This is a genomic window from Sporomusa sp. (assembly GCF_035561255.1).
In the GTDB taxonomy this organism is placed as follows: Bacteria; Bacillota; Negativicutes; order Sporomusales; family Sporomusaceae; genus Sporomusa.
This window is the reverse complement of record NZ_DATMXX010000086.1, coordinates 1-57,671: the sequence shown is the minus strand read 5'-3', so window position 1 is coordinate 57,671 and position 57,671 is coordinate 1. Positions and strand designations below refer to the sequence as shown.

Genomic DNA, 57,671 nt, shown 5'->3' with positions numbered 1-57,671 from the left:
TTACACCAGAAGAATTTATCCTGCCTATAGCGATCACCAGGCCCGGTTAGGAGATATGAACGCGGTATTGCAGGATAACCTCTCCGGTTTAAAAGAAATCCAGCTATTTGGCAGGCAAGCCTGTGCTTCCCGGATATTTAGCAACCAAACATATCAATGGCGGGATGCCGTTATGAGAGTCGTCTGGTTAGGGGGACTTTATCATCCGACAGTAGAAAGTATTTTATCCATAGGAACGGTTATTGTTGTTGGTTTCGGCGGTATTATGGCGTTGGACGGTCTCCTGAGTATTGGCGATATCGTACGTTTCTTACTGTACCTTAGCCTCTTTTATGCCCCGATCGCCAACCTGGTTGCCTCGGTCGACAGCCTTCTGCAGGCTGCAGTTGGCGCAAAACGTGTATTTGCCCTGCTGGACGCAGAGCCTGACATCCAGGATAAGCCGGATGCAGTTAAACTTGCAACAACAACAGGCGATCTTGCCTTTCATAATGTAACCTTTTGTTATGATCAGCATTCACCGGTATTAGATAATGTTACCTTTGATATACCTGCAGGAAATATGGTGGCCCTTGTTGGCCCGACAGGCGTAGGTAAAACGACCATGGCGGCGCTGATTACCCGGTTCTACGACCCGGAAGCAGGTAAGGTTACCTTAGACGGGACAGATTTACGCAATATCTCACTTGCCTCGCTGCGTGATCAGATAAGTGTTGTGCCACAGGATGTTTTCCTCTTTAACGATTCGATCGCCGAGAATATTGCCTATGGCAAACAAGCGGCAACCCGGGATGAGATTGTTTGGGCCGCAAAACAAGCATATATTCACGATTTTATTATATCGCTTCCTAAAGGCTACGATACACTGATTGGCGAACGTGGCGTGCTTTTGTCCGGCGGACAAAAACAACGCCTGGCTATTGCCAGGGCGTTGCTCCGTGACACACCAATCCTCATCCTGGACGAAGCAACTGCCTCAGTCGACCTGGAAGCGGAAACAAGGATTCAACAGGCAATTCAGCATTTGGCCGGAAACCGTACTTTGGTAGTTATCGCCCATCGTCTGTCAACAGTTCGCCGGGCAGACAAGATCATTGTTTTGGATAATGCCCGGATTGTAGAACAGGGATGTCATGACGAATTACTGGCAGCCAACGGACTTTACGCCCGCTTGTGTGCCTCACAAATATCTTAATTTTATTGGGCTTCGCCCGCAACCAGGAGGGATAGCAATGGATTTGTCACTAAAAAATATCGGTGTAACCTTAGATAATAAAAACATCATCAGCGGGGTTTCACTTGATGCCAGAAATGGTGAGTTTATCGGAATTATCGGTCCCAACGGCAGCGGCAAATCGACACTGCTGCGCACTATCTACCGGGTTATTAAACCCGACTGTGGTGCCATTCTTTTTGACGGCATGGACCTAAAGAAGGTTAAACTGACAGACTCGGCCAAAAAGATGGCGGTAGTCGGTCAGTTTAATCATCTAAACTTTGATCTTAGTGTCTTAGAAATGGTCATTATCGGCCGCTCACCTCATAAAGGTTTTCTGGGAGCAGATAAGGCAGAAGACTATGAAATTGCCCTGGCTGCCATTCATAAGGTCGGTATGGAAAACTATGTGTACCGCCGCTTTGCTACCCTGTCCGGTGGCGAAAAGCAACGTGTAATCTTAGCCAGAGCCCTGACCCAGCAACCTCAGATACTCGTGCTGGATGAACCGACAAATCATTTGGACATCAAATATCAGCTACAACTGCTTTCTATAGTAAAGTCACTTGGCATCGGCGTACTTGCCGCTTTGCATGATCTCAGCCTGGCGGCTATGTATTGTGACAAGTTGTATGTCATGAAAGACGGAGCAATTGTTACTTACGGACCGCCAAACAAAATTATAACCCCGCAATTGATTCGCGATGTGTATGAAATCGACTGCACGATTCAGAAAAACTCAGCTACCGGTTATTTGGCAATCTCCTATCACCCCTGTCATTGCTCTGCTTAAGGTATATACTACCGTTAACCATCGGGAAGTAAACAAGTTTTTCATGGCAAGCCTCATTGACAACAGAATTGTTTTAATTTACAATTTAAACTGACATTAGTCAGTACAAGCGAGGTGTTTTCCGATTGCCAGAATTACCAAAGATCCCCATGTACGCCAGGCTGAATTAATGGATACAGCTCTGGAGTTATTCCTGTCTGCAGGTTATGAAAAAACTACGGTTCAGGATATTGTCAAAAGAGTTAATGTAGCACAAGGTACTTTTTATTACTACTTTCCTTCGAAAGAAGCCCTGCTTGAAGCCATCTTTGCCCGTTATGCCAAAAATATGGTAACCCATATTCAGTCTTGTCATCTTGAAAATGCAACCGTTTTGGAAAAATTACAATTGCTTATCAGTCATTTCTATAAACTGTGTTACTCTGGTGAACCAGGGCTGATTGCTACCGTTTTATATAAAGAAAAACAGGGTGAATTGATCAACAAAGTCTGGCGCCAACTTCAGGTAATTGCCGCCCCGCTGTTTAAAAGCATTCTGGAACAGGGCAATCAGGAAGGGGTAACCCAGGTTATCCATATAGACGAGACCCTATCTTTCTTTGCCGGTATTATAGCTGCCTTGCTGGAAGCCACTTCGCCCACAGAATTCGGGCATGAATCAGACCCAACAATCATAAAAAATAAGCTGGCGATTGCCGGGAAGCTAATAGAAACCCTATTTGGTGCACCGGCAGGCAGCATTCATTTAGAAGCACCAACCTCTTAAAGGTAAAAAAGCACCATGAACTAAATTGTTCATGGTGCTTTTTTACCTATTCAATGCGATTTCCCGACAGGCTTTGGGCACTGGTATTCATTTGGTATTCAATTAATTCTTTATATTTCTTCCCGATATCTGAAGCAGGATTAACAAAAACCTGTGAGGGGACACCAACCTCGACAATGCACCCTTCATCCATCAGGACGATTTCATCGGCGACACGCAGGGCAAAAGGCAGTTCATGGGTTACCACAAGCATAGTACTGGCTCGATAGCGGGCTAGCTCCTCCATAACAATCAATACCTCTCGCACCAGGATTGGGTCCAGTGAAGCGGTTGGCTCGTCCCAGAGCATAAGCTCAGGTTCATAAGCCAGAGCCCTGGCAATGCCAACACGTTGTTGCTGTCCGCCGGATAATTCATTGGGCCGATGCTCCAGATGATTCTCCAACCCAACTTTACTCAGGGACTCAACTGCTTTGTCCCTGGCTAATTCTTTATTCATACCGCTCATAACCAGACCTAACATGACATTCTCAGCGGTGGTTAACCGGCTAATAAGATTAAAATGCTGAAACACAAAGCCGATGCGCTTACGAATATCACGCAGTTCATCAGGTTGCATTGTCAGGATATTAGCACCACTCAGCATGATCGAGCCACGGTCAGGCTCTACCAGACGGTTAATCGCACGAATAGTGGTTGACTTGCCACAGCCTGACGGCCCCATGAGCACCACTGTCTTCCCTTTATTAACAGTAAGATTAACATCATTTATAGCCACCAGGCTACCAAATTGTTTATAGAGATTTTGGATAACAAGCATGCCCATCTCTCCGCTTATTTAAATTTCATTTTCCGCCGGTTAAGTTTTTGCAAGAGGCCCGGGCGACCATTGGGAATAACAATCTCCCGCATAACTTCATCAAATGACAATCCCAGTGCTTCTCCCGCAGTCACCTCATCGATAGAAACCGGACTTATCTTTTCTGTATTATTAGCTACAACCAGCCCAAACAGGGCCCCCAGAAACGGTACGCCAATCCAGGGCAGATAAGGAATGCCTCCGCCAGCCAGGATAAACATAGCGGTAAGCAGCGTGGCGCCAATCGCCATACCATACAAACACTCAGGCGCAGTGAGGGTGTTTTTTAACCTTTGAAAAAACCGGCGCCACCCTTTAGCCTGCACTTTATTCACTGAGCGGTTTCGGCGAATGACCGACATGATGGCCGTATGGTCAAGCACTAAGAATAAGATTGCGGCAATGAGCGCAATCATACCGGCAAGAATGGCTTTGACCTGGGTCAAAATTGTCATAACTTCAGCCCGGGGATCAGGCTCGACAACCCCCAGCTCGGACTTATACAAGGAGAGGTTACTATGCCCCACTTCACGATAGATAACAGGTGCAACAAAATCAGGGCTGATATTGCCATTTGTTAAGATCTGAATTCGCTGACTGGGGCTTACCTGTCCGGCAATAACCTTATCCAGAAGCTGTATCGAGCGGCTAATTTCATCATCCCGCAGATTGGGAATAGCTGATCCCAGCACCTGTAATTGCGTCGCAATCAAGGGAGTATTAAACTGTTGAACCTGAGCCAGATGGGTACTGGCACTGTTTAACGTCTGCCTGGCGTTATCGACGTCAAAGGCACGTAAAGTGGCTATAGTATTATGTCCGTTGGCTACTATATTATCAATCGCCGAACGCGCCTGACGGGCATTGGCGGCCACATTGTCTAATTGGCTTAAGCCTGAACGGAGGTTATCCAGGTTTTGCTGCGTAGTTGTCAATTCATTAATTGAGGTGGCAATATCAGGATTTATCACCTTAATCACTTGAAAAGTCCCTACAAGGCCGCCTAGAGCACGCGAGGAATTATCAAGCTGGGCCTGAATGCCGCTGGTGTTAATATTAGCCAAACCGCTAGTCGCAGACTGAATGGTTGCCCCGGCCCCCTCCAGACTTACCAGGGTTTGCTCAATGGCAGCAAGGCTGCTGCCGTAGCTGTTGAGGGCGCTGCTGGCAACGGTAGTCATCTGCTGGGCATCCTCAGCAAAACCCGGGATTTGCCCAACAAGTTTAGATGTTTCAGTTAGGGCATTCCCTAACTGCTGCCGCGGATTATGAATTGACGCCATACCGGCCTGAGCACCTACTGTATTATTTATAACTACATAACCCTGGTTATTAGCCATTTGCGCACCATCGCCCTGCGTAATCATGCCTTTAGCCAAGCCATCGCCGCCAACCTCAGTTATTTGGACCAGAACATTTCCCGACTCTGGTACATTAGCGGCTATCGGTTCATTCGGGGCCGATCCCTGAAAGGCTATTACATCGCCGGGTGTAAATTTAATGCCGGCAGCTGGGGTAATAGTGACCTGCGTGATATAAGCTGAAAGAAACCGCTTAAGCTCCAGCATGGTACTCACCAGGTACACCATTTCATTATTTTTGGTGTCGGCAGATACACTCTCTGCAAAACCTATCGCTTTATCGGCCCGGATACCCTCAGCAATTTGTTCACCCAACCGAATCGGATTTTCCGGCTCACTCCCAACAGGAAAAGCAATCTCTATCAACTGATACTGCTTAAGCAGCTTCTCAACCTCGTCATTGACATAAGCTGATTTATCCAGGGTTGCTACAATTACTGTTACTGAGCCGCCGTCCCGAAAGGCAAATAACACCCCTTCTATTTGCATTATCTGCTCAATAATAATGTTTCTTGCCCCCTCCGGCACGCCCTTAACCGTAACACGCGGTTCAGTCATAATACTAATGCCGGAACGGCCGGGAACACTGCCAAATGTAGTATCTAGCGCCTCATAGGTTTGTTTTGTCTTATATTCAGCCGGAAGCCCAACAAAAAAGCTGGTTAAGCCGGTTAAGGTCGGCCCCTCCTTTAATTTAGCACCTGGATATACCTGCGCTAGAATCTTTTCGGCTTGAGCCCGTCCCTCTGCTTTCATTTCTTCGCGGATATTAATAATAACATCAAACTCACCGTAATCGCCAACAAGGGTAGAAATGGTTCCTGAAAAATATGAGTTAGCAGCCCTTGATACTAAACTTCCTAAAAATGACCCGATAGCTACACTGATAATAACAAGCACCACCAGGTCACGGTTAAAGGAATTGGCAATGAAGGTGCGTACAAACATTTTTCGAATATGTCTCAAGGTTATATGACCCCCTTCTAAGACTCCAATTCTTGTCTTTAATCCTATTGGCAATTAGCAGTACTTGCTGATAAGCCAGTTAGAACGCACTAAGAAAGCGTTACTTTCATATAATTCCAAGCTATCCAGGCATTCATACAGACTTTCAGGATTCTGAGCATTTATATTGCAGAAATAGAAAAAAGCACGTTGACCAGCCGCAGCCGCTCAATCGTGCTTTTTATATTCTGTCTGTTATACATAAGCCAACCCTAACTGGATTACCATTTCACCGGCAGTAAAGCTCATAGAGACCTGCGCTGCCTGCTTCTTATACACTATAAAATGTTTTTCACCAACTATAGTAAAAGGAGCCGTAATCGCATAGTGATAACCGGTTCCCGCCAGTAATGCTTTTGCCCTGCCGGCAACCATATTTGCCATTTCCGCAACACCATCGTATAAATCGGCCTCTGACAGCCCTGACTGATTTACACCAGTCATAGCAGATACGATAGCGGCGGCATCGCCCTTAGACAGAGTGATGGAAAGCAGCGCATTTCTTTCGCCGTGAACCAGCATAGCACCGGTCAGTCCGCCTGAATTATTATGCTGTTTGGGAGTACTTTCCGGATGCCGGACAAAGTCAACGCCCGCGATTGTACCAATTACCTCAATAACGGCCCGGGAGAGGCAGTTTTGGAGAAAGTCATTCTTGGCTATTTCCATGTCTATATCCCTTCCCCGGTACATTCTAATATTTTTTTCATCAATTCCTCAATAGAAAACGGTTTAACCAGGTAATTTATGGCGCCTGCCTGTATTGCCTGGATAATACAGGCCTTCTCACTTTCGGTTGTAACCATCATAACAGGAATATCTCTTAACGAAATATCACTTTTTATCCTCTGTAAAAATTCGAAACCACCCATACCTGGCATATTCCAGTCCAAAAGGATTAAACCGATATCAGCAGCATCTTCCTGTGCCAGTAAACGAAGAGCCTCCTGACCATCCTCAGCTTCCATGAACCCATAATCCAGCAGTTCTACCCCACTACAGATGATCTTCCTGATGATTGCTGAATCATCTACTGATAAAATTTTCATTCAGAGTCACCCCTCACCCTAAAAAAGGCCCCGTTTTTGTACTGACTCATTTCATAGTTTTCTTTGTAATCAAAAAATATCTCTGAATTTCCAATGAAGAGTACCCCTTGTTCTGTTAGACTGTTGGCTATTTTGGAAAAAACCGTTTTTTTGAATTTCTCAGAGAAATAAATTGTAACATACCGGCAAAATACTGCGTCAAATTTTCCTAATCCAATGAAGCTATTTTGAAGATTAAACTGCCGAAATGCCACTGCGTCTTTCACCACTTCGGCAAGCTTCCAAATCCTACCCTCTTGCTGGAAGTAGGTATCCCGGTATTCGTGGTCCAGACCTCTAGACATCGAGATTGTATCATATTTACCCATCCGGGCGAGTGTTAGGACGGTTGAGGATATATCAGTGGCGAGTATTTCAAAATGGGCTAAGGTAACGTCCTGCACCCGGGAACGCTTAAGATAGCGATCAATACACATTGCTATCGAATAGGGTTCCTGCCCTGAGGAGCACGCTGCACTCCATATTCTCACCTTGGAGCGCTGGCCGCTCCTAATCTCATTAATATATGCAGGTAATAATACTTCTTCTAAAGTTATCCACGGCGTTTTATCCCGGAACCAAAGCGTTTCATTCGTAGTTATTGCATCAATTATTTTCTCAGCCAAGCCTGCATCTTGTTGTTTATTAAGCATCCGGTATAGCTCTTCAAAGCTGGCCAATTGAAACTTAATTAAAAATTTTGAAAGCCGGCTTTCGATTAAGTAGGATTTGTCTTCATTGAAATCGATTCCGCATTGTTCCTTTATATACTCCTGGAATAAAGCGAATTCTGCTGGAGACAGATTAGAGTTTATAGTAATCCCCCTCCGTCTAAAACAATCTGTACAATGCGGGCGGAAATGTGAGTAAGATCAACCGTTTCATCGGCTAAGCCCGCCTCTGCAACGCAATGCGGCATTCCATATACCACACAAGTACGCTCACTTTGAAGAATACAATAACAGTTGCATTCTTCTTTCATAGCCCGGACACCATCCCGTCCATCACAGCCCATACCTGTTAGTATTATTGCTAACACACCCACCGCTTTGAAACCTTGAGCAACCGACTTGAATAGCACATCTGCGGAAGGACGGACGCCGTGCGCAGAAGGAGCCTTATCTAGTTTAAACTGAACTTTCCTATCAGCTCCTGCCTGCACTGACATGTTTTCTCCCCCTGGGGCAATAAAAACTCCCCCGCCTGCCAGGGACTGGCCATCTACCGCCTCAGCTACAGGCAATAAGCACTTTTTATTCAGTGTTTGCGCCATAATCTGGGTAAACCCTTTCGGCATATGCTGAACAACCAATACCGGTATGCTCAAAGACGAGGGGAGACTGCTCAGTACTTGTTCAAGGGCTGCAGGTCCGCCGGTAGAAGAAGCAATAACAATTAATCCCACAGGACCCTTAAAAGAATTTAACGGCTTACCCTTTTGCTCGCTTTGTTGAACAGTTGTCAATTGTGGCTGCTTAGATTTAGCTGCAGCTGCCTGCTCTAGCGAACCAGGCGGCTTACGTTTGCTAAGCCTGTCCAGTTTGCACTCCATAAAAAGAGACTGTAAGCGCTTGCGTAGAGCATCACTGCCTGGGCCCGGGCTAGCAGTATCAGGTTTAATCACAAAGTCCAGTGCCCCTAGTTGCAGTGCATTCAATGTATTAACAGCACTTTCGTCATCTTTACCAGTGAGCATGATAACACTGGTGTCCGGAAATAGACCTCTGAGTTCAGCTAATGTTTGTAAGCCTCCTAGCCCTAAGGTAAATACATCCAGGAGAATAATGTCAAAACTATCCTGTTTGAGACGTTCTAAGGCTATTGCCCCATTTGCTGCGGTTTCTTTGGTCATTGCTATACCGGTACTATCTACCGCTTCCGACAACAGCTTCCGATAAACAGCACGGTCATTAACCACTAACACACTTAATTTATGTTCCATACACTTACCACCAATCAAAGGCTATATACAACGCGTTAAAGTTTTGCAGGCAGGTGGTATGTTGATGCGAAATATATATACCTCACTTGCGTACATAAGCAATTATATCTTAAACTGTTTTGATAAGCCTTCCAGCTTTACAGCAACCTCTACGAGATCATCTGCCGACTGGCTTGCCTCGGTGCCTTTCGCGGCCGTGTCATTGGAGGCTTTGCTGATCTCGCCAATACTATTTGAGATTTCTGCTACCTTTTCGGCAATAGTCTGCGAAGTCCTGGCAACTTCACTGATTCTCCCAGATGCCCGGTCTGTGTTCTTGGCCACATCACCGGCAGTTAAGGCAAGTTCATGTACTGACCGCGCAATCGTGGAAACTCCCTCATAGGCTTCCGTAGTACTGCGGGCGATAGACTGGGACTTATCTGCAATATCCTCTATTTCACCGGTTATTAAGTTTACTTTTTCTGAAGCCTTAATGACAGCAGTGGAGATTTCCCCCACTACGGCCGACTGTTCTGTTACTGCCGCCGCTATATTACCGCTCTTTTGGTTAATTTCGCTGATTACCTGAGTAATCCGCTCCATAGCCTGGACACCATTAGCCATTTCTGACTGCATTGTTTCAATCTGCATTGAGATGTCGTCTGTCGCGCCTGCGGTCTTTCTTGCTAATTCTTTCACCTCGTTTGCAACAACAGCAAAACCCCTGCCGGCCTCCCCTGCCCCTGCCGCTTCAATGGCTGCATTCAGGGCCAGCATATTGGTCTGATCGGCTATATCATTAATAAGATTTACAACCTTGCCAATTTGTTTGGATAATCCGTTCAGATTGGAGATAATCACAGCAGTCTCTCTCGCCCTGACCTGCGCATCCTCAGCTACGTGAATCGAACGTTCGCAGTTTCTGCTGATTTCATTAAGGGAAATATTGATTTCCTTGATCGCTGCTGCCACATCAGCTACTGAACCGGACACATCTTTAGCCGAATGCGACACAACGTGAATACCGCCGGAGATTTGTTCCATCAGGCCATTCACCTGTGAAAGACCTACCGACGCCTGCTCCGAGGCTGACGCTAAACTCTGTATGGTCGTTGATATTTCCTCTGTTGCTGCAGAAATAGTATAGATATTACTGCTGGTTTCCCCAATGGCCTCGGCAGTATTCCTAACACCGGCAGCAACATCCCCGATGGCATAACTGGCGGCCGCAGTAATAGCACTCGTCTCTTCACTATTAGTTGCAACAACCTCTGAGATTGCCAGCAAGCTGGCTGAAGAGTTATTTAACACTATCGTTGTATCCTGTATCTCAATATTAATCGTTCGTATAGTACCAATCAATTGATTAAATGAGTTTACAAGCTGGCCGATCTCATCTTTAGAACAAACCTGCCCCTGAACAGTCAGGTCCCCTTTCTCAACTTCTGTCATTAGCGCTCGAAGACGCTGCACCGGTTGGGTAATTTGACGCGTAATAAACCAGGCCAATGGTGTAGCAAGCAATATGCTCACAAGCAACAAGACAAGCATTTCTTTAGCGGCGCTTTGCGCCAGATCGGCGTTAGTATCTGCTTTTCGCTTGGCATCCAGCGTTATAAGCTCTGTTAATCTGTCGATTCGCCCGTTATTCTCCAATGATGAGACATTGCCGGCTCCCACATGCAATGCCTTAGCTTGCTCACCCGCTCCGGATAAAACCAGCCTCACAAGCTCCTCGCGCTCAACATCCCATTTCGCTTTGACTGCTTTCAACTGGTAAAATTCGCGGCGAATCTCCTCCGAACGAATATTCTTGCCGAATTTGTCCAGATCTTGTTCTAACTCCACATTTAAATCCACCACATTTTTTGCGTATTGCTGGCGCTGTTCCTTAGTCTCAGCAAGAATTAGCTGACCAAGGGTTACCCTTATGCGCTGAAACTCCACCCCAGCTTTACCGATATCACCGACAGCAACTGTATTTATCTCATAAAGTTCTGTATCAAGCTTCTCTGTTTGCTGTATCTGCCTGACCCCAACAACCCCTGTTATGCCGGTAATTAGCACTAGTACAAAAAAAGCAATCATAAGCTTAACGCCGATTTTACAGTTACGAAACCACTTCACGGATACTCGCTCCTTTCACTAAAGGGAAAATACTTTCTTGTTGGGCACACTGACTAATAGTTGTTCATGCCCCGAAGATTTTGTCAAGATCGAGTACTAATAAAATACTGTCTTCAAGCTTGACTACCTCGCGTATGAAACGGCTTTCGATATCCCCCAAACTAGCCGGAAGTGCTTCGCACATATCAGCTGTCACTTCAATTACATCACCCGGTTTATCGACAAAAAAGCCTGCCTGGTCAGAATCATGAGGTCTGGCTTTCAGGATAACGCAATTCATCTCCCGCCGCTTCTCCAGCCGGGAGAAACCCAGTATTGTGGCAAGGTCAAATAGAGTAATGATTTGACCTCTCAGATTCATTAGTCCTGCTATTTTGTTTGCAGCCCCCGGAACTACTGTATACTCAACATTTCGATTCATTTCTTTAGCACGGCTGACGTCAATGCCGCATAAGACCCCGCACAGATAAAATGTCAACACTCTGCCCTTCATGCCAGCCTCCCTTCCCGTTCACTAAGAGCTAAAGCGACTTTCTTTAGCAAGTTTGTTTTGTCAAGCTTAAGTTCATAATAATTAAAACCAGCTTCCAGGCCTTCCTGTTCCAGCCTGGCACTTGCGAGGGAGGTGAGGGCAATCACAGGCAGTGATACTGTATTCTCGTTGCTGCGAATTGCCTTGACCAGCTCTAGTCCGTTCATTACCGGCATACTTATATCGCTAACCACAACATCTACAGCACATTTCCCCAGTAAATTAAGTGCCTCTTCACCATTGCCTGCCATCAATACCTGATAACCTGCTCCTTCAAGGTATTGGCGCACTACCATGGCAAAGAAAGCAGTGTCTTCAACTAGCAGTACTGTCTGGCAGCAGTCATGCCGGCCTGTTTCCTGCTCAGTGACGTAACGCTCAGGATCAGCGAGTTCCATCAGGTCATAAAGATTTACAATCAATACAATTTTATCATGAATTACAGCCGATCCCCACAGCCCCTTGGCCTTGATGTCTTCTTCGTTAATATCCACCGCTGTCTGAACAGTATCCTGGATTCTTTCAACAAGAATTCCTACCGGATATTTCACTGATTTTGGTATTAACAGGCATAACTTACTGCGCCGCGATGCCAATTTTTTGACCGGAAGATAATCTTCAGGTCGCAGAATTCTTAAAATACTACCCTCGTAATTGACATACTCCTTATCACCGATTATTTGAAGTTGGTCTGCATCAATCTCATCCACCCTTGCCACCAAAGGAAGATTAATGCCGAAATTCTCCGGTCCGGAGCATTTAAACAACAGAAATTCCTGTTGTTCTGCCATAGTACCAAGGGTGCGTTGCCCGATATAGGTCAAGTTTTCATCCTGCCGCTCTGTAGCCATTGACATGGTTGCCGGGGCAAGGCTATCCGGGTCTAAAACCATCGCTACTTTTCCGTCACCTAAGATGGTCACACCAGAATAAGCTTTACATTCTTTGATATATTGAGGAACAGGTTTTACCAGTACATCCTCCCGGTCATAAATCCGGTCAACGGTTAATCCAAATACCCTATCCTCACTTCGAACAATTAAAACCCTGGTTATACTACACTCAACAATATTGCCCGTAGTTTTGCCAAGACATTCGGCCAAATTGATGATAGGCAGTAACTCCCCCCTTAGGTTTAAAACACGATAGCCGTTGATATATTCAATTTTTCGGATTTTATCACCAGGGGTTATGCGCACAATCTCCCGTAGATTAACTTGTGGCAACACAAACTGTTGATTTGCTGCCTCGACAATGAGTGAAGGCACGACCACTAATGTGAGGGGCAGGCGCAGGCGGAAAGTAGTTCCTTTACCCCAAACACTGCTAACTTCAATATTTCCCCCAATTTTTTCAATATTGGACTTTGCAATATCCAGCCCCACACCACGTCCGGAAATATCCGTAATCTGTTTAGATGTCGAGAATCCAGGATGAAACAGTAGGTTAAGCCGCTCCTTGTCTCCCATAGCTGCTAACTGTCCCGGTGTTAGAATATTTTGCTGAATCGCTTTCCTGGCCACACTTTCCAGATTGACCCCGGCTCCGTCGTCAGAGACAGAGATAACAGCACGTCCACCTTCCCGGTGAGCCTTAATACTAATGATCGCTGTCAGTGATTTTTCCGTATTTTTCCGTTCCTCCAGTGTTTCCACCCCATGATCCACGGCATTACGGATCAGGTGAACCAAAGGGTCTGCCAGTGCCTCGATGATAGACTTATCCAGTTCGATATCTTTACCTTCCATAAGCAACTGAACATTTTTGCCTGTGCTTTTTCCTAAATCCCTGACAAGACGCGGCAGCTTATCAAATACATTAGCCAGCGGCTGCATCCTGGTGCGCATTATCTTTTCTTGCAATTCAGTTGTTAAACGATCAATATGCTGTAGTGAAGCAGTTAATTCGGGTATAGCAGCAGCATATTTTTCCAGACGGCGAAAAAGCTGATTTCTTCCCAATACAATCTCGCTGCCAAGGTTAACCAGGCTGTCAAGAAGTGCGACGTCCACCCGAACCCGTTCATCCTCTTTCTTCTCAGTCCCTCCATAGGCGGCCATAACACCGTTTTCGCCCTTCGCTGACCAAGACGTTTCTTCCAGGGAGTACCTGCTACCTGAAGATTTCTTAAAAACATTGAAATCCTCAGGCTTCTGGGCGTCATCACTTATTTGCTGAATATCGGCTTCCGACACATCCAGGGCTAATGCCACAAGGTCAGGTTCCAGAACAGTTGTGAACAGGCAAGCTAGCTCATTGCAGCCTTCATCACAATATACAACATTTCCTATAGACTTAATCTTGCTGACGAGATCTGGGCTAACAGCATTTTGTCCTGAAGATTTATCAAGGCTAAGGTTCAATTGATATACTTGCTGCCCCCGTTTTTTTGCATCGCGTATGATTTCTTTATAATTACCGGGTATATTAAAATCACGCCTTGTGCTGCCGGAAGATTTCTTCGCTGCAGGCGGGTATTGTTTATAGTGTAAAGCGTCTGTCAACCGGGCGAGCTGAGCATTAACCTCTGTATTTTCACTATCCTTAACATTCTCAAGCATTTCTTTCAGCTTATCTGTTGCCGAAAGCAGGGCATCAATCGTCACACTGTCCATGTCTTTACCAGAATTACGGATCTTTGCCAGCAATGCTTCCATGGCATGTGATAATTCCACCATCTTTTTTAGTCCAAAAAAACCGGCGGTACCCTTGATGCTATGAGCCGCTCGAAATACAGCATTAATTTGCTCAGTGTCCTGGAGGCCCCTTTCTGCATCAAGCAGGCCTTTTTCTATTCTTTGAACATGGGTCAAGCCTTCATTAACAAATTCTCCTAGAAGAGCCTCATAATCCAGCACACATGACACCTCTCCCTGCATATCCACTAATGTAAATCCATCGGTTTCGTCCTTCATTTTTCGCCTGGTATAGCGCTTTGTCAGCAGTGTCAAGCAGTTTTCCGTATATCTCACCTGGCTGAGGAATCACTGTCGAAACCCCCAGGCTAACCGTAACATACTTAGCAACAGGTGAGTCTGAGTGTGCGATATCAAGCCGCTCTACAGCCATTCGAATGTTTTCAGCAACCAGCTTGGCTGCAGCTACATCTGTATTTCTCAGCACCACAGCAAACTCTTCCCCGCCATATCGCGCTGCTAAATCACCGTTAGGTTTTACATATTCAGCAAGAACATTAGCTACCTTTTGCAGGCACAGATCCCCCATCTGATGCCCGTATGTATCATTATAAAACTTAAAAAAGTCCACATCTAACATTATGATAGTAAGAGAGATTTGCTCTCTCATTGCAAACCGCCATTCTTTATCCATAAATTCTTCCAGGCTGCGGCGGTTAGCGATGCCAGTAAGCCCATCAATTAAGGTAAGTGCACGCAGCTTCTCATTGGCCTCTTTCAGTTCCCACATAATGTTTTCCATAACATGCTTTGTAGCCTGTAATTCCGCATTTCGTTGCACCAATGTGTGCTGATACTTTAGAACCCGGCTGCCCACAGACAAGCGGCTTCCCAGCTCCCGCGCATCTACCGGCTTACTCAGGAAATCGTCCGCTCCGGCTGCAAAGCCGGCCACCATATCTTCTATGTCATTCTTAGCAGTCAGCATAATGACATAAGTATCCCCTTCGTTTTTAGCCTGCTTAATCTTTTTGCATAGTTCAATGCCATCTATATCAGGCATAATCCAGTCCATAAGGACAATTACCGGCTCATCATTAGCAAATAGGGTATTCCATGCCTCTGAAGCATCGGCTGCCACCATCACTTCATAGCCCCAATCCTGAACCATGGAAGAGAGAATCCTCCGGATAATTTTATCATCATCAACTATTAGTAACTTCATAGGAAACCACCTGCCTACCGCATCATCATTTATGCTACAAACAATATTACTTTCGATTATAACACTGAAACTCCTTCAATGCTGCCAGGACTTAGAAGATTATTATTACTCACATTCGGCGTTGCCCCTCGCATTCACGCCCTTCAATACAACTTGTAGAAAACCGTATCAGCTCATAGGCAAACATAACCAATTGATGAATTATTTTGCTAAAAAAATGACTACTGTATGAAATGATCAAATTCATACAGTAGTCATTTTACATCTATTGAACTAAGGCGCTGTCCATCAAGACCAAAAGCACTTCCTTTCTAAGATTTATTTATACACATCCATGCACAAAACAGACCTGGTTACGGCCATTTCTTTTCGATTGATACATGGCAATATCAGCACTTCTAATCAGATCCGGAATATCCATTCCGTCATCCGGAAACATACTCACACCAATGCTTGCTGAAACAAACACCTTATTATTTCTAATAATGAACGGTTTTCTGCAGGCTTTTAACAATCTTATAGCAAGCTGCTTGGTTTCTAATTTCGTTTTAACCTTGGGGAGAATGACAACAAATTCATCACCGCCGACACGCGAAACAGTATCTCCATCCCGTACATTACTCACTATTCGGTTAGCTAGCTGCTGTAGCAGCTCATCACCGGCATCATGACCGTAGGTATCGTTAACAGGCTTAAAATTATCCAGATCTAAAAATATCACGGCAATAAGCTCAGTTGATCTTTTCGCTTGGGCAATGGCAATAGATAATCTGTCATCTAGTAGTCGTCGATTAGGCAACCCTGTCAGGTGATCGTGATATGCATATTGCTGGACCTGCTCCTCGCTCCGCTTTTCCCTGGTTATATCAGATACTACGATTGCTAAATATCCCTGTTTCGGGCTATAGACTGAAAGGCGTAGCCACTTCAAAATTTGTTTCGAATAATACTCTAGCAAGGTAGCCTCACCGGTGTTAAGTACCTTGTTTAAAACAAAAAGCCACTCCGGATTTTTGGTTTCAGTGAATGGTATGATCTCCGTCATCTTCTTATTTATTACTTCTGCTTTCGTTTGTCCGATAATCCCTTCATAGCCTTCGTTAACATCAAGAATAACGAAGTCCTGCATAACTCCGTCCGCCATAGGGGTTGCCTGAAGGAACATAAAGCCGTTTATCATATGATTAAACAATAAATGATAGTTCTCTTCACTTTCTTTAAGCTTAGCCTCAATTTGTTTACGGGCCGTGATGTCAAGAATACTCCCCACTAAACCTTTTGATCCATCTACAGTAATGAACGCAGCATTATTAAAAATAATATTTCGCTCCGTACCGGCTGCATCCAGCACCACACATTCGCAGGAATGAGACTGAAAGGTATCAATTACGCCGGCATCCATTCTCTGATACCTTTCCCCAACACACATCGGTGAAATTTCGTTTGCAGATTTGCCGATGATCTCTGCTTTAGAAAACCCAAGCAATTCAGTAAAGGCTTTATTACAGCCAAGATATCTGCCATTGAGATCTTTATAGAAAACCGGGTTGGGGATAGCCTCCAGCAGAGTATCTTTAAAGTCCATTGCAGTCCTGGACTGCAGTACTTGATAACCAAGATAGGCAATTGTAGAGGCAAGCTGGGAAAAAAATTCTATGATATTCGCTACATTTTCTTCAGGGATGACCGGTACTTTTCGTAAAGCAGCTAAATATTCGTCCTCGTCGAACCCACAGCGGTGTGCCTGGTCCCGGAAAAAGTTTTCGTCTGGTTTTTCCGTAAGGAACTGCCCGACAAAGAGAGAGGCCAAATGCTTTCCTTCAATTATAATAGGACAAGCATAGTCAATCAGTCCATTTTCACATCGATAACCTGCAGACTGCCCCTCAGATAGCTGCTTAGATATCCGCCGGTCACTATCGCGGCATCTTGCCGCAGTCTCAGGGAAAACACGATGAAACTTCTGGCATATGTCCTGCCAGCCACTAGCAGTCAAGATAGCGGAATTGTTGTCTAGAAGTGCAGAAGGTATGCCGGTTACAGCATGCATTGAATCAAGCAGTTGTTGTAATTTCGCTATATCCACTAACTCCGAAAACTTCATTGTGCAATTTCCTCTCTTCTACATAGCGGCTTCTCATTTTCTCTTTAACAATATTATAGATTAAGCAATCGTTATCCTGCAAATGATATCCGCTAAAAAACAGTTCCCCGGCCAAAGAATTCAAACTTGGTTATCCACACATAGTTTAAACAAAAAGATTTTTGTCACAATCTATATACTACGCGTTAAAGTTTTGCAGGCAGGTGATGTGTTGGGCAAAAGCGGAAATCAAGCGCCATCGGTGGAGCGTTCAAAATAATTTCAGTGATAGAAACGAAAATCCGTTCTAGTTTGCCTTAATATGCTGCACATTAAAGCAAAAGAACGGATTTTGTGTGTTAATTATCCTCGCTCGCTTTCATCCTGGCAATTATACTAACAACATAAATAACTACGAATAAGTTAAGTAAAAATAAAATCCACATCATATGTGTCATCACTCCGTTGCTTCTTTCTTACTATTTATAGTATACACCTTCTTTGTGAAGATGTTATGAAGATGTGGGTCAGCTATGCCATAGGATAGAAACTAATACCGGAAACAGGGTTGAGGTAATCACTGCCGATAACGTCATTCCTATTCCTGCCATAAGTCCCTGCTGTTCGCCTTCCATCAATGCAGTTGCAGTTCCTTGCCCGTGCGCAGTAGTGCCCATTGCCAGCCCCCGAATAATTGGATTAGTAATCTTCAGCAGCGTCAATAGTGTTGGTCCGGCAATTGCACCCAATGCACCGGTAACGACCACAAAAGCAATCGCCAGGTCCGGATCACCGCCATTTACCTCTGCAACCTGTGCCGCTATCGGTGCGGTAACAGATTTAGAACCAATTGAGACAACAATATCTCTTGGCATCCCCATCATCTGGGTAATACTCATGGCTGTAATTGAGGTTAATGAAGAAGCCAGACATACCCCCAAAACCACGGTTACCAGATTCTTCCTCAGAATATCCCTGTTGTTGTATAAAGGTACTGCCAACGCAACAGTGGTAGGACCAAGTAATATTGTCATAATCTCTTTTCCTGGCCGGTAAGCCGCATAAGGCAAGTGAAGTAAGAAGAGAGCGGCCACGATCAACGCCGAGCTTATGATAACTACATTCAATAACGGGTTGTTGTAGCGCATAAACAGGAAACGGCTGAACATGTATGACACAAAAGTCAGTATAATCAATGATAAGGTAGTTATATATTCCATCTCATTCTCCCCTTTTCTCTTTTGGCCCAGTCACCCTAAAAGCCAGAAAGGCAATCAACAAACTAACTGCCATTGAGCCAAACAGCCCTATTCCATTTAAATAAAAGAAATCCCAGTAATTCATCAGGCCTACAGTGATGGGTACAAAAAAGAATGCCATGTGCTTTAGTAAAAAACCGGTAACCATCTGCAGCTGAGCTACTTTGACAATACCAGCGCTTAATAAGGCGAATAAAATGGCTATTCCCACAACACTGCCAGGCAGCGGCAGGTGAAACCATTGAACTATACTGTCCCCCATAAAGGAAATGAGCGAAAGCACAAACAATTGCCAGGTTATCGCTTTTAATTTCATTGCCATCTTATTCCCACCTTTCTTGCTAAAAGATAAATTGTAGTTGAATATCATTTTACATACAGACAAACTATAAGTAAAATATATAGTTTAGATATTCATTATAACTAAATTAGATAGTATACTAATGGCAAGGGGGTGCTCTATGGATATTCACCATCTAAAATACTTTGTCGAGGTCGCACGTCAGAAAAATTTCAGTAAAGCAGCCAACATAAACCATATATCACAATCTGCAATTAGCAAAATGGTCAAAGACTTAGAGGTTGAATTAGGGGTTGCCTTGCTTAATCGCAATTCCAAATCGGTGCAACTAACAGATGCCGGTATTATCTTCTTTGAGAAAGCGCAGCAAGTAGTCTCCTTGTTTGATAACCTGACCAGTGAGTTTGAAAGCGAGTTCAAATTAGAAAAAGGGAAAATAGTTATCGGCCTGCCCCCTATCACCGAAGCTACCGTCTTTGCTCAATTACTTGGTGAATTTAGGAATAAATATCCACAAATTGATATTGAATTATACGAATATGGGTCCAAGAAAATAGAGCTGGCCATTCAAGAAGGCACCCTGGACTTTGGCATCATTTGCAGCGTACCTGATGTTACAGTCCACGAGTTTTTTTCACTTACCAATGATCCGCTCAACGTTATCATTAATGTCCAGCATCCACTAAGTGCCAACAGTGAACTTACTTTATCCGCTCTCGCAAATGAATCATTTGTCATTTACCGTGACGACTTTAGCCTGCATGACGAGATTATCAGTCACTGCAAGATTGCGGGGTTTCAGCCACGGATTATATTTGAAACCTCACAGCGAGACCTTATGGTTCAAACCGTAGTAGCCAACCTGGGTATTGCATTTCTAGCCAGCAAACTATGTTCAGAGCTTGATACTAAAGCAATTACAGCTATCCCGTTGGTTTGTCCGCAAATATGGCATAGATTATCTGTGATATGGAAAAAAGGGCGTCATTTATCGCATGCCGCCCAATTGTGGCTCAGCTTTGCCAAAAAGCATCTCCTGCAGTGAATAAGTGATAAAAAAACAGCCCTCACTAGAGGGCTGTTTTATATTTATTAACATATTCACCAAACATTTGTCTTAGAAATTCACCAACAGACTGTCCAATCAAGGCCTTTCCCTTGCTGTCGGGATGTAATCCATCGGTAGCATAGTAACCAGGCATAACCCCCTCAGCCGTCATAAATATTGGCGCAATATTTATATGGTAGGGTTGGGCTTTGACCCATTCGTTGACTTGCAGCCACTCATCCTGCCACTCTGGACTTGTATCCTCGTTAAAAGCACGTTTTATCAACGCCGGGTTTACAGGAGTAAGTGTCAGAAATACAGGGATAATCTTGTTATCCTGACACTTTTGCCTAATTTGGCTCAGGTTATCAATTACTTCTGACGCCGAGGTTCCGCCGCGAATATCATTAACTCCCCCCATGATCACAAGTATTTTAGGATTAAATGGCAATACATCATTGTCAAACCGCTCAGAGATAGAGCTGGTTGTATCACCACTCCGGCCTAAATTTTTTACCGGAAATCCTACAGAACTTGTCCAATCGTAGACCAGATCACTTGGTGGATTAGAAATCGCCCCACCACCATGGGTAACGCTGTCACCCAATGCGGCCACCACATTCCCCGCCAGTTGCACGGTAAAGGGTTGCGCCTCTGACCATTCTCCCAGCTGCTGCCCTTTGGCATCCAGAGCAACAACCCGCCACCAATATTTTCCTTCTGCTGTAAACGCGTCATTGTCATAACAATCAAATGACGACGAGCCCTTTATGACATAACTTTTTTTAAGGTTACCAGGATGAACTTGTCCGGAAAAGATCTGCACCTCATAGGCATCTGCATTCAGCACCGGTATCCAGGCATAGGTAGGATATAAAGGAAGCCTGGTTAAAGTATCTAAATGAGCGGTAATATAGGGTGATGTTGGATCAACCTCACCTGCTGTTAAATCCTTAGGTTCAGTAAACCGGGAAATCGGTTCCCGGTCTAAATTCAAGGCCCTGACCTGCCACCAAACTGACTTCCCCTTAGGAAAAAGCGCTGTGTCTAACTCAACACCGGGAGTATATATTTCCCTATAGAGAGTACTGTCTACAAGACTATCCTCGTTTTCCACCTGTTCTTGCTTATCCCTGAACACAATCTGATATGCTACTGCATCCGGGATTGCTTCCCATACTAACCGTACCTTTTTGCCATTGAACTCTCCGGAATGAGCTTGGGAAGTGCTAGGTCCGGAGATAGCTGATTGAAGAAAAGGGGACAATAGCACTAAAAACAACATAATAATAACGGTTTTGAATATAAAAACACCCTTCTGTCCAAAACCAGTATTATGCTGGCGTGACAGTCGGTTACGCTCTGAACGTGTCATTGGGATTACCTACCTTGCAATGTATTTCGATTTGATATGTATTACAGTCATACTTTAACACCTAGTCAATTATATGATAATGATTATCACATTTTAATGTTAATTTTAACAGACTGATTGATCCATGTCAAATTTAGAAGCACACGCACGAGCGCTATCCGGTTTATGTTACACGCGAAACCTCCTAACAGCTTCCTGAAGGTCTGTAGCCAAATGGGCAAGACTCTGGCTGGAGGAGGCGATCTCTTCCATAGTTGCCGACTGCTCCTCAGTAGCCGCAGATACTGTCTGGGCTTCTCCAGCCGCCTTTTTACTCAGGCTGTCGATTCGCGTCACCGAACTAACAATCTTTTGACTGCCAATAGTCATCTGATCAATAGCGACAGAGATTTCCTTCACTTGCTCCGACACTTGCGTGACCAATACCACGATTTCCTGAAAAGCTTGTCCAGCAGCATTGACCACTGCTGCTCCCAATTTGACTTCCCTGGTACCCGCGTCCATTGCCTGTACCGCTTTTTCGGTATCACCCTGAATCCCACCGATCAAGGATGATATCTGCTTAGTAGCTTCCTGGGATTGCTCAGCAAGCTTGCGTACTTCTTCTGCCACAACTGCGAAACCTCGTCCCTGTTCGCCCGCCCGTGCAGCCTCAATAGCCGCGTTGAGCGCTAATAAATTAGTTTGCCCGGCAATACCGGAGATGGTTGCAACAATCTGACCGATTTCCTTTGACCGTTCACCCAATTGAGCGACTACCTTGGCCGAACTATTGACAGTCTCTTCAATTTGATGCATTTGATGCACAGCTTTATTTACAGAGGTATTGCCCTCATCAGCTTTACTGGCAGCCTGCGCTGATTGCCCGGCTACCCCACTGGTCGTAGTCGCAACCTGCTGAATACTCGCCGACATTGTTTCAACCACCGCTGCGGCTTCAGTTGCTGCAGCCAGTTGTTCACCCGCCCCTGTTGCCACATCAGTAATGGAAATTGCAACTTGGTTGGCGGCTTGTGCCGATTGATCGGCACTGGCCGTCAACTCTTCACTCGAAGCAGCTAATTGCTCAGATTGAGAGTGTACCCTGGCGACAAGCTCGCGTAAGTTCTCCCGCATCTCCCGAAAGCCTTTGGCCAGTTGGCCAATCTCGTTTTCGGAGAAAATCTTAGCCTCACGCTCCCGTAAATCGCCCTGAGCTAGTAGCAGGCATTCGTCCCGAATCAGGGAAATAGGTCTGGCAATATATTTTGCGATCATGATAATACCTGCTGTCGCAATAAGTAAACACACAATTGAAATAATCAGCATGGTTCTCGCCAGGGTATTTGTTGCCCGGGTAGCTTCAGCCTCCGGGGCCGCCACCATCATTACCCAGCGTTGACCGCCAGGTAAAGCAACCGGCGTGGATACGCCGACCCTCTCCACATTGTCATTAAAGCGATATACCCCCCGGGCCTGTTTCCCTGAATGAGCAGCCTCCTTAAACAAGTTTATCAGACGATCATCAAGTTCAGTCTGCTCTAGCTTAAGTTCGGGATTTATTTTCTTCTCAGCCAGGTTTAGTGTACCTGCAAGTTCAGGGCGTTTGGGATGGGCGATAATCAGCCCTGAATCATCGCTAAGCTGACCATAGCCAGTATCCAGGAAATGTAGATCCCTAATCATGGATGACAATCTCTCCATTGAAAATGTTCCGACAAGTACACCGGTTAATTGACCATTATTCGTGACCGGTACAGCCAAGACAACGGCTAGCTTCCCGGTCGCCTTCGATACCAAGGGATCTGAAACAACGGATTTCTTTGTTGCAATAACCTTTTTAAAATAATCACGTTCACCATAGGAAGCTGCAGCGCCAGTACCGGAAATACCTGCTCCGTCCGGCAGAATAAAAATAACAGCATCAAAACTCTTAATTCGCTGTTGGAACTCCGCCAAGTCCCGGGCAATCTGAATCTTATCAGCCCCTGCACTAACGCCCTGAACACTAGCCAGGCCTTCCAGTTGAGAGATTAAGAGTTCTATGTCACCCTGCACACGATTAGCATAGTCAGTTCCCACCGCCATAGCCGTTTCGTCAATGCTCTCTGTTAATGATTTGTTTGAGAGATAATAGCTAACCCCGGCTAGCACGCTTAAGGATACTAATACCAGTGGCAACAAGATAAGCAGCAGGTGTGTCTGAATTTTTTTTATTTTCACTTCTGGAAGCTCCTTTTATTAATTTTCAAATATTGAGTAAGCACAGATAATAGCCCAAGCATATGTGCTTACAAATAAAAAAATCGTCATATGCCTGTTGCCAAGGCTGACGAATACTTCCGTTAGTTCAATAGCAACCTGGCAATCATAGAATGTACATTCATTAGACCCATGGCTTTGCGTCCTTACCTTTCAGCAAGTTTGCCAATATTCTTTTATTGAATGGAATCTCTCTTATTGCTTATCCCGCGTTTACTTCATCCAGTACCGTAACAACCTCAAATTTCCTTTCTCTGTCTAGGTCAATTAAATCACCACTTTCTAACTGAACCACAGGCCTTACCCGCAACAGCCCATTTAGCAATACTACTTTGGCCTTACTGCCATCATTTAACAACACCGAGCTGCCAAGTAAAAATCCACGGATGTGTGCCAAAAATACCAGACAGATGTGCGGATCAAGCTTATCATACATCTGGTCAAGAATATTCTCGACAACAGTAAAGGGTGGAATCTTTTTCCGGTAGACCCGTTCGGTACTCATTGCATCGTAAATATCGGCAATTGCTACAATTTTAGCATAGATATGGATGTTTCCCTGGGATGAGCCCAGGGGATAACCAGTGCCATCTTCCCGTTCATGATGCTGCAGTATTCCTAATTTTACTTCTTCCGCTATCTCTAGACAGTCGTCCAATAGATGATAACCGTGAGTAGGATGGGTTCTAATAATGGCCATCTCTTCCGGTGTAAGCTTTCCGGGTTTATCCAGTATGTCTTCAGGAATTAATACTTTACCAATATCGTGCAGCAACCCTGCTAATATGATATCTTTCAATCTCTGACCTGTAAATCCAATCCATTTGCCAATAATCCCAGCAATTATTGCTACATTGAGCGAGTGTTTAAACGTATATTCATTATGAGACTTAACATTATGCAAATCATCGATGACACCTACAATGTTGATAATAAGTTCAATATAGTTTTCAACCAGCTCTTTACACTCGGCAATTGGCACTTCTTTAAAAGCCCTGACTTTTTTAAAAGTTTTTTCTACTGACTCGAGGGTATCTTTATAGATGCTAAAAAACCCGCACTGTGAAGATAAGTTTTTATAGGGAAGCACTATGCTCACATTGATTACCCGCCAGTTGCTAAGACTCTCAATTAACTCCTCTGTAAGAAATATACCCCGTTCCAACAGTACTTGCCCTGTATCAGATATAACCGGTTGTGAAACTACCATGCCTGGCTTAAGCTCTTCTACCCGTAATAAGTGTTGGTTCGGAAACATCTGTTCCTCCGTTCAAATAAAATAGTACCTAACTTATATACAACAAGCCAGGTACTTAATTATTCCGAGTGAGTTTCAACCCGCCTATTGTAAATTCTCTTCTTATTTTGCACATATATGATAAAGTAGCTTTTTCATTAACAATCAAAATCCCGCATATTATTTCAAATTCATACATAATTCTACAATACTTTCTGTGCTAATACTAGTGGACTAGAGTACAAAAAAAACTGGTGACTGTTGTTACCGTACAACAACAGTAATTTTTCCTGCTTGATTTTCATCTATTTTCACCATTCTCTGCCTTTTGTAACTTCCAAATTTTCAAATACAATATCAGCAGCACCTTTGTTTCCATTTTATCCAACGACATCCCTAAAAAAGCCTCAATCCGTCTTTTTCGCCATATGACCGTATTGTGGTGTATAAAAAGCTTCTGTGACACCATCTTCAAATTCATATCTTCAAGTATCAATTCTAAAGTAAATAATAAGTTGCTCCCGCGAGCCTGGTCATATTCAGCAAGTCGTCCAATGGTATTTTGTACTAATGCACAGGTATTTTTATCATGGAGCAATTGAAAAGCAACCTCATAAATCCCAATATCATCACAGTGAACTGCCGATGCACAACAATTAATAGACGCTGCAACAACAACCGCCCTGTTCGCTTTTTCATAGATATCCCGAAAATCAATGGGAATTCCCGAAGCACCCGAAATACCGATTTTAGCACAAATATGCGGGAAGAGCTTTGTCATTTCACTAATCAGCTGGTTGGCGAATTCAATTTGACTTTGTTTACTGCCAATACCGGCTTCTGTCAGATTAATCAACAGGACAATATCATCACTGAATTTCCAGATCCATCCCATTTCTTTTTCTGCAAGCCAGACTAATACGGCTTGCTTTCCGGCAATCTTAGCACTTACAGTATCGGCAGGCGCCTCAGCGTTAACTACCGGTCTATGAGTCAATTGAATCACAAAACAACAATGCGCCACTTTCGTTTCAATGCCAAATTCATTAAGTGCCTTGGTTATATACTCTGATGAATAGGCATTAACCAACAACTTATTTAGATAAGCACTCCGGCTGTACAGGTGATTGGTAAAAATAAGATCTTTTCCGATTCTTTGAATGCGCGTCTCGATCTGCTTCTGTTCGGTTATATCCTGAGTCGTCCCGAATATTCTGGTAGTAAAGCCTTGTTCGTCCATAACAGATTCGCACCGGGACCATAGCCAGCCCACAGATCTATCTGGCCTAATAATTCTAAACTCTAATTCCACCTCCCCCTTCCGCTCTACCTGATTAGTCATATTTACTATGCTTAAGTCCTCCGGGTAGATCCGGCTTAGATAGAATTCCCTCGTCGGAATGAAAGACTGAGGAGCATAGCCAAAATTTCTATATTGTTGATCAGACCAGTAGAGCTCATTATTATTACTATCCCATTCGAAGTAACCCAGTTTGGCAATTTGCTGCGCCATTTTAAACTTGATTTGAGTCAGTGCCATTTCATCTTTAATTCTTTGGTCTTGCGTCATATCCCGCACTATTCCAAGTACGGTTTCCACTTCCCCCTTACAATTACACTCCGGTAGATATGTAACATGATAATACCGCGTGCCGCTATGTAGTTGAAAAAACACTTTACCGGGTGTAGCCAAAACCCGCTTAAAATACTGTTCACATTTTTCACAATTTGTTGGCTCAAACCCTAATTCCCGGAAATTTTCGCCGAGAGGTTGATTTGGTAGCATGCCTAGATGCAGGTCATTATACAGGATACTCACAACATAGCCTGTACAATCCCAACGGGCCACTAGAATAGGCATGTTATCACCATTGTATTCTGCACGGTTATCTGGCATCCTCTTGTTCTCCCAAAAGCAATTTTGACAATGTCGAAATGGGACACACCATTTGCACTAACTTAATTACCGTTTTCTATCATTACTCTATACCACGGGTAAAAATACTGGGTGCTCCGCCAGTATGCCAAAAAAGCACTTTTTCTGAGGGCTTAATAATGCCTTGGTCAATATACTGGAGGCAAGCAGCCATTGTTTTGGACGTATAGGAATAATCAAGCAGGATCGCCTCTGTTTGGGCTAAGAGTTTTAAAGCAGTAATGCCTTCTTGCGTGGGAATACCATAACCGTCACCAATATAAGCGTCAGAAATTAGAATATCCTCCAGGTTGACTTTGATGCCAACACCTAACACAGATAAGGTTTCCTTTATGCATTGGTCAACCTTATCTCTAATTTGAACCGCGGGTAGCCACGGGGAAATCCCTACTATCCGCGTTGTATCAGCAAACATATGCTTACCGATCAACAGCCCGCTCATAGTTCCCCCTGAGCCAGCAGCAACAAACAACCAGTCAAATACAATTTCTTGATTTTGCCTTTTAAGTTCTTTATAAGCCTCGACATAGGCAGCAGAGCCAATACCGTTTGAGCCACCAACAGGGATACTATAGGGGGTGTGCCCGTCCCGTCTGAGCTTCTCAGCCTGTTGATGTACGGCGTCATTCATTTCTTCCTGCGTTTTTGCACCGGTAAAGATCATTTGGACATTCATAAGTCGGTTCAGTAAGTAATTAGCGGTAGGGATCTCTGGTTCTTCCCCACCCAAAACAAGCACAGGTTTCAGCCCGGATTTGATCGCTAATGCCGCTGTTGCCCTGGCATGGTTTGACTGAGGACCACCAGACGTTAGCACTACGTCAGCACTGTGATTGTGTGCATCTCTTAAGAGATTTAGGAGCTTCCTCTGCTTATTTCCTGAGGTCAGAATATCACCATTACAATCGTCCCGCTTAATCCAGATCTCGCGACCAGCCACTTGACTAAATCTAGCCAGATATTCCAAGGGTGTTGCAAACATAGGGTTCCTCCTTACCTTTTTATGTTAATTGCCTTGCTACAAATAGTAGCATTGATTTATTATTCTGTAAAAGTAATACAAAGCCCTGCATAGCTCTCGGGTTACTTGGTGTAACTGCATAGTAATAGATTAAACCATTCTAAAATAGGAAAAAACCAGCACTCGCCTTAGTGCTGGTTTCCACTGTTCAGCTATTTATCCGCCAAGGCGGTAATAGCTTGGTAACAATTAAAGCAATCTTGCTGACTCAAGCCACTAACTCTCCTTTTCCAATGCATTTATTGACCTCAATCAGACACAATTTATACTCTAGTTAGCTTAATTTCCAGAAAAAAGTTCCAATAACTGTTTGGTGTAGACGTGACGCTCTGGTGCAAACAGGTCTTTTCCCTCACATAAATCAACCATTTGACCGTACTGCATAACCAGCATTTGTTGACTCATAAAATTAACGGTACTAAGATCATGCGAAATAAAGAGATAAGACAACCCGCTGCTTTTCACCGCCACTTAGCTCGCAGGGGTAACGCTACAAACAGCCTGCAGATAAATGAACTTTCTCCAAAGTTTAACTGCTAGTTCCCGTTCGCCAACACCTATTTGTCCTAAAAAACTCGGACAACTTTTCTTCTGACAGCAAATTATTACCATAAAGAGGATTCTCTCAGAGAAAACTCCCAAGACACAACCACCGTCCCCTCGTCTTCACAAATGACTCCCCGATTAATCGGAGAGTCATTTGGATTTATAGATAAAGAGTGGGCGTACTTGCAGCTGTTCTAGTTATACGTTTAGTTTAATAGAAGAACTCAAATTTCGTCATGTAGGTTTTGCCCAGATCACCGGAAGCCAGGTTTGTCAGGTTTCTATTCTTAATATTCAAGTCTTGTCCCTCAATGGTCCAGATTATGTTTTTACTTATTGTGCTTTGCAGCGCCACGAACAGGCCTTTAATATTATCACTCCCTTTAGCAACGGTTGAGTAGGGATCCCCGCCATAACTGACTGCCTGGGCATCAAAGCCGCCGGCACCGTTCGGAATGGCACCGGCATCAATGCTGCGATAGGACACCGACCAGCCAAAATCCCCTACTTTCTTAGCATCTACAAGGAGCTTGCCCCCGTAAAAAACGGGCGGCATCTTAGTAGCGTTGGTAAGTTCCACCGCCCAGCCTTTCGGGTTGTCAGGAAGACCGGTGGCCGCATGCTTAAGGCTTGTAGACAGATAATCACCGATCAACATGACATTGCCCAATTTAGCGTCAAAGCCGAGATTCCAGCCGGTGGCTTGCGTAAATATCGTCGCAGCAGTAGTGGTAGTACCAAAGATGCCGGTGTTGGTGTTGCCGGTACCGCTGAGATTACCTGTACCGGGGTTATCAGACCAGTAATAACCAGCCTTCCAGCCCACTGAATCGCCTGTTTTTCCCGAGAACTGAGCGGTGGTGACAGTGTTCGCATCGCCACTGTCACCTGTACCGGTGCCTTGATTGGTATTCCCCCTGACATTATTCACTGAACCGGTAAATAAGATATCGCCCAAGTTCTTATCGACACGAACGCCGTCCACGCCGATTGCCTTACTAAACAAGCCATGGCTAAAACTATCATACGGGAAACGACCGATCCGGACTTTATCCAGGCCGAGAACGTTATTAGCATTAACAGCTAAGATGTCAAAAGAAGCATTACTTCCGTCATTACCATTATTGTAATTGCCGGCTTTACCGGTGGCCGATAACCGGGCGATCCAGGAAACATCATCATTAATAGTTCCCTGTAATTTGACGCGTTGTCGGAAATCAAAGCTGTCCGATCCGTGCAGCTTTGTTCCGCCTGCTTTGGGGTCATTTCCCAAATAGCGGAGCCTTGTTTCGCCACTAACCCAGGTGTTGGTCTTACTTTCCACTTTGGCCATCCGTGCGCCCAAACGGTTAAGTTCGGTAGCAAATTCAATCGACAGTTTATCAATCAGTTGCTTGTTGGCGTCATCGGCTTTATCAAACTTATCCATTGCTTTGGTAACAATAATTGCGAACTCATACCGGCTTAACGTCTTGTCACCCTGGAAGGATTTGTCGGTATAGCCGTCGACCAGCCCGGCTTTAGCTAGTTTCGCCACGGCATCATAGGCCCAGTGATTGGCGGCAACATCACTGAAAGATTGGATCGTAGCCGCATAAACGGTAGTGGGCAACACCGGTGTGCCTGTCATTACGACGGACATTAAAGCTAAAGGTACAACCGTCAGCCACTTTTTTGTCTGTTTCATATCATTACCCTCTTTCAATCGTTAATTATAGCGACCGTATTTTTCCACCGCATCAAAGAACACTTTCACATTCTCATGTCTGGCGTTCATTGGCAGCGTGCAACCAGAGGAATAAATCAGCCCTTCGCCATTGCGGAATGTAGTGAGTAACTTCTTGCAATACTCATCCATCTCACTGGGCGAGGCCACTGTAAACAGTGCCGGGGCTACGTCTCCCTTAATCGAGCAGTGACCTCTCAGGATTTCGTATGCTTTAAATATGTTGGTCGTACTATCAAGCTCCAGCACAAATTTCCCTTGCGGCAATTCCAGAAAATATTCCAGATTCTCAGTCCAGTCGGAGTCAAAATGGAGTATGGGTACAATATTTCTTTCGGCCAACCGGTTGATAATATCTTTCAAATAGGGCCAGGCAAACCGTTCAAAATTTTTCTTGGCGATAAACTGCCCGCTGCATCTGACGCCACCGTAGAATACCCGGTTAATTCCGGTTGCCTCCACCCCTTTTACGGCTGCGTCAACTGCTGCATCATTGCAGGTCCACATTAACTGCTCCAGTTGACTGCCTATTTGGTACATATCTTTAAAAAATTTTTCGATAGACCGCATCATCGAAAAAGCATCAAAGGGTGTAAGACCGGCCCACGAGGCCCAGGTTGCGCTTTGACCGCGGCGCTGCGTGGCCTCCAGTTCAGCCTGGCGCAGCCTTGCCAGTTCTTGTAATCCGGCCAGTACTTCTTCCCGGGTTTTGTTATGGGCCCGTTCCAGGAATGTCATCCGATATTCCATAAACCCTTTTTCTGCTAATAATGTATAGTCGTCGCGGGTTAATGCCTCAATTTCAATCATCTGGTACTGGGCATTGTCAGGCAGGTCCACGCCCGGGTATTTGCACCGCATGGAGCCGACCACCTTTGCCACCGGACCGTAGCGCAGTTGCTGCATATAGGCGTTGCTATCCCAAATAGGATATGCTTCCTTGACTTTATCGATAGCCGCCATGCACTTATCCCAGTCCCAGAGAAATTCCCTGTTAGTAATCCCGGCGTATTGCCCGGCATATTGTTCGATCAGCGGCGCACAACATACCCGGTCCACCGGCTGAAGATTGATTGATGCAACAATTCGTTCTTCCGCAGTCATAGTGTCTTTAGCCATTTTATCTCTCCTCCGATATTTCTTAGCTAGTTTTACCAGATCGCCTCGACAAACCTGATCAAGCTTTATTCTGAGATTACCTGTAGTAATTGCCCTCCCCCTACAGGCTTGAGGCTGTATTTGACAGCTGGGTTGACAGACTGGTAATCTCTTCAATAGTGGCATTTACTTCCTGGATGGCTGCCGAGGTTTCTTCGACCACCGCGAGCGTAGCCTGGGAGTCATGCGCGGTCTCATTCATTGATTTTTCAATTTTCAAAGTCAGATCTTTGATTTGCTTAACCGTTTGTTTGGACTCTTCCGACAGCTTGCGAATTTCTTCTGCCACAACGCCAAACCCTCTACCGGCATCGCCAACCCGGGCAGCCTCAATGGCCGCATTCAGACCCAGCATTTTCGTTTCATCGGCAATCGTTTTGATAAACGCCATAACCTGGTTGATTTGTTCCAATTGCCCTTTTACCAGATCAATTTCCTGATGAAGATGGTTCTGATTACTGCATATATCATTCGTTGCCGCAGCAATCTGCTGCATGGAGGCAGCTACACCTGTTAACCCCTGTTCCAGTGACCGGGCAAACTCTTTAAGATCATTTGCCAATTTGCGGGGCAATACCAGGACGAAGGTTCCCATCACCTCACCGGTTGCTTCATCAAGCAGCGGGGTAGCGGCAGAAAGGACCGGGAAACCATAGAGCGACGAATCGACCTCTTGAATGACCAATTTCTTTTGTTTGATGGCTTGCGCAGAAACGCTGCCGTCGCGGTTTGGTGTGCCAACCTGGATTTGCTCCATGTCGAATTTCTTAGACCCCTGCCTTTTGACGCAACAATCCTTATTGGTCACACACAAAAATCCACCCTCTGATAATTGCTCGGTCAGAACCGGCGCGAAAAAATCGAACGCCTGAACAATCTTATGCTGCTGGGGTACAGCCAACCCCCAGGTGCCGATTACCTTGGTATCACTGTCATCCCAGACCGGTATGCCCAGGGCCCGGATTCTGATACCCAGGCCATATACGCCGCCGTCCAGGTTACGAACGACGATTTTCCCGGTCTGGATAGTCTCGTCGGTGAGGGTGCCTTTCCTGTTCGGTGTACCCGGCTCTGTACCCGGGATATCAAATCTGTCTGCCGATTTAAAAGTTACTTTGTCAAGATCTGAAGTAAGGAAACAGGCTCCCTCGGCAAAAGAATGGCTGATGATTTGAAAAAATGCTCGCAAACACTCCAAATCTCTGGCATGCATCCGCAAATTATTCAATTCCATTTTTTGTGATCCTTTCATAATCTATTGCACCATGACGCTTCTTCAACTAGATTTTATCTTCTTGAATTCCTTAGTCAGTATCGGCAGAACTTCCACCACATCGCCAACGATGCCGAAGTCGGCCATAGTAAAGATCGGCGCATCAGGGTCCTTGTTAATGGCGATGATGATGTCCGAAGATGACATCCCGGCCAGATGCTGAATGGCGCCGGAGATGCCGCAGGCAAAGTAGATCTTCGGCCCTACTGTTTTGCCAGTCTGGCCGACCTGATGCAACGCCGGTTTCCAGCCGGCATCCACTGCTGCCCGCGATGCGCCCACTGCTGCGCCCAGGACGTTAGCCAGATCTTCCACCAGGCAGAAATTTTCCATTTTTCCCAGTCCACGTCCCCCAGCTACAATGATCTCAGCTTCTTCCAGATTACAGGCTGTGGTACAAACACGAACTATGTCGATGATTTTGGTCCGAATGCTGGCGGCCTGGACTTTGCTGGCTACGCGGATGATATCGCCGACTCGCCGGTAGTCAGGAACCGGGCGTTTGAACACCGACGGCCGGACAGTACCCATCTGTGGCCGGTGTTCCGGGCACAGTATGGTGGCCATAATATTGCCCCCGAAGGCCGGCCGGGTCCAGGCCACCAGCCCGGTTGCCGTATCGATGCCAAGGCCGGTGCAGTCGGCGGTGAGGCCGGTCCCTACGCGGCAGGCGACTCGCGGCCCGAGGTCACGCCCGTCGTTAGTCGCACCAAGCAGGATAACCGATGGCTTGTAAGTTCCAATCAGATCGGTAAGTACAGCGGTATAGCCGTCAGTGTTATACTGGGCTAGCTCAGGCGCTTCCACTACATAGACCTGATCTGCTCCTGCGGCAAGCACCTCCTTAGCTAAGTCCCCGACATGATCACCGATGAGTACTCCTGCTAAGCTTTGGCCCATGGCATCAGCTAAATTACGGCCTTCACCCAGCAATTCAAGGCCAACGTTGCGTGGTTTTCCGTCCCCGGCTTCAACATACACCCAAACATTTTTATATTGGTTTTTGTCCATAGTCACTACTTTAGCTTCTGCATCACGGATAATAGCTCCCACTGGGCAGCTGTCAATGCAGGCACCGCACTGGGTACAGGTTTCCGTGATATTGGCTTTTCCGTCCTGCATAACAATGGCCCCGAACGGGCACCCGGCTTCACAAGCGCCGCAACCTATGCACTCATCTATTACTTTTACAGACACTTTTCGTTCCCCCCGACTTAAACAATTTTTGCGTCAGACAGTCTTTGGAGCAGCTCGGACACAGCTTCCCGCGCCGTGTCCCGTTGGATGAGCACACCTTGAACGCGCCGGGGTGGAGTAAATATTTTCTGTACTTGTGTAGGCGAGCCTGTAAGGCCAAGCCGCTCTGCTTTCACGTCAAGGTCTGCCGCCGTCCACACAGGAATTTCGGTGCGATTGGCCTTTATCGTCCCTTTCATCGAAGGATATCGCGGTTCATTGATAGATTTGACCACAGAGATTAAAACAGGCAGCTTGACTTCGATAACCTCATAACCATCTTCATGTTCGCGTTCGACCCGGGCAGTGTTGCCGTCAATATCGATTTTGGCGACATAGGTAACCTGGGCTACACCCAGGTGTTCCGCAGTTTCCGGCCCTACCTGGGCAGTGTCGCCGTCAATGGCTTGTTTGCCGCAGATGATTACATCATAGATACCGAGCCTGCGAATGGCCGCTGCCAGGGTGTAGCTGGTAGCCAGCGTATCGGCTCCGCCAAAAGCCCGGTCACTAATGAGAATTGCCGTATCGGCGCCCATCGCCAGGCATTCTTTCAGGGCATCCCTGGCTTGCGGCGGTCCCATTGATAGCACGGTGACTTTGCCGCCATGCTTTTCCTTTAGCTGCAAAGCCGCTTCGATGGCATTCTTGTCAAACGGGTTGACGATACTTGGTACACCCTGCCGGATGAGGGTGTTGGTTGCCGGATCAATTTTTACTTCGGTGGTGTCAGGAACCTGCTTGACACATACTACGATTTCCATCTATTCGCCTCCGTCTAACTATTTCTATCCCAGTACCATCCTGCTAACGACGACCTTCTGAATCTCCGTCGTGCCATCGGCAATAATCAGCAGACGGGCTTCCCGCAGGTACCGTTCAATCGGATACTCTTTCATATAACCGTAGCCGCCATGAATCCGCATGCACTTGTCAGTGCACCATACGGCAACTTCAGTGGCATAATACTTGGCCATAGCCGATTCTTTGCCGACTGGCTGACCGGCATCATACAGGGATGCCGCACGGTAAGTCAGGGAACGGGCTGCTTCCAGCTTGGTGGCCATTTCAGCGATATAAAATGCAATCTGCTGATGTTCGGCAATTGGTTTACCAAAAGTCTTGCGCTGTTTCGCATAGGTTACGGCAGCCTCCAGACTGGCCTGTGTGAGACCAATGGCCATAGCAGCACAACAAATACGCCCCTGATCAAACGAGTACATGGCCAGATGCATTCCCTTACCTACTTTTCCCAAAAGATTTTCAGCAGGTATCCGGCAGTCCTGGAAAATTAATTCGCGGGTAGTAGAGGCACTAAAGCCCATCTTCTCTTCTTTTTTACCAAAAATAAAACCAGGCGTCCCTTTTTCCAGGATGAATGCACTCGGACCCCTGACCCCCTCTTCCTGGGGGGTTTTTGCAAATATTACATAGATATCGGCAACCCCGCCGTTGCTGATAAAGCACTTTGATCCGTTTAGAACCCAGGAGTCGCCATCACGCACGGCGGTAGTCAGCATAGCGGTAGCATCTGAACCCGACCCCGGCTCGGTCAGGCCGAAGCCACTCAATTTTTCACCGGTAGCCAGGGGAACCAGATATTTTTGTTTTTGTTCTTCAGTTCCCGCATATTCCAAGCATTCAGCTGGTCCCTGTAACCCTATAACGAATGCTACTGCCGTGTTTGCTCTGGCTACCTCCTCAATAGCAATCACCCGGGTCAGCAAATCACTACCTGCTCCGCCATATTTTTCGGCTACTGAAAGCCCCATAAGGTTCAGTTCGGCGCACTTTTTTAGGATGTCAGGGGGAAATTCACCCGTAATGTCCATTTCCCTGGCATAGGGAGCTAGTTCTTTTTCCGCGAACCCCCGTACCATTTTCCGCATTAATTCATGATCTTCTTCTAAAATAAATCCCAAGACACAACCTCCATTCTAATTGTTTATTCAGATTATTCTGTAACAAGTATCTATAAGATGATGCCTTTTTCCCGGAGAGCGGCAATCTCTTCCGCACTATAACCGCAGACCTTGGTAAGAATGGCTTCTGTATCCTGACCAAGCGCCGGTGCGCCACGCCATACCTGGCCTGGGGTCTTATCCATCTTGGGAACAATACCGACAGCTTTGACTTTTCTCTTGGTCGTCTGATCTTCATACTCAATAATATCCTGCCGGTCAAGCCAGTGTTTGCTGTTGACAATATCCTCAGCATCAACCACTACCTGTGCCGGCACTTTGAATTTGGACATATGCTCTTCCACTTCCTGGGCGGTGTGCTCAGAAATCCACTTCCTGAGAATACTATCAAGCTCACGGCCGACTTCAGATTCGACGGCCTCCGGACTGGAGCTGCAGGCCTCAAAGCTATAGACGTTAGGGTCTAAATCCATTGCTTTGATAAACCGGGCGTATACCGCAGGGCCAACTACCCCGACCACAACTTCTTTATCTTTAGCCTTAAAGATGTTATACGGCTGCACATTGAATTGCTTGTTCCCTGATCTTTTCCGCATAATTCCCTCGTTGGCCCACAACACGACATAATCTGCAATGAATTTCGACTGTGCTTCAAACTGTGCTACGTCAATGACTTGTCCTTGTCCGGTTTTCTGAGCATGGATGTAGCCTGAAAGCGCACCGAAGACGGCAAACATCGACGAAACATAATCATTTAACCCGGGGTTGCCTCTTGAGGGCGGACCATCGGGATCGCCATTAAGGGTTAGCCAGCCGCTGGCCGCCTGCCCAATGACGTCAAAGGAACCCCGGTCGCAGAGTTCGGGGATGCCGCCGAATTTGGCTTTCCCGTAACCGCTAATGTGAATGATGACCAGCGCCGGATTGACCTTCAGTAAATCCTCGTCCTTAATTCCGAGTTTATCGGTCCAAACCACATTTTCCATCCAAACGTCGCTGTTTTTAATCAAGGTAAAAAATACTTCCCGTGCTTCTGCTACTTTTAAATTAGTCTCTAACGTTATGCTTAGCCTGTTTCTGGCGTCCTGTATCCAGGATGCACCTACCTTCTGTCCATTCTCACCAGTAAGGAACGGACTGAATAGGCGATAAGGATCGCCGCCGCCGGGACGTTCGATATAGAACACTTCAGCACCAAAGTCGGCCATCATCGTAGCCGCATAGGGCATCGCGAGATGGCCACCGGTTGTAAGTACCCTCATGCCCGACAAAGGACCAAAGGCCGGGGCTATCGCCGGTGCCGGTACTTTCTTAACATCTTCCCACTTTTTCATAACCTTCTCCTCCCATTTCCTATAAGATAACTTATTTACCTTGAAAGACCGGTTGCCGCTTTTCCAAAAACGCCTGCATGCCTTCTTTCCGGTCTTCCGTGTCATAGAGCAAGGCAGCTGCATGGGCTTCATAATCCATCGCATCATAAGTTCCCATACGTTCTGATTTTTCAAGTACCTTTTTGGCTAGTTTTACGTTGATTTGCGGTTTACCGGCTAAAACCTGCGCTACTTTTTTTGCTTCATTTACGACGTCTTCACTCTTCACAACCTTATAGACCAGACCAAAGTGGTGGGCTTCTGCTGCTGTTAGACTCTCCCCCAGTAAAACCAGGCGTTTAGCCAGCGAAAGCCCCAGCTTTTTGGGCAACCTGCTCATGCCGCCGCCCCCAGGCAAAACCCCCACATTGATTTCAGGAACGCTAAATTTAGCATTTTCAGCGGCGATCAGAAAATCAAAGGCCAGCGACATTTCAAAACCACCGCCAAAAGCCACACCATTAATAGCGCCGATTGTAGGTATTTCAAGGTTTGCCATCTTGTTAAACAGGCTTTGCAATCTGGCAAGAAACCAATAAGAGTCAATTGGTTTCGCAATATCTCCCGCATCTTTGAGATCCACCCCGGCGCAAAAGGCTTTGCCTTTGCCGGTGAATACAGCAACCTTGATTTCCTTATCATTGGCTATGTCCTGGATAACTGCTTCCAGCTCATCAATCATTTGATAACTTAACGCATTAAACTGCGCAGGCCTGTTAAAGCAGATTAAAGCAACAGAGCCCTCTGTCTCCAACAGAATCGAGTTATATTGTTTCATATTTCTCACCCCTTTGAATTCTCACAGTACCAGCGCCGTTAATCACATATTGCCTTACCCGGCAGGTATACGTACTCTTATTCAGCATCCTTTCTAACCATGGTGACGGCCTTGCCGTCTATGACCATTTCTCCCCGTTGGTTGGAAACAGTCGTTTTGATAATAAGCCTTCTTTTGGCGTCGATTTTTTCGATTATTTCAGCATAAGCAGTGATGGTATCGCCGACTAATACCGGTTTAAGAAACTTTATTTCCTGTGAAAGGTACAAACCATTTGTGCCTGGCATGCAACGCCCCATAAGAGTAGAGATGAACGAAGCTGTTAGCATTCCGTGTGCAAGGCGCTTGCCGAACACGGTTGCTTTAGCAAATTCTTCATCAACATGTATGGGATTAAAGTCGCCAATAATTCCTGCAAAGTTAACAATATCAGCCTCAGTAATGGTTTTGGTAATTGAAGCACTCTCACCGATTTCAATTTGATCATATGGCCGGGTTATTACAGTAGTGGTGTGCAATGGCATAACATTTCGCGCTCCCTTTTTTTATTTTCTCATGGACAGAGCCTGCGACAGATCTACCCATGGCTCACATCAATTCGACAAATTGCTCTATTGGTTAGTAATTATTAGGCATTGGCACTAGGCATATCAACCTTTGGCTTACGCATAAGTTTCCACATAGTGGCAGCACAGACCAGGGTAATTACCAGAATTCCTGTTTGAACCCACATAGCGGTGGTGAAGGCCTCGACCGGATAAGGCGTCCGGCCTTTAGCAACAGAATCAATAATCAAACCCCAGATCTGGTTGAAAACCCCGGCTCCAAAAATCCAGGAGAAAGTGTTCACTCCCCCTATTGCCGTACCAACCATCTCACCTGAGACCAGCTCCCGGACACAAGACATACCGCCGACGACCGCAAACATCTGGACAAAACCGATAATCGAATATATGACTTGCAATTCCAGTACACTTAGATTACGAAGGTTGAGCAGCATGTACAGCCAGGTAACAAGGAACAGCACCCCCGTCGCTACCATAACACCAGTACTGCTGATTCTTTTGCAAATTCCACCTGCCACTAAGCTGCCTGCCACCAGACCAAAAGCAGAAATGGTAAGTATACTGGAGATGGTCCCCTTATCAAAACCATAGACATTGGCCAAAAGAATACCACCCCACATTGAGGCGATTACCTGGCCGGTTGAATTAGTGCCGAGAAAGAATAAACCAATAATCCATAAACGCGGCATCGCCAGAAGCTTTTTGGTCGCCTCCATCCACCCCATAGTTGGTGCGTCAGATTTTTTCTCTTTAGCAACTTCTTCCCCGGCCAGTTCATCCGGTGTCGGCAAACCGATATCAGCCGGACGATCCTTGACAAAGAAATAAGCCACAACCGTCATCGCCAAAGTACCTGCGGCAATAATCACGAAGGATGTCCGCCAGCCAAAGTCATTCATTAGAAGCTGCAGCGGTGCGGTGGCAAAAAAGCTTCCCAAGCCGCCAAATCCCAAATACCCGCCGTAATACAGGGGAAATTGTTTAACAGTAAACCAAGAGGAGATCAACTTAATTCCGGCAATCATCAGCCCTGCCGTACCGACAGCAACAATCATCCTTCCCACAATGACCATAGTGAGAGAATGGGCGGCACTAAAAACGTAGCAGCCGATAACAAGCAACAGGAGACAAGCAAGCAAAGTTTTCCGGGGCCCGACAATATCTACTACTGCCCCGGAAGGAGCATTCCCGATCGCATAAGCCCAGAAAAACGCCAGTCCAACCAGCCCCCACTGGGATGCTGTAAGCTGCAAATCCTTGATCAGTTCAGGTCCCATGATCGCAGGGGCTCCCCGGGAAAACGCGATAAGCATGTACGCCACAACAACAATGATATAGAGAGGAATCTGGTTTTGTTTTAATTTACGAATCAATGCATCCTTATTCATATCCATACTGAATGCGCCTCCTAAATTTAGTTATAAAGACAAAGGAAAGCTGTACGCAGCTATTAAACAACTATCTCTCCTCTCTTTTTTAAATTGACCCGCACCTTTGGACAACCACCCCCCTCATAGTGAAAATCAAGATCGATTGTTCCACTTAGTAATAAAGCAAGAAATGTGCCAATCGCGAAATCGCTTAAATAACACCTTCCTGTTGCTTCTGATACCGCCTGTTTAGCCTGGATCTGCCTAGAAAATATGACGCCAAGCCTATAAGCTGGTTAACAGGATTTCCACCAGTACATGTGCAAAATATCAATTTATTCCAGTACGGCTATGCAATCTTACATAGCCGGAGTATAAAAGAAAGCATAAAATATCATCGCAATGATCCCCGTTATTGCAGTCAGCAAAAGTGAGATAATCAAGCCGGTTTTTATGACCTGACTTTCAATGCCCATAGCATCAATGGTAGCAGCTGCATTCTGCAGCTTGGTCGGGGCGATCAGGCTGGCCAAACCAGCGCCAACAGCAGAAGCCGCATTAACCATCAGGGGATCAATATGTAGCGCTTTCGCTGTTAACAGGTGATATTTTGCGAGCATTCCGATTGTCGAGGTTTCACTGCTGGTGACAAACCCGCCAAACAGGCCCAGGAATGCGCTGATAAACGGATAAAAACTGCCAAAAGCAAAAATCGAACCCTGCGCTAATACCCCGATCATATTAAGAACTGGCCTGGCGTCCTCGATAACCCCGCCAAAGATATGCGGTCCGGAATTCATCATCACAAAGCTGATAGCAAAAAACACAGTGGAGGAGATGAACGGTCTGGGGGCACGCTGCCCCCATTTAATAAGGGTATGTTTCCATACCGATCCACCCGTCCTCATAAAAATTGCTGCTACAATGGTGCTGATCAGCACCCAGGTGCTGCCGTTCCAAAGCATTCTCGTCTTGATTACCTGTCCTGGCAGCACCGAGACGGCCATGTCCCATTGATTAAACACCAGGTTATATAAGGGCTTATAGAAATTGATTACCAGCAGCGTCGTAACGAGGATAATCCAGGGCAAGAGTGCCGTTGTCAAGGACATTCCTTGCTCAACTTCCAGGTCTGCCTGGCTTAATACCGACCTGTCTATAATTGGTTTTCCCTGCAGTTTCAGGTACAGCAACAACATCAGCATTGTACAAAAACCGGCAATAACCCCTGTCAATAAAACAGCGCCATTTAAAAAAGGAATGTAGGCGATCGCTAGGGCCACCCCGCCGTTGGTAGCCCCGGCTAACATACAGGGGATAAATCCGGCTTTCATCAGCTTGCTTTTGCCTACAATCCACAGCATACCAAAGCCGATAGCGGTAGAAATTACCGGCATAAAAGCGGCGAAGGCCTGCGCTGTCCGGACAATAGTGGTGCCTGTCATATCTGAAAACACCACCAAAGAGATACCTAACAGAGCATAGGTGCACAGCGAATCATAACCAATTGCCGGCAAGGCGACTGCCACAAATGGCGAATAGCCCAAAGCAATCATAATGGGAGGGAGAATGGATACCGGAGTAGCGCCCACTGAAACCAGCAGTGTCCCTGTTCCCATACTGATAAACAGGATTTGTACAGCCTTGTCGGTAGACGCAAGGGTCTTTATGCATACGCAGATTCGCTTCAGGGCACCGGTGGCCTCCATAAAGGTAATCTGCAAGATAGATGCAACAATCATCAACGATATCCCCAGTGAAGCAACGACACCGGCCAGGCTTGCCCGGAGCGTCATTTCCGGAGCGGTGTTAAAAAATACAATGGCAATCAGGGAAGCCAGCACCCACCCGATAAGTCCGCTATGATCCACCGCCGTCTTCTTCACGGTCATCAAAATGAAAACCACAATAATAGGCAACAGTGCCAACATAATAGCTAACAGCAATTTCCCCGGACCTCCCCTGCCTTAACGGTAAGTAATGATTTCTGCTTTACATTTCTCATATTTCCTTTCACTGTCCCTTCTTTTTTAATTATCTAAATATTTCACCTTTGTATAACGCATAAACTGTGCCAGCTGGCAAATTTCAGGTAATGTTCATCAGTCACCCTCCAAAACCCGCTCTCATCCGCCGCTTAGTAATACATTGCAAAACAGACAAATGCCGGGTTAAGAAAACTCTCGCCCACAAGAATGTGCAAAACATCAATTTTTCAAAGCCCAGTTATGCATTATTGCACAATAGATCGCTTGAACAACAAAGATAGCCTCAAAAAAAAACCGCTATCCGCGGTTTTGTTTGAGGCTATCCTCTTGATAAACAATATTTTTGTTTTTTCCTGGTCAACGTCGAGATATCAATACCAAGACTATCAGCAGCATCCTTAAGGGTCTCATGCTGGGTTAGGACGTTAACGATCAGATCACGTTCATATTCCTCAAGCGCCCCTTTTAAGGTCGCCTTTCCGGTAGTATTCGGTACAACTCCTTTTCTTTGCAAGGCTTCTAAAAGGTTCACCGGCAGATTATGCACTTCAATCACATGATCTGGTGTCATCACCACAAGATATTCAATCAAATTCTGCAGTTCACGTACATTGCCCGGCCAATCATACCTCACAAAACAATCAAGTACAGCCGGGCTTATGGTATGTTTAAAGTCATAACGTTCATTAAAGACTTGAAGAAAATACAAACCCAGCGGCAAAATATCGCCCTTTCTCTCGCGCAAGGGGGGAATAACAATAGGAATAACATGCAGCCGGTAAAAAAGATCCGCCCGGAACGCACCATTCTTCACCTGTAGCTCTAAATTCTTATTTGTTGCCGCAATTATCCGGGCATTTGTCTTGAGTTCTTTTACACAGCCTACACGCATAAAGGTTTTATCCTGGAGAACATTTAAAAGTTTTACCTGGAGGCTTAATGGAAGTTCAGCAATTTCGTCTAAAAACACAGTTCCATTGCCGGCAATCTCGAATAGCCCGGGCTTGCCATTTTTATGAGCACCGGTAAAGGCACCGGCCTCATACCCAAACAACTCTGACTCTAAAAGCTGCTCGGGTATCGCCCCACAGGATATTTTTACAAAAGGTTGTTTCTTCCGTTTGCTGACTCCTTGAATAAGGCGGGCGATCATGCCTTTACCTACACCGGATTCCCCCATGATTAAGATGGTAGAATCAACCTGAGCCACCCTTATTGCCGTGGTCAACACACTTTGCATAGCAACACTGCGAGTGATAAATTGCTTCAATTCTTCTTTATACTCAAGCCCTTCAGTCACAAGAAAATCATTCCTTTTCTGAAGTCCCGCAATGGCTGCTTCGCGCCCAAGCTCATTCAGTTCTTCAAGATCCCGTATATTACACACAACATAAGTGATCTGTTTTTTATCGGCAAAAACCGGGCTGGCTGTCACCAGGAAAGATTGCATTACATCCGGGTTCTGCAGGAGGTGGGTAATTCTCTTGCCAGACTGAACCACATCCTGGCATACTCTTTGCATTTCCTGCCAGTATGCCTCGCCAAGTTTATTAAGTAACACGCCGCCGCGCTGAAGTACTTTCCCTGCGATATCAAATATTACAATACCATCATACGAAGCGTCAAATAAGCTATCTAGCGCGCTAGTCCCGACGCATTCCCGGTGTTTTCTTTCACCAAACGTCATTATACCCCCCCTGACCTGAATCAGTATGCCGGACACCAAAAAGACAAATGATGATTGATCCGAAGGTGTCTGGAATGAAATATTCATTCCACGGCGTATAATCATGTGCTGATTGATCTGCAATGCAATTGAACCCCGGTTACCAAATCCGTATATGGAAAACTGCGAATAATTTGAATATTTTTTCCAGAATTATATCACGACATCCATCCGCGCTTATAATATGGATTTCTTTTCAAGGTTTCAACACTCCTCAATCCATTTCCTCCTTGTGCCGTAGAAGAAGAGGAACAGACAAAGATACGTCGAAAAGTAACAAAGAATATTCAACACTAACCTTGATAAAGCTGCGAGAATAAATATAACCCTCAACATTAGAAATAATAACACCGGTTAGACAGAAAATGGAGTGATCTTATGGATTTTTACCTCACTGAAGAGCAAGAAAGGCTGCGAGAAAGAGTTACTGATTTTGCCAATCAGGTTGTAGCGCCGCTTGCTCACATCGTTGACACAACCGGGCAAATACCCTCGGAAGTTATTGAAAAAGCCGTTGATATGAACCTGCTTGGCCTTGCGATCCCCAAAGCTTATGGTGGTAGCGGGTTGGGCTATATTGGCCTCGTCATTGCCATAGAAGAGATTGCCCGTGTCTGCGCCTCCACGGCCTTTGTGATCGCCAGCCACCAAGGGCCTGCAGAAGCAATTTCTTTGTTTGGTTCACCCCAGCAAAAAGAGGATTATCTGGTTCCGATGGCACATGGAAAATATCTCGGCGCTTTTGCAGCAACAGAAACCGGAGCCGGCTCTGATGTAGCTGCTGGTGCAACCTATGCCACACAAGAAGGCGATAACTGGATTATTAATGGCAGAAAAATCTTTGTTACGAATGCCCGTCAGGCAGGAATGGCGGTAATCACGGCCATTACAGAGGATTCAAGACGGCAAAAGGAGCGCTTGAGCCTGCTTATTGTACCATCAGATTTACCGGGATTTACCATAGGAAGCAAGTATAACAAGCTAGGAATGCGTGGTGTAAGCAACCATGAAATATTTTTTGATGACTGTCAGGTTCCGCTGAAGAATCTCATTGGCACAAGAGGCGCTGGCTATTCTCAACTTCTCGAATTGATGAGCCGGCACCGCATCTTCGGAGCTGCGGTGTCGGTTGGCATTGCGCAGGTTTGTTTGGAATCATCTCTGGCCTATGCTAAGCGGCGTGTACAATTCGGACAGCCACTGGCAAAATTCCAGGCAATCAGGTTTAAACTAGCTGATATGGCGACCCAGCTTGAGCTCGCCCGTTTAATGACCTATAAGGCCGCCTGGCTTGTCGATAATAATAAACCACATCGTCGCGAATCGGCTATGGCCAAACTATTTGCTTCGGAAATCGCCTCCCAGGCGGCTAATCAGGCCATCCAGATTCATGGCGGGGCAGCCTATACCACAGACTTTCCCCAGGAACGCTACCTGCGTGATGCCAAACTCATGGAAATTGCGGAAGGAACCTCAGAAATTCTGCGAATCACTATTGCTAAACAATTAGGCTGTTAATGGCTACCCCTCCCAGCGTTTTGCCAACTAGCATAAAATACTCCTGCCAAGTCAGACAAACTTGACAGGAGTATTTTGAGGTATGATATAATTCAGTTTGGTGATAGAATATGATTATTTTTAAAAATGACTGGCAAGCATTGCTTGCCACTGAATTTCAACAAGAATACTACCTCCATTTACGTCAGTGTTTAATTAAAGAATATCAGACCAAAACAGTATACCCTGACAAATATAATATTTTTAACGCCCTTCACTATACTGCGTACAACGACGTAAAGGTAGTCATCCTTGGTCAGGACCCCTATCATGGTCCAAATCAGGCTCATGGTCTTAGCTTCTCAGTAAAACCCGGAATTGCACCGCCGCCGTCTCTGCTTAATATTTACAAAGAGCTGCGGGATGATTTGCAGTGCTATATCCCGAACAACGGCTACTTAAAAAAGTGGGCTGACCAGGGTGTACTCCTGTTGAACACTGTCCTTACCGTTGTGGCTGGCCAAGCTAACTCGCATAAAAATTTAGGCTGGGAGCAGTTTACCGATCGGATCATTAGTTTACTGAATGAAAGGATCGATCCGATTGTGTTTATTCTCTGGGGCAGCCATGCCCAATCAAAGAAAACGCTAATAACCAATGACTACCACTACATTATAACCTCACCGCACCCCAGCCCGCTATCGGCCAGCAGGGGATTTTTCAAAAGTAAGCCTTTCTCCCGCACAAACAATACTCTACAGTCTATTGGCAAAACCACTATCGATTGGCAGATTGATAATCTGTAGATCAAGAAACCTTGACCCCTCTTCAGAAGCTGCACCATTCATCACTCGGTTAATTTGAAGCTAAGGTGACTTGATTAGTTTCAACCGATATTCGGGGCTTTAAATACGAATAAAAACAGCCTTAACCTCGTTACCGGAGTAATCCGCCATGAGTTTAAAGCTGTTTTTTTGCGTAGGACGCAGGGACGGTGGTTGTGTCTTATGCCATATCCTACTATTTCTTTTACTCGGTATTTACCGGATTCTTAACGGTAAGAATCATGATTCAAAGGGTTTTCAACAAGATGCTGACCCCGTCCCCTCTATTGCAATAATACTATCATTTACGAAGCTTAGGTGAATCCAGCCAAAACCCTGCTACAGCCAATTTACTGTTTTCCTCAACGACAACAGTCCTGACAACAACCTGCTGTTCTTGTGTATATGTGGCAAAATACGTTAAAATCTTGTATTGATCCTTTTTATCCAGGCCAACGAACTGCTTAGAGACATAATCGCCTATTTTTGCTTTAACAGTAATATTCAGTGCGTTAAATTGGGCTTCAGACAGCTCTGCTTTCATTTGTTGGTTAAAGTTCTCCGAAAACATCAGGTAATTATTTTCATTCAGTCCTTTTAACACGCCGTCTGTAATCAAATTTGCCTCATCAAGAAACTGCTCTCCGTCCGCACCACTGGCAACAACCGTGCTGGACAAAGTAATTAATAACAGCAATACAATTAATAGGTATACCTTTTTGACATTCATCGGCTCATTCCCCCTATTTCTATTTATTGGTTAAATTGGCTTTGTCCACGGGAAATTCCTTTACTGCAATAAGCAGCTCTGCCAGGTAGGCTGCCACTCGCCTGGCAATAGGGGATTACCCCTGATGCCGGCATGGACTACCCGCCGTTTAGCAAAGGCCGACACAGTGGTTCGTCAGCAGCAGCGCCAACCGTCAGGGCATACTGCTGCGGATTCATCGATGCCAGAATCTGCTTTAATTTTGTTCCCCGCAAGCAGCGTTCACCTCACTTTTCCCCAGCTCGGCCACTTGCAGCAACTGTTTTTCTATATCGGTAAATACAGCCTGGGCAGCCTGGAAATCCCGGTCATCAGGGTGCTTGGCGGCTTCTTGATAACGAGCCAGCCGCTCAGGCGTAACAGCATGCGGATGGTTCCCTGGCATACTTTTAAACTGTTCAATTAACCGGGGATCAATTTTCCCCTGGCAGATAAAGGTTCCAACAAGCCGGTTACCGGCATCCAGGAACGCAGCTGCATTCTTCAGACTGTCGGCAGCATGTTCTGAATCAGGATAGGCCCCCAGCGTGGCAAATAATGCGACAGACTTACCCTGAATTGTCTTAAGGAAATCCTGCGCCTTTTTATCGGCAGTCCCTCTGTCAACCCAAAAGCCAACTGCCACAAAATCATACGCTGCCGGTGACGGCGCTGTTTCAACAGGAAACAGTTCAGCCGCTGAACCAAAAACCTCATGAATGGCCTCCGCCACTTTTCTCGTATTACCGGTTAAACTGGAGTAAACAATTAGCGTCTTCATTGTAAATACCTCCCCAAATTTATCATTCACTGTATTTTTTTAATCCCCGGGCCCCCCACAGCAGTAAACTTAGCCCCATTAACGCCAATATCGCAGCATTGCCGGCAGCCTGGCTATTCCATACCACCCGCCGCATCAGGCTATTGGCAATACTCAGTGGCAGTACCGACACAACGGCCTGCAGGAAAACCGGTAAGTTCTGGATAGGGAAAAAGGAACCACAGAAAAAAACCATGGGCGTGATTATAAAATTATTAACAAGCGATATTTCATCAGAATCGGCAATAACCAACCCCAGGGCAATACCCAGAGCAGCAAAACAAAAAGCAGATAACACCAGCCCGGTTATAGCAATACCGGACAGTGCCGGGACGCCAAATGCCAGCCAGGCGACCCCGTACACCAGTCCTCCCATTATTATACCGCGAGTTATGCCGGCCAGGGCAATACCGCCAACAATTTGCAGTGCCGGTACAGGGCTTAAAAAAACGGTTTGAAAGGTATGAAAGTATAAACGCCCGGCACTGACAGACAGGGAGGTCTGCTGAAAAGCATTGAGCATCACAGTCAGGCTGACAATTCATTCATTTACTATCGCCGCCACCCGCTGTCGTGGTTTGATAATACCATACAGCCTGGCATAGGTAAGCAATGCCTCCTGCACAGTGAATTCCCGCTCCAGATTATTGTCCTGGGCTACCAGGGCAATAACCGGTTTAATGGCCTGCCGTTCCCTGGCACTATCCTGTCCGAAGATAGCCAATTGGCCGGAATCAGGCCGGCAATCAGTTTCATCAGCGTGGTCTTCCCTGCACCGTTCGGACCCAGCAACCCAAATATTTCACCTGCGGTTACTGTGAGTGAGATGTCGCATAATACCTGCTGCTCACCATACGTTTTGCAAAGTCGGTACAGCCTTAGGGCCGTATCAGGCTCCCGGGGCCAGACAGCTGTCATGTGGGAAACAAACAAGATGTGAGCTACCTCCTTGTTCAACCGTCATAACCGTAGTTTCAACCCCATATAATGACCGCAGATTCTCCACAGTAAATACCTCTTTCACCGGCCCGTCAGCAAAAATCAGACCTTCTTTAACTGCAATAATGCGCTGACTAAACCGGGCTGCATGGTTTAAGTCATGCAGCACCATAACAACAGTAAGCTGCATATCCTGATGAAGCTTGCGGATCAGCTTCATTAACTCCAACTGGTGATGAATATCCAGATAGGTTGTAGGCTCATCCAGCAGCAGCAGGCGTGGCTGCTGGGCAAGCGCCATAGCTAGCCAGGCCCGCTGCCGCTCACCGCCTGACAAGCTGTCCAGACGGCGCTGCTGCAAATCCTGCATACCGGTAGCTGCCAACCCAGCCGCCATATAGTCCTTATCAGCACCTGTCAGCTGTGCAAACATTTTTTTATAAGGCATGCGCCCATAAGCCACCAGATCACAGACTGTCATATCTCCCGGGGCATGCACTGACTGAGGCAGTATTGCCATAGTTCTGGCCACCTCCTGGGGCGGCAGCCGGTGAATATCCCTGCCATCCAGCAAAACACACCCTGCTAAGGGAACCAGTAACCGGCTCAGGGCCTTCAGCAGTGTCGATTTACCTGAGCCGTTCGGGCCAATAATTGAAATAACCTCCGGTTTATCAAGCACAAGATCTATTGCCGGAGCAATCACTTTGCTGCCATAACCAAGTTTAATGGCGCGAGCCTCAATGGTATGATTCATCGTCCCATCCCCTTCCGCAGTAAATATATAAAGAACGGAGCCCCCAGAAACGCCATAAAGATTCCCACAGGTACCTCAACCGGGCTGAATACAGTGCGGGCAACCGTGTCGGCAGCTACCACCAGCGTGGCTCCCAACACCGCTGCGCAGGGCATCAGGTACTCGAAATCGGAACCGACCAGCATACGGGTTATATGAGGAACAATCAGTCCGACAAAGCCCAGCAGGCCGGCCACACTAACGGCGGAAGCAGCGAGCAAGGCTGCCAGCACCACCAGGGTAAACCGGGCTGTCTCCACCCTGATCCCCAGCCCTTTAGCCACTTCGTCCCCTAATTGCAGGGTATTGAGATAACGGTAAGACAACACCGCCCCCAGTATACCGATAAAGCTGTAAGGCAGAATCATTCTGACATGATCCCAGCTGCGGCCCTGAAATCCACCGGCCATCCAGTTAACGGCCCCCTGCACCTTATCAGAATGAAAAACCATAAGCGCGCTCATCCCGCCACCAAAAAACGCCGCCAGGGCCACCCCGGCTAAAATCAGCCGCAACGGCTGCACACCCCGGTCCCAGGACAGTAGAAACACAATTCCGGCCGCCACCAGCGCCCCGGCAAAAGCAACCGCAGGCACCAGAGCTGTCAGCCCTGGCCACAAGATCATCACAGCCATCGCGGCCAGCCCGGCTCCGGCCGATACTCCAATAATGCCGGGGTCAGCCAGAGGATTGCGCAACACCCCCTGCAGGATGCAGCCGGCCAAAGCCAGGTTTATCCCGGTTAAAGCACCTACTATTACCCGTGGCACCCTGATATTATAGATGATTTGATAATATTCATTCCCCGCCGCCGGGCCGCTAAATACCTGCCAGATATCATACATACTGACTGGTACGGCACCAATTCTGATCCCAATGAACAGTGCCGCCACCAACGCCGCCAGACCGGATATACTGATAACCGACCGCCAGACCGTACGGGGATCTGAGGCTAATTCTCTCACTGTTTAGCCTCCCCCGGAAATAAGAAGCCGGACAAAACGGTCAGCGCTTCACCAACCTGAGTACCTGGATTGACAGCAAATAGGTTATATGGCAACAGGTGAACCTGATTATCCTCAACAGCCTTTAGACCGCGCCAGGCCGGATGATTAGCCAGTTCATCACGGATTTTCCTGCTTGTTTTCTCATCAGGACTATGGGTAATCAGGAAAATCATATCCGGATTTTGCTTAGCAACATACTCCATACTTAGCGGTACATAACCCATCTGCCCACCACTGCTATTTCCCTGATCAGCCACATTCACCGCCCCCAGCCGGTTAACCAGATCGCCAGTAAAGCTACGGGAGGTTGCCATATGAAAGCTTTCCGGTGTCCCCCAGACCACCACAACCTTAGGGGCCGGACGGTCTTTGCTGTTTTTAATGATCGCCTCATAACGTGACTCAATCCTGGCAATAGCCGCAGCGGCCTGGTCCGGTTGACCTGTCAGTTGACCATAAAACTGCAGCGTCTCAATCACTTGCTGATAATTCCCCAGTGCTTGCAGCAAAATGGGAATACCCGCCTTATCCAGCACAGGAATCAGGTTATAGTGAAAAGGCATGTTAACCCCCAGAATCAGATCAGGCTTGAGGGCAATAATCTGTTCAATATCTGGATTGGGCGTAATGCCGACAGCCGGTACCTGCTGCACGGCGGCCTTAACAGCCGGTGGCAGAGCCTCAGTACTGGGGCGGCCTACCACAGTCCCGCCCACTGCATAAAACAGTTCCAGGTTAGATGCGTTTAAAACAATCACCCGCTGTGGCCGGCGGGGTATCTCCACCTGCCTGCCGGCACTATCGGTTACACGATACCGGGCGGCTGCCTGATTCGCTACCGGCTGTGTCTGGCCTTTAAACAAAAACAGTGTGCTGGCAGCCAATAATAAAATGATAATACCAACAGTTATCCTGCTAATTTTCTGACTCATCTTCTACCTCATTCCTGCGTCTGTCACGCTTTTTTTTACAGTCAATCCAACTGGTAAGCTATAGGAATATTCATCGCAATCGTTCTCCCGGCATTATGCACAAAAGGGCAAACCCTCCGTACCAAAGTCAACGCCGCCTCATCCAGAGCAGCCACACCTGAGAAACGAACCACCTGCACGCCTGTCAGAGCTGTCCGCTCAATTGCGGGGGTGACCGAAAAAAACAAAGCCCCGTGCAATATTGACACGGAGCTCTTGGCTCTCTAAGTTTTATGTAGCAGGGCACTCTGCCTTGCATCTTATTTCACTTACCAGCTGCTAATATTCACCCTGGACTCTTGTTTGCTATTACCTATATACTGAATAGCTCCGCAACGTGAGCATTTGATTTCCATATCTTCAGCAATTCCGCAAAACAATAAACGATTGCACTGAAAACAACGTACTTCCGGCAATTTTGATTTGGCCGGCCGTAGGTTTTTAGCTTTCTCCATGTGCATCACTCCAATAACTGAAAGAATATTCACCTAGCAATAAAGCCCCGTGCCTGTATTACCCGTCACGGAGCTCGCATTGGCTCTCTTGTATCTTAGTATATTGATAATGATTATCAAAGTCAACCGTTTTTTTGTAAATATCTCCAATCAATTTAATCAGCCTACTCCCTTTCTGGAATGGCTGGTTTTCGCCTTAATTGTAACAAACCGTACTTTACAGTCTTATTCTTGACAAATTCCTATCATTTTCCTTATAATATAAATGAGAATGATTATTAAAGAGAGCCTTGAGCTCCGTAGTGAAATATTATTTCACGCGGAGTTTATTTTTTTACTGAACATCCGGTCTGAGGCGATTAGGGATACATCCCATGATAAATTATGAAAAGGAGTAATCGCATGCAAGCACCGTCTAACCCCACCGGCAGATTGGGTATAGCAGACTCAAACGAGTGCCGTTGTTCAAAATGCAACAGGCTGCTGTTTAAAGGTCAGGTAAAATATATCGAAATCCAGTGCCCAAAATGCAATTTAGTGCAAACTATAAAAAAAGGGAGATCGCTGCGGCTGATCGCCCTAAACGCCTCCAATGTCGATTTATACTATGCTGCCGGGGGACAATTGATCGGCCGCCCCACTACCATGGCCCTACCACCGGAATTAATGGAGAAAATTAAGGATGTCCCGGCAGTAGGTGAAACTCCCTGCCCCAACATTGAGCAAATTATCGCCTTAAAACCCGACTTAGTCTTGGCAACAGATATCCATTTGCGCCAGCCAATTGTCTCGACCCTAGAGAAAGCCGGTATTCCGGTGTACCTGCAAAGATTGGATAGTTTTCAGCAAATCAGCCAGGCCCTGCGCTTTTATGGAGAACTGACCGACCATCCCGCACAAGCCAGTCAGGTAATTGACCGCTTAGACAATAGATTACAGCAAGCCCAGGCAAAAAGCAAAAATAAGCCTGCCCCCCGGGTACTCATCGTCTGGGGCTCGCTTGAGAACTTCTATATGGCACTCCCCAACAGTTTTACCGGCGACCTCATCGGTCGCCTTAATGCAATTAATGTGGCCGAAGGTGTGGCCACCCAGGCTATGCCGTATGCACCACTGAGTCTGGAGTTTACGGGGCAGGCCGAACCGGACCTGATTCTCCTGATTAGCCACAGCTATGAGCAAAAAGTGAGCGATAAAATCCGTTACGAATTAATGGTTCATCCTGCCTGGCAAAAACTCAAAGCTGTGCAGCAAAACCAGGTATACCAGTTGCCCTATCAATTATTTGCGGTAAATCCCGCCAGCCGGGTAGATGCGGCTATTGATTATCTGTCAAAATTATTTTATCCTGAGCCCCCGGGCTAAGCGCTTTCGGCAACACGAACATTCACCTTTACATCATAAAAAGTACTGCCCTGCCCCTGGTCGGTAAGACGCTGCGAGGTAAGCGCATTGACTGAGCGCTTGCCGGGGGCATGTTTCAGCCACCACACCCCTTCGCTGACAACAATACCAGCCGGCACACTCATCGTAACCGCCAGGTTAAAGGTTACCTCGCCCCGTTCATTATAAGCAATAACAAGCTGCCCGTCTCGGAGCTCCTTGTTTGCAGCATCCTCAGGATTCATCTTAAGCAGCATTTTGTTGGTTTGCGTCAAGTCCTCCCGTTCATTAAATGATGAATTTAATAATCGCATATCGGGGGCATTGACAAGCCAGAAATCAGCATGATCGCCATGGGGCTTAACATACCTGGGCAAAGGCTCGGGTTGGTTTGCATTGAATATCTCGATTTTACCTGAAGCCGTTTTGAAATCAGTCTTATAGCCGGCCGGCAGCGGCAATTCAACCGGGTACCCGGCCCGCAACGCATCCATACGCGTACTGGCCAGCCATTCCGAAGGCTGGTCCAATATACTGTCAACTAAATCATCAGCCGACTGGGTAAAAAAGGGCTGCCTGATCCCCATCGCCGCCGCCAGCAGACAGAATACCTCCCAATTGGATTTGGCCTGCCCGACTGCCGGAATAACCGCCCGGGCACACTGTACGCCATAATGGCCGTATGAGCGGTAAATATCACTATGCTCCAAAGAAGTAGTCGCCGGCAAAACAAAGTCCGCATATTTAGCAGTGTCTGTCATAAAACGCTCATGCACAACAGTAAATAAGTCTTCCCGGACCAGGCCCTGTAGAACCCGGTTCTGATCAGGTGCTATGGCCGCAGGGTTGGAGTGATACACATAAAGACTGTGGATTGGTGGATTGTTTACCTCATTTAGCACCCGGCCCAGTTGATTCATATTGATTGTTCGGACCGGCTTAGCTATGAAATCTTCCCGGGTGATACGCTGCGTAGCAAAGGCGGCACCGGTAGAGGTACTGGCAAATAATCCGCCCCCGGGCTTATCCCAGGCCCCGACAACAGCCGGCAAACAAGTGATGGCCCGGACCGTCATGGCCCCATTACTATACCGGGACAGGCCGCTGCCTAAATGAATATATGGGGCGCGGGCAGTTGCATACAATCTGGCTATTTCTTCAATGTCGGCAGCAGCAATGCCGGTGAGCTCACTGACTGCCGCCGGCCGGTAGTCCGGTAAGACAGTTGTGTTCAGTTCCTCATACCCTTGCACACAGCGCTTGATAAAGTCTTTATCAGCCAGGTTTTCCCGTGCGATCACATGCATCATAGCCATTGCCAGCGCGCCATCGGTCCCCGGCCTGACAAGAATTACCCTGTCGGCAATCCTCGCAGTAGGACTCTCATAAGTATCAACAAGCCATACTCTGGCCCCTTGTTTTTTGGCTGTCTGAATGTCATGCATGATGTGAATATTTGTTGCTAACGCATGGATGCCCCAAAGAATAATGAGGTCGCTGGCATGGATTTCATTCGTATGTAATGCCATCGTCTGGCCCATGACTGCATTCCAGCCGCAGCCTTTGGCCGGAGAACAGATTGTGCGCTCAAGCTGTGAAGCACCCAGACTGTAAAAGAAAGGGTGGCCGGCATTGCGTTGTACAAGCCCCATCGTCCCGGCATAGGAATACGGCAGGATTGCTTCCGCCCCATGTTGAGCAATAATATCCTGCCATTTTGTTGTTATGCCGGCAATCGCCTCTTCCCAGGAGACCGGTTCAAAGGTACCAGTCCCTTTGGCACCGCTTCGGCGTAAAGGTGTCGTGATCCGTTGCGGTGAGTGAACGGTACGCTCATATTGATTCATTTTCGGGCATAATGTGCCTCTGGTAAAGGGATGCTCCGGATCTCCCTGGACTTTAACCACCCTGCTCTCCTCGACTGAAACCAGCAGACCACAGGCGTCAGGACAATCATAGGGGCATACCGAGCGTACAATTTTCATCATCTTTTCCTCCTTAACGTTTCTCCCAGGACATTATCAGACACTATTGTCTCCCCAGATGGAGATTCCAAACTGTATTTTCAGCTTCATTCATTAAAATCCTGCAAGCCCGCAGGATTTCCCCGTAAAAAGTAACCTGCCGGGAACTACCGGCAGGTTACTTTTGGCGCTCTTAACCGCATTTACTGAAACCACAATGCCGGCAAATTACACAGCCACCTTCATGCTCTACCGGCTTACCGCATTCCGGACACTCATTATCCCCGTCCGTAAACACAGTATTTGCTTCAGCCTTATCCCCATTTTGCAGCTTCATGACTTTTTCAATCACCTTGCCAATTGCATCAGGGCATGATAACACCTTCAAATCTTTTTGCCGGATTGTCGAATGACATCTTATCCCTTTTAACTGATCAATGATAGAATGAGCATCCATACCGGATCTCAAGGCGATTGACACCAACCGTGCCGTAGCCTCGGATTGTGATGGGCAGCCACCGGCCCGGCCTGTGTTGGTAAAGACCTCACAGATGCCATGCTGATCATAGTTAACAGTAATAAATATCGTGCCGCAGCCTATCTTAACTTTTTCAGTAAATCCGGTAGTTATATCAGGTCTGGCCCTTGGGGCAAAAAAACCTTGCTTAGTCTCCGCCACGGCATTTTCCGCCAAGGGTGTTTCTTTACCATTAACCTTACCAATATTAAGCACCTGCAAATCCCGGCTGCCGTCCCGGTAAATCGTTACACCCTTGCAGCCTGCTTCATAGGCTAAGTTAAATACATCCTGAACATCTTCCCGGGTAGCTTTATTACTAAGATTAACCGTCTTAGAGACAGCATTATCGGTGTATTTCTGAAATGCGGCCTGCATTTTTACATGACATTCTGAGGAAATATCATGAGCGGTAACAAAAACATCCTGAATGGATAGCGGGATTTCCGGCAGCCCCTTTATGGTTCCGTGGGCGGCAATTGTCCTCATTAACGGTTCAGTATAGAACCCGCCAGCGATAGCCGCTTGTTTAAAAAATGGGTTTGTCTCCATTAATTCATCATTATCCATAACATTCCTAATATAAGCTAACGCAAATAGCGGTTCAATGCCGCTGGAGACACCGGCTAAGATACTTAACGTACCGGTTGGTGCAATTGTGGTTGTCGTTGCATTGCGGAGCCTGAGCCCCTGCTGGTGATAGGTGCTTTGCTCAAAATGCGGGAACACGCCTTTTAGTTCTGCCAGTTCCATAGAAGCCTTTCTTGCTTGCTCCCGGATAAAACCCATCACTTGCTCTGCGAGGAGCAATGCCTGTTGCGAATTATACGGAACCCTCAGCTGGCACAGCAGATCAGCCCAGCCCATAACACCTAACCCAATCTTTCTGGTGCTCTTTGTCATCTGCTCAATCTCAGGCAGCGGATACTTATTCACATCTATAACATTATCCAAAAAATGAATGGCTTTTTTTACAACAATACCAATTCGTTCAAAATCGATTGCCGGTTTATTCTCCTTAGCTATTACCATCAGGCTTAGATTTATCGAACCAAGGTTACAGGATTCATACGGCAGCAGCGGTTGTTCCCCACAAGGATTGGTACTTTCAAAATCGCCCAGCTCCGGTGTTACATTATCCTGGTTCAGCCTGTCTAAGAATATGATTCCAGGCTCACCATTGCTCCAGGCCATATCCACAATTACATCAAAGACTTCTCTTGCGTTTAATCGCCCGGTTACAGTACGATGATGAGGATCGATTAGGTCATATTCCTCATTCTCTGCCACCGCGTTCATAAACACGTCAGTAATGCCAACACTAATATTGAAGTTTGTAATATCGGCGTTGTCCTTTTTAGCAGTAATAAACTCCATTATATCCGGATGGTCGACCCTGAGAATGCCCATATTGGCGCCTCTTCTCGTGCCGCCCTGCTTAACCGCTTCAGTAGCCGCATTAAAAACTTTCATAAAACTAACCGGACCACTGGCAACCCCGCCTGTTGAATTTACAGCAGCCCCTTTAGGCCTCAACCGGGAAAAACTGAAACCTGTGCCACCGCCGCTTTTATGAATCATGGCAGCATTTTTTAGCGTTTCAAAGATATCTTCCATCGTGTCTTCTATTGGCAGCACAAAACAAGCGCTTAATTGCCCCAACGGCCTGCCTGCGTTCATCAGTGTCGGTGAATTTGGCAAAAACTCCAGACTGGACATCATCTCATAGAATTCATCCTCAATAGCCTGTAACGCGGCTGCTGAAACATCTGGGGCATCTGCACCGGCAACAGCTTTAGCAACCCTGCGAAACAATCCGTCAACATCTTCTAACAACTGTCCATGCTCATCTTTTGATAGATATCGTTTTTCTAAAACTTTAATCGCATTGTCTGATAAATTCATACAATAGCCCCCTGACACAACACAAGATTTAGTGTTTATCATTTATCGTGATACAATATATTGTATCGATTATCCCTAAATGCGTCAAGAAAAATATGGTTGATTTTTTACAAAAATGCTCCCGCCATAGTGGCAGGAGCATCTGTTCAC

The 57,671-nt window shown here is 46.3% G+C and carries 49 protein-coding genes and 1 riboswitch (1 of these 50 running past the window's edge); of the genes, 7 read left to right on the top strand and 42 right to left on the bottom strand.

Annotated features, from left to right (window positions below; genetic code table 11):
- The 3 genes from VN379_RS05315 to VN379_RS05305 form a co-directional block, all read left to right on the top strand.
- Positions 1–1,195 carry the 3' portion of an ABC transporter ATP-binding protein gene (locus tag VN379_RS05315; protein ID WP_325531550.1) on the top strand. The gene continues 533 nt to the left of window position 1, outside the view, so only the last 1,195 of its 1,728 coding nucleotides appear in the window; its start codon lies off the left edge, out of view; it ends in the stop codon at positions 1,193–1,195.
- 37 nt (positions 1,196–1,232) lie between these two features.
- A complete protein-coding gene (locus VN379_RS05310) occupies positions 1,233–2,009 on the top strand; it encodes an ABC transporter ATP-binding protein (RefSeq protein WP_325531548.1) in 777 nt (258 codons plus the stop codon).
- Positions 2,010–2,178: 169 nt separating this feature from the next.
- Positions 2,179–2,775 (top strand): TetR/AcrR family transcriptional regulator, encoded by a 597-nt coding sequence (locus tag VN379_RS05305; protein WP_325531546.1) that lies wholly within the window; start codon positions 2,179–2,181, stop codon positions 2,773–2,775.
- A 46-nt stretch (positions 2,776–2,821) separates the two neighbouring features.
- Here VN379_RS05305 and VN379_RS05300 read toward each other — a convergent pair whose 3' ends face one another.
- The 13 genes from VN379_RS05300 to VN379_RS05240 form a co-directional block, all read right to left on the bottom strand.
- Positions 2,822–3,595 carry an amino acid ABC transporter ATP-binding protein gene (locus VN379_RS05300; RefSeq protein WP_325531544.1) on the bottom strand — a complete coding sequence of 258 codons (774 nt, stop codon included), beginning with the start codon at positions 3,593–3,595 and terminating at the stop codon, positions 2,822–2,824.
- 14 nt (positions 3,596–3,609) lie between these two features.
- The gene (locus VN379_RS05295) at positions 3,610–5,961 is read right to left on the bottom strand and encodes a hypothetical protein (RefSeq protein ID WP_325531542.1); all 2,352 of its coding nucleotides are present in this window, start codon (positions 5,959–5,961) and stop codon (positions 3,610–3,612) included.
- Between the two features lie 234 nt (positions 5,962–6,195).
- The gene (locus VN379_RS05290) at positions 6,196–6,669 is read right to left on the bottom strand and encodes a chemotaxis protein CheX (RefSeq protein ID WP_325531540.1); all 474 of its coding nucleotides are present in this window, start codon (positions 6,667–6,669) and stop codon (positions 6,196–6,198) included.
- 2 nt (positions 6,670–6,671) lie between these two features.
- Positions 6,672–7,049 carry a response regulator gene (locus tag VN379_RS05285; protein ID WP_325531538.1) on the bottom strand — a complete coding sequence of 126 codons (378 nt, stop codon included), beginning with the start codon at positions 7,047–7,049 and terminating at the stop codon, positions 6,672–6,674.
- Complete coding sequence (locus tag VN379_RS05280) at positions 7,046–7,891, bottom strand: protein-glutamate O-methyltransferase CheR (RefSeq protein ID WP_325531559.1); 846 nt, start codon at positions 7,889–7,891, stop codon at positions 7,046–7,048. The genes VN379_RS05285 and VN379_RS05280 overlap by 4 nt, the downstream gene beginning before the upstream one ends.
- Positions 7,892–7,899: 8 nt before the next feature.
- Positions 7,900–9,030 (bottom strand): chemotaxis-specific protein-glutamate methyltransferase CheB, encoded by a 1,131-nt coding sequence (gene cheB, locus VN379_RS05275; protein ID WP_325531536.1) that lies wholly within the window; start codon positions 9,028–9,030, stop codon positions 7,900–7,902.
- 102 nt (positions 9,031–9,132) lie between these two features.
- On the bottom strand, positions 9,133–11,139 hold the full coding sequence (locus VN379_RS05270) for a methyl-accepting chemotaxis protein (protein ID WP_325531534.1): 2,007 nt from the start codon (positions 11,137–11,139) through the stop codon (positions 9,133–9,135).
- Between the two features lie 64 nt (positions 11,140–11,203).
- A complete protein-coding gene (locus VN379_RS05265; protein WP_325531532.1) occupies positions 11,204–11,632 on the bottom strand; it encodes a chemotaxis protein CheW in 429 nt (142 codons plus the stop codon).
- Positions 11,629–14,586, bottom strand: coding sequence for a hybrid sensor histidine kinase/response regulator (locus VN379_RS05260; RefSeq protein WP_325531530.1), 2,958 nt, complete (start codon positions 14,584–14,586; stop codon positions 11,629–11,631). Before VN379_RS05260 ends, VN379_RS05265 begins: the two co-directional genes overlap by 4 nt.
- A complete protein-coding gene (locus VN379_RS05255; RefSeq protein WP_325531528.1) occupies positions 14,516–15,532 on the bottom strand; it encodes a diguanylate cyclase domain-containing protein in 1,017 nt (338 codons plus the stop codon). The genes VN379_RS05260 and VN379_RS05255 overlap by 71 nt, the downstream gene beginning before the upstream one ends.
- Before the next feature lie 322 nt (positions 15,533–15,854).
- A complete protein-coding gene (locus VN379_RS05250) occupies positions 15,855–17,636 on the bottom strand; it encodes a PocR ligand-binding domain-containing protein (RefSeq protein ID WP_325531523.1) in 1,782 nt (593 codons plus the stop codon).
- 506 nt (positions 17,637–18,142) lie between these two features.
- Complete coding sequence (locus VN379_RS05245) at positions 18,143–18,835, bottom strand: LrgB family protein (RefSeq protein ID WP_325531521.1); 693 nt, start codon at positions 18,833–18,835, stop codon at positions 18,143–18,145.
- Between the two features lies 1 nt (position 18,836).
- Positions 18,837–19,196: a CidA/LrgA family protein gene (locus VN379_RS05240; protein ID WP_325531519.1), complete on the bottom strand. Its 360-nt coding sequence runs from the start codon at positions 19,194–19,196 to the stop codon at positions 18,837–18,839.
- Between the two features lie 139 nt (positions 19,197–19,335).
- Between VN379_RS05240 and VN379_RS05235 the strand changes: the two genes are divergently transcribed.
- Positions 19,336–20,220, top strand: a complete 885-nt coding sequence (locus VN379_RS05235; protein WP_325531517.1) for a LysR family transcriptional regulator — start codon at positions 19,336–19,338, stop codon at positions 20,218–20,220.
- Between the two features lie 25 nt (positions 20,221–20,245).
- On the opposite strand, the gene VN379_RS05230 is transcribed toward VN379_RS05235, so the two are convergent.
- The 17 genes from VN379_RS05230 to VN379_RS05150 all read right to left on the bottom strand — a co-directional run bounded on the left by VN379_RS05230 (position 20,246) and on the right by VN379_RS05150 (position 43,656).
- Positions 20,246–21,598 (bottom strand): GDSL-type esterase/lipase family protein, encoded by a 1,353-nt coding sequence (locus VN379_RS05230; RefSeq protein ID WP_325531515.1) that lies wholly within the window; start codon positions 21,596–21,598, stop codon positions 20,246–20,248.
- 168 nt (positions 21,599–21,766) lie between these two features.
- Positions 21,767–23,800 carry a methyl-accepting chemotaxis protein gene (locus VN379_RS05225; RefSeq protein WP_325531513.1) on the bottom strand — a complete coding sequence of 678 codons (2,034 nt, stop codon included), beginning with the start codon at positions 23,798–23,800 and terminating at the stop codon, positions 21,767–21,769.
- Positions 23,801–23,929: 129 nt separating this feature from the next.
- Positions 23,930–24,016: riboswitch (cyclic di-GMP riboswitch) on the bottom strand.
- A gap of 25 nt (positions 24,017–24,041) precedes the next feature.
- Positions 24,042–25,097, bottom strand: coding sequence for an HD-GYP domain-containing protein (locus tag VN379_RS05220; RefSeq protein ID WP_325531511.1), 1,056 nt, complete (start codon positions 25,095–25,097; stop codon positions 24,042–24,044).
- 280 nt (positions 25,098–25,377) lie between these two features.
- Positions 25,378–26,973, bottom strand: a complete 1,596-nt coding sequence (locus VN379_RS05215; protein ID WP_325531509.1) for a PAS domain-containing protein — start codon at positions 26,971–26,973, stop codon at positions 25,378–25,380.
- Between the two features lie 82 nt (positions 26,974–27,055).
- On the bottom strand, positions 27,056–27,994 hold the full coding sequence (locus VN379_RS05210; RefSeq protein ID WP_325531507.1) for a D-cysteine desulfhydrase family protein: 939 nt from the start codon (positions 27,992–27,994) through the stop codon (positions 27,056–27,058).
- Between the two features lie 796 nt (positions 27,995–28,790).
- Positions 28,791–30,266: an S-layer homology domain-containing protein gene (locus VN379_RS05205; protein ID WP_325531505.1), complete on the bottom strand. Its 1,476-nt coding sequence runs from the start codon at positions 30,264–30,266 to the stop codon at positions 28,791–28,793.
- A 21-nt stretch (positions 30,267–30,287) separates the two neighbouring features.
- The gene (locus VN379_RS05200; protein WP_325531503.1) at positions 30,288–31,424 is read right to left on the bottom strand and encodes a uroporphyrinogen decarboxylase family protein; all 1,137 of its coding nucleotides are present in this window, start codon (positions 31,422–31,424) and stop codon (positions 30,288–30,290) included.
- Between the two features lie 100 nt (positions 31,425–31,524).
- Entirely contained in the window at positions 31,525–32,715 is a 1,191-nt protein-coding gene (locus VN379_RS05195) for a methyl-accepting chemotaxis protein (protein ID WP_325531501.1), read from the bottom strand.
- Between the two features lie 24 nt (positions 32,716–32,739).
- Positions 32,740–33,933: an FAD-binding protein gene (locus VN379_RS05190; protein WP_325531499.1), complete on the bottom strand. Its 1,194-nt coding sequence runs from the start codon at positions 33,931–33,933 to the stop codon at positions 32,740–32,742.
- A 17-nt stretch (positions 33,934–33,950) separates the two neighbouring features.
- Positions 33,951–34,736 carry an electron transfer flavoprotein subunit beta/FixA family protein gene (locus tag VN379_RS05185; RefSeq protein ID WP_325531497.1) on the bottom strand — a complete coding sequence of 262 codons (786 nt, stop codon included), beginning with the start codon at positions 34,734–34,736 and terminating at the stop codon, positions 33,951–33,953.
- A gap of 24 nt (positions 34,737–34,760) precedes the next feature.
- Positions 34,761–35,894 carry an acyl-CoA dehydrogenase family protein gene (locus VN379_RS05180; RefSeq protein WP_325531495.1) on the bottom strand — a complete coding sequence of 378 codons (1,134 nt, stop codon included), beginning with the start codon at positions 35,892–35,894 and terminating at the stop codon, positions 34,761–34,763.
- A 50-nt stretch (positions 35,895–35,944) separates the two neighbouring features.
- Positions 35,945–37,228 (bottom strand): CoA transferase, encoded by a 1,284-nt coding sequence (locus tag VN379_RS05175; protein WP_325531493.1) that lies wholly within the window; start codon positions 37,226–37,228, stop codon positions 35,945–35,947.
- A gap of 31 nt (positions 37,229–37,259) precedes the next feature.
- Positions 37,260–38,045: an enoyl-CoA hydratase/isomerase family protein gene (locus VN379_RS05170; RefSeq protein WP_325531491.1), complete on the bottom strand. Its 786-nt coding sequence runs from the start codon at positions 38,043–38,045 to the stop codon at positions 37,260–37,262.
- A gap of 77 nt (positions 38,046–38,122) precedes the next feature.
- Complete coding sequence (locus VN379_RS05165; RefSeq protein ID WP_325531489.1) at positions 38,123–38,569, bottom strand: MaoC family dehydratase; 447 nt, start codon at positions 38,567–38,569, stop codon at positions 38,123–38,125.
- A 104-nt stretch (positions 38,570–38,673) separates the two neighbouring features.
- Positions 38,674–40,005 (bottom strand): MFS transporter, encoded by a 1,332-nt coding sequence (locus tag VN379_RS05160; RefSeq protein WP_325531487.1) that lies wholly within the window; start codon positions 40,003–40,005, stop codon positions 38,674–38,676.
- A gap of 335 nt (positions 40,006–40,340) precedes the next feature.
- The gene (locus tag VN379_RS05155; RefSeq protein WP_325531485.1) at positions 40,341–41,927 is read right to left on the bottom strand and encodes an L-lactate permease; all 1,587 of its coding nucleotides are present in this window, start codon (positions 41,925–41,927) and stop codon (positions 40,341–40,343) included.
- Positions 41,928–42,288: 361 nt separating this feature from the next.
- Entirely contained in the window at positions 42,289–43,656 is a 1,368-nt protein-coding gene (locus VN379_RS05150) for a sigma-54 interaction domain-containing protein (RefSeq protein ID WP_325531483.1), read from the bottom strand.
- A gap of 417 nt (positions 43,657–44,073) precedes the next feature.
- Here VN379_RS05150 and VN379_RS05145 point away from each other — a divergent pair, with 417 nt between their 5' ends.
- Positions 44,074–45,213: an acyl-CoA dehydrogenase family protein gene (locus VN379_RS05145; RefSeq protein WP_325531481.1), complete on the top strand. Its 1,140-nt coding sequence runs from the start codon at positions 44,074–44,076 to the stop codon at positions 45,211–45,213.
- A gap of 110 nt (positions 45,214–45,323) precedes the next feature.
- A complete protein-coding gene (locus VN379_RS05140) occupies positions 45,324–45,998 on the top strand; it encodes a uracil-DNA glycosylase (RefSeq protein WP_325531478.1) in 675 nt (224 codons plus the stop codon).
- 319 nt (positions 45,999–46,317) lie between these two features.
- On the opposite strand, the gene VN379_RS05135 is transcribed toward VN379_RS05140, so the two are convergent.
- The 10 genes from VN379_RS05135 to VN379_RS05090 all read right to left on the bottom strand — a co-directional run bounded on the left by VN379_RS05135 (position 46,318) and on the right by VN379_RS05090 (position 51,752).
- Positions 46,318–46,746 carry a DUF3887 domain-containing protein gene (locus tag VN379_RS05135; RefSeq protein ID WP_325531476.1) on the bottom strand — a complete coding sequence of 143 codons (429 nt, stop codon included), beginning with the start codon at positions 46,744–46,746 and terminating at the stop codon, positions 46,318–46,320.
- A 235-nt stretch (positions 46,747–46,981) separates the two neighbouring features.
- Positions 46,982–47,545, bottom strand: a complete 564-nt coding sequence (locus VN379_RS05130) for a flavodoxin family protein (protein WP_325531474.1) — start codon at positions 47,543–47,545, stop codon at positions 46,982–46,984.
- A 22-nt stretch (positions 47,546–47,567) separates the two neighbouring features.
- Positions 47,568–48,107, bottom strand: a complete 540-nt coding sequence (locus VN379_RS05125) for an ABC transporter permease (RefSeq protein WP_325531472.1) — start codon at positions 48,105–48,107, stop codon at positions 47,568–47,570.
- Between the two features lie 18 nt (positions 48,108–48,125).
- Entirely contained in the window at positions 48,126–48,308 is a 183-nt protein-coding gene (locus VN379_RS05120) for a hypothetical protein (protein WP_325531561.1), read from the bottom strand.
- Complete coding sequence (locus VN379_RS25090) at positions 48,242–48,502, bottom strand: ATP-binding cassette domain-containing protein (protein WP_325531557.1); 261 nt, start codon at positions 48,500–48,502, stop codon at positions 48,242–48,244. The genes VN379_RS05120 and VN379_RS25090 overlap by 67 nt, the downstream gene beginning before the upstream one ends.
- Positions 48,474–49,280 (bottom strand): ABC transporter ATP-binding protein, encoded by an 807-nt coding sequence (locus tag VN379_RS05110; protein WP_325531470.1) that lies wholly within the window; start codon positions 49,278–49,280, stop codon positions 48,474–48,476. Before VN379_RS05110 ends, VN379_RS25090 begins: the two co-directional genes overlap by 29 nt.
- Positions 49,277–50,284, bottom strand: coding sequence for an iron ABC transporter permease (locus VN379_RS05105; RefSeq protein ID WP_325531468.1), 1,008 nt, complete (start codon positions 50,282–50,284; stop codon positions 49,277–49,279). Before VN379_RS05105 ends, VN379_RS05110 begins: the two co-directional genes overlap by 4 nt.
- On the bottom strand, positions 50,281–51,258 hold the full coding sequence (locus VN379_RS05100; RefSeq protein ID WP_325531466.1) for an ABC transporter substrate-binding protein: 978 nt from the start codon (positions 51,256–51,258) through the stop codon (positions 50,281–50,283). The genes VN379_RS05105 and VN379_RS05100 overlap by 4 nt, the downstream gene beginning before the upstream one ends.
- A 41-nt stretch (positions 51,259–51,299) precedes the next feature.
- Positions 51,300–51,506: a hypothetical protein gene (locus tag VN379_RS05095; protein WP_325531464.1), complete on the bottom strand. Its 207-nt coding sequence runs from the start codon at positions 51,504–51,506 to the stop codon at positions 51,300–51,302.
- A 60-nt stretch (positions 51,507–51,566) separates the two neighbouring features.
- Positions 51,567–51,752, bottom strand: a complete 186-nt coding sequence (locus VN379_RS05090) for a Com family DNA-binding transcriptional regulator (RefSeq protein WP_325531462.1) — start codon at positions 51,750–51,752, stop codon at positions 51,567–51,569.
- A 402-nt stretch (positions 51,753–52,154) separates the two neighbouring features.
- On the opposite strand from VN379_RS05090, the gene VN379_RS05085 reads away from it, so the two are divergent.
- On the top strand, positions 52,155–53,117 hold the full coding sequence (locus VN379_RS05085) for a helical backbone metal receptor (protein ID WP_325531460.1): 963 nt from the start codon (positions 52,155–52,157) through the stop codon (positions 53,115–53,117).
- On the opposite strand, the gene VN379_RS05080 is transcribed toward VN379_RS05085, so the two are convergent.
- Positions 53,114–55,120, bottom strand: a complete 2,007-nt coding sequence (locus tag VN379_RS05080; RefSeq protein WP_325531553.1) for a molybdopterin-dependent oxidoreductase — start codon at positions 55,118–55,120, stop codon at positions 53,114–53,116. The two genes, VN379_RS05085 and VN379_RS05080, sit on opposite strands and share 4 nt — an antisense overlap.
- Before the next feature lie 172 nt (positions 55,121–55,292).
- Complete coding sequence (locus tag VN379_RS05075) at positions 55,293–57,521, bottom strand: vitamin B12-dependent ribonucleotide reductase (protein WP_325531458.1); 2,229 nt, start codon at positions 57,519–57,521, stop codon at positions 55,293–55,295.
- Positions 57,522–57,671: the final 150 nt, after the last annotated feature.

Bases quoted from the DNA above. Each gene is read 5' to 3' on its own strand.
- VN379_RS05310 (WP_325531548.1), top strand. From the start codon at position 1,233: ATGGATTTGTCACTAAAAAATATCGGTGTAACCTTAGATAATAAAAAC.
- VN379_RS05305 (WP_325531546.1), top strand. From the start codon at position 2,179: ATGGATACAGCTCTGGAGTTATTCCTGTCTGCAGGTTATGAAAAAACT.
- VN379_RS05300 (WP_325531544.1), bottom strand. From the start codon at position 3,595: ATGCTTGTTATCCAAAATCTCTATAAACAATTTGGTAGCCTGGTGGCT.
- VN379_RS05290 (WP_325531540.1), bottom strand. From the start codon at position 6,669: ATGGAAATAGCCAAGAATGACTTTCTCCAAAACTGCCTCTCCCGGGCC.
- VN379_RS05285 (WP_325531538.1), bottom strand. From the start codon at position 7,049: ATGAAAATTTTATCAGTAGATGATTCAGCAATCATCAGGAAGATCATC.
- cheB (WP_325531536.1), bottom strand. From the start codon at position 9,030: ATGGAACATAAATTAAGTGTGTTAGTGGTTAATGACCGTGCTGTTTAT.
- VN379_RS05265 (WP_325531532.1), bottom strand. From the start codon at position 11,632: ATGAAGGGCAGAGTGTTGACATTTTATCTGTGCGGGGTCTTATGCGGC.
- VN379_RS05260 (WP_325531530.1), bottom strand. From the start codon at position 14,586: ATGAAGGACGAAACCGATGGATTTACATTAGTGGATATGCAGGGAGAG.
- VN379_RS05255 (WP_325531528.1), bottom strand. From the start codon at position 15,532: ATGAAGTTACTAATAGTTGATGATGATAAAATTATCCGGAGGATTCTC.
- VN379_RS05250 (WP_325531523.1), bottom strand. From the start codon at position 17,636: ATGAAGTTTTCGGAGTTAGTGGATATAGCGAAATTACAACAACTGCTT.
- VN379_RS05245 (WP_325531521.1), bottom strand. From the start codon at position 18,835: ATGGAATATATAACTACCTTATCATTGATTATACTGACTTTTGTGTCA.
- VN379_RS05240 (WP_325531519.1), bottom strand. From the start codon at position 19,196: ATGGCAATGAAATTAAAAGCGATAACCTGGCAATTGTTTGTGCTTTCG.
- VN379_RS05235 (WP_325531517.1), top strand. From the start codon at position 19,336: ATGGATATTCACCATCTAAAATACTTTGTCGAGGTCGCACGTCAGAAA.
- VN379_RS05230 (WP_325531515.1), bottom strand. From the start codon at position 21,598: ATGACACGTTCAGAGCGTAACCGACTGTCACGCCAGCATAATACTGGT.
- VN379_RS05220 (WP_325531511.1), bottom strand. From the start codon at position 25,097: ATGTTTCCGAACCAACACTTATTACGGGTAGAAGAGCTTAAGCCAGGC.
- VN379_RS05215 (WP_325531509.1), bottom strand. From the start codon at position 26,973: ATGCCAGATAACCGTGCAGAATACAATGGTGATAACATGCCTATTCTA.
- VN379_RS05210 (WP_325531507.1), bottom strand. From the start codon at position 27,994: ATGTTTGCAACACCCTTGGAATATCTGGCTAGATTTAGTCAAGTGGCT.
- VN379_RS05205 (WP_325531505.1), bottom strand. From the start codon at position 30,266: ATGAAACAGACAAAAAAGTGGCTGACGGTTGTACCTTTAGCTTTAATG.
- VN379_RS05200 (WP_325531503.1), bottom strand. From the start codon at position 31,424: ATGGCTAAAGACACTATGACTGCGGAAGAACGAATTGTTGCATCAATC.
- VN379_RS05195 (WP_325531501.1), bottom strand. From the start codon at position 32,715: ATGAAAGGATCACAAAAAATGGAATTGAATAATTTGCGGATGCATGCC.
- VN379_RS05185 (WP_325531497.1), bottom strand. From the start codon at position 34,736: ATGGAAATCGTAGTATGTGTCAAGCAGGTTCCTGACACCACCGAAGTA.
- VN379_RS05175 (WP_325531493.1), bottom strand. From the start codon at position 37,228: ATGAAAAAGTGGGAAGATGTTAAGAAAGTACCGGCACCGGCGATAGCC.
- VN379_RS05170 (WP_325531491.1), bottom strand. From the start codon at position 38,045: ATGAAACAATATAACTCGATTCTGTTGGAGACAGAGGGCTCTGTTGCT.
- VN379_RS05165 (WP_325531489.1), bottom strand. From the start codon at position 38,569: ATGCCATTGCACACCACTACTGTAATAACCCGGCCATATGATCAAATT.
- VN379_RS05160 (WP_325531487.1), bottom strand. From the start codon at position 40,005: ATGGATATGAATAAGGATGCATTGATTCGTAAATTAAAACAAAACCAG.
- VN379_RS05150 (WP_325531483.1), bottom strand. From the start codon at position 43,656: ATGACGTTTGGTGAAAGAAAACACCGGGAATGCGTCGGGACTAGCGCG.
- VN379_RS05145 (WP_325531481.1), top strand. From the start codon at position 44,074: ATGGATTTTTACCTCACTGAAGAGCAAGAAAGGCTGCGAGAAAGAGTT.
- VN379_RS05140 (WP_325531478.1), top strand. From the start codon at position 45,324: ATGATTATTTTTAAAAATGACTGGCAAGCATTGCTTGCCACTGAATTT.
- VN379_RS05135 (WP_325531476.1), bottom strand. From the start codon at position 46,746: ATGAATGTCAAAAAGGTATACCTATTAATTGTATTGCTGTTATTAATT.
- VN379_RS05130 (WP_325531474.1), bottom strand. From the start codon at position 47,545: ATGAAGACGCTAATTGTTTACTCCAGTTTAACCGGTAATACGAGAAAA.
- VN379_RS05125 (WP_325531472.1), bottom strand. From the start codon at position 48,107: ATGCTCAATGCTTTTCAGCAGACCTCCCTGTCTGTCAGTGCCGGGCGT.
- VN379_RS25090 (WP_325531557.1), bottom strand. From the start codon at position 48,502: ATGACAGCTGTCTGGCCCCGGGAGCCTGATACGGCCCTAAGGCTGTAC.
- VN379_RS05110 (WP_325531470.1), bottom strand. From the start codon at position 49,280: ATGAATCATACCATTGAGGCTCGCGCCATTAAACTTGGTTATGGCAGC.
- VN379_RS05100 (WP_325531466.1), bottom strand. From the start codon at position 51,258: ATGAGTCAGAAAATTAGCAGGATAACTGTTGGTATTATCATTTTATTA.
- VN379_RS05090 (WP_325531462.1), bottom strand. From the start codon at position 51,752: ATGGAGAAAGCTAAAAACCTACGGCCGGCCAAATCAAAATTGCCGGAA.
- VN379_RS05085 (WP_325531460.1), top strand. From the start codon at position 52,155: ATGCAAGCACCGTCTAACCCCACCGGCAGATTGGGTATAGCAGACTCA.
- VN379_RS05080 (WP_325531553.1), bottom strand. From the start codon at position 55,120: ATGAAAATTGTACGCTCGGTATGCCCCTATGATTGTCCTGACGCCTGT.
- VN379_RS05075 (WP_325531458.1), bottom strand. From the start codon at position 57,521: ATGAATTTATCAGACAATGCGATTAAAGTTTTAGAAAAACGATATCTA.